Annotated in this window: 50 protein-coding genes (2 of these 50 running past the window's edge); 20 read left to right on the top strand and 30 right to left on the bottom strand. The window is 65.0% G+C overall.

Features of this window, described 5'->3' with window-relative positions; genetic code table 11:
* Both Q0L48_RS08105 and Q0L48_RS08100 read right to left on the bottom strand, forming a co-directional pair.
* Nucleotides 1–611 carry the start of a TonB-dependent receptor gene (locus Q0L48_RS08105; protein WP_296719450.1) on the bottom strand. The gene continues 1,435 nt to the left of window position 1, outside the view, so only the first 611 of its 2,046 coding nucleotides appear in the window; its start codon is at nt 609–611; its stop codon lies beyond the left edge, outside the window.
* Between the two features lie 149 nt (nt 612–760).
* Nucleotides 761–1,999, bottom strand: a complete 1,239-nt coding sequence (locus tag Q0L48_RS08100) for a polyhydroxyalkanoate depolymerase (RefSeq protein WP_296719702.1) — start codon at nt 1,997–1,999, stop codon at nt 761–763.
* 201 nt (nt 2,000–2,200) lie between these two features.
* Between Q0L48_RS08100 and Q0L48_RS08095 the strand changes: the two genes are divergently transcribed.
* The 3 genes from Q0L48_RS08095 (at nt 2,201) to Q0L48_RS08085 (ending at nt 5,394) form a co-directional block, all read left to right on the top strand.
* Nucleotides 2,201–4,075, top strand: a complete 1,875-nt coding sequence (locus Q0L48_RS08095; RefSeq protein WP_296719446.1) for an ABC transporter transmembrane domain-containing protein — start codon at nt 2,201–2,203, stop codon at nt 4,073–4,075.
* Between the two features lie 159 nt (nt 4,076–4,234).
* Complete coding sequence (locus Q0L48_RS08090; protein ID WP_296719443.1) at nt 4,235–5,047, top strand: undecaprenyl-diphosphate phosphatase; 813 nt, start codon at nt 4,235–4,237, stop codon at nt 5,045–5,047.
* 89 nt (nt 5,048–5,136) lie between these two features.
* Nucleotides 5,137–5,394, top strand: a complete 258-nt coding sequence (locus Q0L48_RS08085; protein WP_296719441.1) for a hypothetical protein — start codon at nt 5,137–5,139, stop codon at nt 5,392–5,394.
* On the opposite strand, the gene phhA is transcribed toward Q0L48_RS08085, so the two are convergent.
* Nucleotides 5,391–6,329: a phenylalanine 4-monooxygenase gene (gene phhA, locus Q0L48_RS08080; protein ID WP_296719438.1), complete on the bottom strand. Its 939-nt coding sequence runs from the start codon at nt 6,327–6,329 to the stop codon at nt 5,391–5,393. The two genes, Q0L48_RS08085 and phhA, sit on opposite strands and share 4 nt — an antisense overlap.
* Nucleotides 6,330–6,386: 57 nt before the next feature.
* Between phhA and ppk2 the strand changes: the two genes are divergently transcribed.
* Nucleotides 6,387–7,163 (top strand): polyphosphate kinase 2, encoded by a 777-nt coding sequence (gene ppk2 / locus Q0L48_RS08075; protein WP_296719436.1) that lies wholly within the window; start codon nt 6,387–6,389, stop codon nt 7,161–7,163.
* Here the strand turns inward: ppk2 and Q0L48_RS08070 are convergent.
* The 6 genes from Q0L48_RS08070 to Q0L48_RS08045 all read right to left on the bottom strand — a co-directional run bounded on the left by Q0L48_RS08070 (nt 7,160) and on the right by Q0L48_RS08045 (nt 12,497).
* A complete protein-coding gene (locus Q0L48_RS08070) occupies nt 7,160–8,008 on the bottom strand; it encodes a MaoC family dehydratase N-terminal domain-containing protein (protein ID WP_296719433.1) in 849 nt (282 codons plus the stop codon). The genes ppk2 and Q0L48_RS08070 overlap by 4 nt on opposite strands.
* Complete coding sequence (locus Q0L48_RS08065) at nt 8,005–9,231, bottom strand: acetyl-CoA C-acetyltransferase (protein ID WP_296719430.1); 1,227 nt, start codon at nt 9,229–9,231, stop codon at nt 8,005–8,007. The genes Q0L48_RS08070 and Q0L48_RS08065 overlap by 4 nt, the downstream gene beginning before the upstream one ends.
* Nucleotides 9,232–9,342: 111 nt before the next feature.
* Complete coding sequence (locus Q0L48_RS08060; protein WP_296719428.1) at nt 9,343–10,572, bottom strand: CoA transferase; 1,230 nt, start codon at nt 10,570–10,572, stop codon at nt 9,343–9,345.
* A gap of 131 nt (nt 10,573–10,703) precedes the next feature.
* Entirely contained in the window at nt 10,704–11,906 is a 1,203-nt protein-coding gene (locus Q0L48_RS08055; RefSeq protein ID WP_296719425.1) for an acyl-CoA dehydrogenase family protein, read from the bottom strand.
* 69 nt (nt 11,907–11,975) lie between these two features.
* Nucleotides 11,976–12,185, bottom strand: a complete 210-nt coding sequence (locus Q0L48_RS08050; RefSeq protein WP_296719422.1) for a hypothetical protein — start codon at nt 12,183–12,185, stop codon at nt 11,976–11,978.
* Between the two features lie 12 nt (nt 12,186–12,197).
* On the bottom strand, nt 12,198–12,497 hold the full coding sequence (locus Q0L48_RS08045) for a hypothetical protein (protein WP_296719421.1): 300 nt from the start codon (nt 12,495–12,497) through the stop codon (nt 12,198–12,200).
* A gap of 163 nt (nt 12,498–12,660) precedes the next feature.
* Here Q0L48_RS08045 and Q0L48_RS08040 point away from each other — a divergent pair, with 163 nt between their 5' ends.
* Complete coding sequence (locus tag Q0L48_RS08040) at nt 12,661–13,611, top strand: right-handed parallel beta-helix repeat-containing protein (protein WP_296719419.1); 951 nt, start codon at nt 12,661–12,663, stop codon at nt 13,609–13,611.
* On the opposite strand, the gene ribA is transcribed toward Q0L48_RS08040, so the two are convergent.
* Nucleotides 13,608–14,678 carry a GTP cyclohydrolase II gene (gene ribA / locus Q0L48_RS08035; RefSeq protein ID WP_296719700.1) on the bottom strand — a complete coding sequence of 357 codons (1,071 nt, stop codon included), beginning with the start codon at nt 14,676–14,678 and terminating at the stop codon, nt 13,608–13,610. The two genes, Q0L48_RS08040 and ribA, sit on opposite strands and share 4 nt — an antisense overlap.
* Nucleotides 14,675–15,463, bottom strand: a complete 789-nt coding sequence (locus tag Q0L48_RS08030; protein WP_296719416.1) for an exodeoxyribonuclease III — start codon at nt 15,461–15,463, stop codon at nt 14,675–14,677. Before Q0L48_RS08030 ends, ribA begins: the two co-directional genes overlap by 4 nt.
* Nucleotides 15,464–15,659: 196 nt before the next feature.
* Between Q0L48_RS08030 and Q0L48_RS08025 the strand changes: the two genes are divergently transcribed.
* Nucleotides 15,660–17,042, top strand: a complete 1,383-nt coding sequence (locus Q0L48_RS08025) for an alkaline phosphatase (RefSeq protein WP_296719413.1) — start codon at nt 15,660–15,662, stop codon at nt 17,040–17,042.
* A gap of 429 nt (nt 17,043–17,471) precedes the next feature.
* Here the strand turns inward: Q0L48_RS08025 and Q0L48_RS08020 are convergent, their stop codons facing one another.
* From Q0L48_RS08020 to pabB, 5 genes are all read right to left on the bottom strand, one after another.
* Nucleotides 17,472–18,143 (bottom strand): outer membrane lipoprotein carrier protein LolA, encoded by a 672-nt coding sequence (locus tag Q0L48_RS08020; protein ID WP_296719410.1) that lies wholly within the window; start codon nt 18,141–18,143, stop codon nt 17,472–17,474.
* A gap of 83 nt (nt 18,144–18,226) precedes the next feature.
* Nucleotides 18,227–18,394 (bottom strand): 50S ribosomal protein L33, encoded by a 168-nt coding sequence (gene rpmG, locus Q0L48_RS08015; protein WP_017664380.1) that lies wholly within the window; start codon nt 18,392–18,394, stop codon nt 18,227–18,229.
* A 152-nt stretch (nt 18,395–18,546) separates the two neighbouring features.
* The gene (gene arfB / locus Q0L48_RS08010) at nt 18,547–18,987 is read right to left on the bottom strand and encodes an alternative ribosome rescue aminoacyl-tRNA hydrolase ArfB (RefSeq protein WP_296719406.1); all 441 of its coding nucleotides are present in this window, start codon (nt 18,985–18,987) and stop codon (nt 18,547–18,549) included.
* Nucleotides 18,980–19,639, bottom strand: coding sequence for an RluA family pseudouridine synthase (locus Q0L48_RS08005; RefSeq protein ID WP_296719404.1), 660 nt, complete (start codon nt 19,637–19,639; stop codon nt 18,980–18,982). Before Q0L48_RS08005 ends, arfB begins: the two co-directional genes overlap by 8 nt.
* Complete coding sequence (gene pabB / locus Q0L48_RS08000) at nt 19,636–21,450, bottom strand: aminodeoxychorismate synthase component I (RefSeq protein WP_296719401.1); 1,815 nt, start codon at nt 21,448–21,450, stop codon at nt 19,636–19,638. Before pabB ends, Q0L48_RS08005 begins: the two co-directional genes overlap by 4 nt.
* Nucleotides 21,451–21,565: 115 nt before the next feature.
* Here pabB and Q0L48_RS07995 point away from each other — a divergent pair, with 115 nt between their 5' ends.
* Complete coding sequence (locus Q0L48_RS07995; RefSeq protein WP_296719399.1) at nt 21,566–23,152, top strand: helicase HerA-like domain-containing protein; 1,587 nt, start codon at nt 21,566–21,568, stop codon at nt 23,150–23,152.
* Nucleotides 23,153–23,163: 11 nt separating this feature from the next.
* On the opposite strand, the gene Q0L48_RS07990 is transcribed toward Q0L48_RS07995, so the two are convergent.
* Complete coding sequence (locus tag Q0L48_RS07990; protein WP_296719395.1) at nt 23,164–23,550, bottom strand: VOC family protein; 387 nt, start codon at nt 23,548–23,550, stop codon at nt 23,164–23,166.
* Between the two features lie 86 nt (nt 23,551–23,636).
* Nucleotides 23,637–25,457, bottom strand: coding sequence for an aminopeptidase P family protein (locus Q0L48_RS07985; protein WP_296719393.1), 1,821 nt, complete (start codon nt 25,455–25,457; stop codon nt 23,637–23,639).
* Nucleotides 25,458–25,623: 166 nt separating this feature from the next.
* On the opposite strand from Q0L48_RS07985, the gene Q0L48_RS07980 reads away from it, so the two are divergent.
* Together Q0L48_RS07980 and Q0L48_RS07975 are read left to right on the top strand one after the other, a co-directional pair.
* Nucleotides 25,624–27,870: a S9 family peptidase gene (locus Q0L48_RS07980; protein WP_296719391.1), complete on the top strand. Its 2,247-nt coding sequence runs from the start codon at nt 25,624–25,626 to the stop codon at nt 27,868–27,870.
* The gene (locus Q0L48_RS07975) at nt 27,867–28,268 is read left to right on the top strand and encodes a thioesterase family protein (RefSeq protein WP_296719388.1); all 402 of its coding nucleotides are present in this window, start codon (nt 27,867–27,869) and stop codon (nt 28,266–28,268) included. The genes Q0L48_RS07980 and Q0L48_RS07975 overlap by 4 nt, the downstream gene beginning before the upstream one ends.
* Here the strand turns inward: Q0L48_RS07975 and Q0L48_RS07970 are convergent.
* Nucleotides 28,265–30,013 carry a GGDEF domain-containing protein gene (locus tag Q0L48_RS07970; RefSeq protein WP_296719385.1) on the bottom strand — a complete coding sequence of 583 codons (1,749 nt, stop codon included), beginning with the start codon at nt 30,011–30,013 and terminating at the stop codon, nt 28,265–28,267. The two genes, Q0L48_RS07975 and Q0L48_RS07970, sit on opposite strands and share 4 nt — an antisense overlap.
* Nucleotides 30,014–30,202: 189 nt before the next feature.
* Here Q0L48_RS07970 and Q0L48_RS07965 point away from each other — a divergent pair, with 189 nt between their 5' ends.
* The gene (locus Q0L48_RS07965; protein WP_296719384.1) at nt 30,203–31,270 is read left to right on the top strand and encodes a substrate-binding domain-containing protein; all 1,068 of its coding nucleotides are present in this window, start codon (nt 30,203–30,205) and stop codon (nt 31,268–31,270) included.
* A 36-nt stretch (nt 31,271–31,306) separates the two neighbouring features.
* On the opposite strand, the gene Q0L48_RS07960 is transcribed toward Q0L48_RS07965, so the two are convergent.
* From Q0L48_RS07960 to Q0L48_RS07935, 6 genes are all read right to left on the bottom strand, one after another.
* Nucleotides 31,307–32,242 (bottom strand): sugar-transfer associated ATP-grasp domain-containing protein, encoded by a 936-nt coding sequence (locus tag Q0L48_RS07960; RefSeq protein WP_296719381.1) that lies wholly within the window; start codon nt 32,240–32,242, stop codon nt 31,307–31,309.
* A 1-nt stretch (nt 32,243) separates the two neighbouring features.
* Nucleotides 32,244–33,293, bottom strand: coding sequence for a 7TM domain-containing protein (locus Q0L48_RS07955; RefSeq protein ID WP_296719378.1), 1,050 nt, complete (start codon nt 33,291–33,293; stop codon nt 32,244–32,246).
* On the bottom strand, nt 33,283–34,197 hold the full coding sequence (locus tag Q0L48_RS07950; protein ID WP_296719377.1) for a hypothetical protein: 915 nt from the start codon (nt 34,195–34,197) through the stop codon (nt 33,283–33,285). Before Q0L48_RS07950 ends, Q0L48_RS07955 begins: the two co-directional genes overlap by 11 nt.
* 151 nt (nt 34,198–34,348) lie before the next feature.
* Nucleotides 34,349–36,718: a TonB-dependent receptor gene (locus Q0L48_RS07945; protein WP_296719374.1), complete on the bottom strand. Its 2,370-nt coding sequence runs from the start codon at nt 36,716–36,718 to the stop codon at nt 34,349–34,351.
* A gap of 186 nt (nt 36,719–36,904) precedes the next feature.
* Nucleotides 36,905–39,322: a DNA translocase FtsK 4TM domain-containing protein gene (locus Q0L48_RS07940; RefSeq protein WP_296719371.1), complete on the bottom strand. Its 2,418-nt coding sequence runs from the start codon at nt 39,320–39,322 to the stop codon at nt 36,905–36,907.
* Between the two features lie 78 nt (nt 39,323–39,400).
* Nucleotides 39,401–39,931: a thiamine phosphate synthase gene (locus Q0L48_RS07935; protein WP_296719370.1), complete on the bottom strand. Its 531-nt coding sequence runs from the start codon at nt 39,929–39,931 to the stop codon at nt 39,401–39,403.
* Nucleotides 39,932–39,953: 22 nt separating this feature from the next.
* Between Q0L48_RS07935 and Q0L48_RS07930 the strand changes: the two genes are divergently transcribed.
* Together Q0L48_RS07930 and Q0L48_RS07925 are read left to right on the top strand one after the other, a co-directional pair.
* Nucleotides 39,954–40,616 (top strand): YggS family pyridoxal phosphate-dependent enzyme, encoded by a 663-nt coding sequence (locus Q0L48_RS07930; RefSeq protein ID WP_296719367.1) that lies wholly within the window; start codon nt 39,954–39,956, stop codon nt 40,614–40,616.
* A gap of 8 nt (nt 40,617–40,624) precedes the next feature.
* Nucleotides 40,625–41,095, top strand: coding sequence for a hypothetical protein (locus Q0L48_RS07925; RefSeq protein ID WP_296719365.1), 471 nt, complete (start codon nt 40,625–40,627; stop codon nt 41,093–41,095).
* 153 nt (nt 41,096–41,248) lie between these two features.
* Here the strand turns inward: Q0L48_RS07925 and Q0L48_RS07920 are convergent, their stop codons facing one another.
* The 3 genes from Q0L48_RS07920 to Q0L48_RS07910 form a co-directional block, all read right to left on the bottom strand.
* Nucleotides 41,249–43,603: a TonB-dependent receptor gene (locus tag Q0L48_RS07920; RefSeq protein ID WP_296719362.1), complete on the bottom strand. Its 2,355-nt coding sequence runs from the start codon at nt 43,601–43,603 to the stop codon at nt 41,249–41,251.
* A gap of 148 nt (nt 43,604–43,751) precedes the next feature.
* Nucleotides 43,752–46,511: a [protein-PII] uridylyltransferase gene (locus tag Q0L48_RS07915; RefSeq protein ID WP_296719359.1), complete on the bottom strand. Its 2,760-nt coding sequence runs from the start codon at nt 46,509–46,511 to the stop codon at nt 43,752–43,754.
* Nucleotides 46,512–46,577: 66 nt separating this feature from the next.
* Nucleotides 46,578–48,293, bottom strand: coding sequence for a class I adenylate-forming enzyme family protein (locus Q0L48_RS07910; RefSeq protein ID WP_296719356.1), 1,716 nt, complete (start codon nt 48,291–48,293; stop codon nt 46,578–46,580).
* A gap of 192 nt (nt 48,294–48,485) precedes the next feature.
* Here Q0L48_RS07910 and lgt point away from each other — a divergent pair, with 192 nt between their 5' ends.
* Genes lgt through Q0L48_RS07895 form a run of 3 tightly spaced genes read left to right on the top strand, consistent with a single transcriptional unit; the run spans nt 48,486 to nt 51,987 of the window.
* On the top strand, nt 48,486–49,382 hold the full coding sequence (gene lgt, locus Q0L48_RS07905) for a prolipoprotein diacylglyceryl transferase (RefSeq protein WP_296719353.1): 897 nt from the start codon (nt 48,486–48,488) through the stop codon (nt 49,380–49,382).
* Nucleotides 49,286–51,559, top strand: coding sequence for a class I SAM-dependent methyltransferase (locus tag Q0L48_RS16675; RefSeq protein ID WP_367274028.1), 2,274 nt, complete (start codon nt 49,286–49,288; stop codon nt 51,557–51,559). Before lgt ends, Q0L48_RS16675 begins: the two co-directional genes overlap by 97 nt.
* Nucleotides 51,556–51,987 carry a DUF2147 domain-containing protein gene (locus Q0L48_RS07895; protein WP_296719350.1) on the top strand — a complete coding sequence of 144 codons (432 nt, stop codon included), beginning with the start codon at nt 51,556–51,558 and terminating at the stop codon, nt 51,985–51,987. The genes Q0L48_RS16675 and Q0L48_RS07895 overlap by 4 nt, the downstream gene beginning before the upstream one ends.
* A 27-nt stretch (nt 51,988–52,014) precedes the next feature.
* Here the strand turns inward: Q0L48_RS07895 and Q0L48_RS07890 are convergent, their stop codons facing one another.
* Both Q0L48_RS07890 and Q0L48_RS07885 read right to left on the bottom strand, forming a co-directional pair.
* Nucleotides 52,015–53,553, bottom strand: coding sequence for an ABC transporter permease/substrate-binding protein (locus Q0L48_RS07890; RefSeq protein ID WP_296719347.1), 1,539 nt, complete (start codon nt 53,551–53,553; stop codon nt 52,015–52,017).
* Nucleotides 53,553–54,335 carry an ATP-binding cassette domain-containing protein gene (locus Q0L48_RS07885; RefSeq protein ID WP_296719344.1) on the bottom strand — a complete coding sequence of 261 codons (783 nt, stop codon included), beginning with the start codon at nt 54,333–54,335 and terminating at the stop codon, nt 53,553–53,555. Before Q0L48_RS07885 ends, Q0L48_RS07890 begins: the two co-directional genes overlap by 1 nt.
* Before the next feature lie 114 nt (nt 54,336–54,449).
* Here Q0L48_RS07885 and Q0L48_RS07880 point away from each other — a divergent pair, with 114 nt between their 5' ends.
* From Q0L48_RS07880 to Q0L48_RS07860, 5 genes are all read left to right on the top strand, one after another.
* A complete protein-coding gene (locus Q0L48_RS07880; protein ID WP_296719341.1) occupies nt 54,450–55,616 on the top strand; it encodes an isovaleryl-CoA dehydrogenase in 1,167 nt (388 codons plus the stop codon).
* Between the two features lie 44 nt (nt 55,617–55,660).
* Entirely contained in the window at nt 55,661–56,293 is a 633-nt protein-coding gene (locus Q0L48_RS07875; RefSeq protein ID WP_296719337.1) for a hypothetical protein, read from the top strand.
* Nucleotides 56,294–56,345: 52 nt separating this feature from the next.
* The gene (locus Q0L48_RS07870) at nt 56,346–56,651 is read left to right on the top strand and encodes an alkylphosphonate utilization protein (protein WP_296719335.1); all 306 of its coding nucleotides are present in this window, start codon (nt 56,346–56,348) and stop codon (nt 56,649–56,651) included.
* Between the two features lie 71 nt (nt 56,652–56,722).
* Nucleotides 56,723–57,007, top strand: a complete 285-nt coding sequence (locus tag Q0L48_RS07865) for a hypothetical protein (protein WP_296719333.1) — start codon at nt 56,723–56,725, stop codon at nt 57,005–57,007.
* Nucleotides 57,004–57,078, top strand: partial view of a carboxyl transferase domain-containing protein gene (locus Q0L48_RS07860; RefSeq protein WP_296719330.1) — the 5' end (the start) only. It continues 1,533 nt past the right edge of the window; only the first 75 of its 1,608 coding nucleotides appear in the window; it begins with the start codon at nt 57,004–57,006; its stop codon lies off the right edge, out of view. The genes Q0L48_RS07865 and Q0L48_RS07860 overlap by 4 nt, the downstream gene beginning before the upstream one ends.

Here is a 57,078-nt window from a genome sequence, read left to right as displayed (position 1 = left end):
CTGCCGAGCCGCTGGGTCAGCACGCCGCTCGCCTCGGTCTCCGCCCGGTCGTTGATGGCTGCGCTGCCGAGGAACGGGCCGGTCGCAGACGGGTCGGCGCTTTCCAGCTCGATCGTGCCCGCCAACGCGCCCGCCCCGAACGGCCCCGACCCGCCGCCGCGCGTCACCCGGATCTGGCCGAGTGTCTCGGGCGGAACCGCCGACAGCGGGATGTAACCGAAGAACGGATCGGCCAGCGGCACTCCGTCGAGCAGCACCAGCGCGCGGCTGGTGGCGTTGCCGCCCAGCGCGCGCAGCGTGACGCCTTGCGCGCTCGGGTTCGAGGAACGGCTGTCGGATCGGCGGAACTGCTGGAACCCCGCGACATTGCGCAATACGTCCTCGATCCGGCCCGAGGGGCTGGCGACGATCGTCTCGCGCTCGATGATGGTGGTCGCGTAGATGCTGCTCGACAGCGCCGGCTCCAGCCCGCGCCCGGTAACGATGATCTCGGGCCTGGCTTCGGCTTCGGCTGGCTCCTGCTGCGGCGACTGCTCCTGCGCGGTGAGCGGCGCGCCCACGGGCAGGGACAGCGCTAGGACGGACACACAGGCAGACAGGCGCAGCATCATCGGTATCGGACAACCTTCAGGTGATTTCTTCGGGACCGGACCGGCGAGCGCCCCCGATCATTCGTTCTGGGACGGCGGGATATCCGGCATCGGCACGGATGAAAAGCGCAAGCCCGCAACTCGCCGCGAATGCAGCCCTGCCGGACGCCTTAACCCGAGTGGGCGGCGATCCATTCTTCCACCACCGGTGCGACCTTGTCGCGCCAGCGGCTGCCGTTGAAGATGCCGTAATGCCCGGCGCCTTCGGCCATGTAGTAACGCTTCTTGGCATCGGGCAGTTTCGGCGTCAGCTTCAAAGCCGCGCGGGTCTGGCCGAGGCCCGAGATATCGTCCCGCTCGCCTTCGATGGCGAGCAGCGCGGTGTCGGTGATCTGCTTGATGTCGACCAACTCGCCCTTGTGGCGGAACTCGGCCTTGGGGATCGAATGCTTCTGGAACACTTCTTCCACAGTCTGGAGGTAGAACTCCGCCGTCATGTCGCACACGCTGCGGTATTCGTCGTAGAAGGTCTTGGTCGCCTGCGCACTTGCATCGTCGCCCACGGTAAGGTGTTTGAACATCTCGTAGTGGCTCATCATGTGGCTCGACAGGTTCATGCTCATGAACGCGTTGAGCTGCATGAAGCCGGGATAGACGCGGCGGCCCGCACCCGCATATTTCGCCGGCACCGTCGCGATCACGGATTGGCGGAACCATTCGATCGGGCGCTGCATCGCCATGTTGTTGACCGCGGTGGGACATTCGCGGGTGTCGATCGGCCCGCCCATCATCGTCAAAGTGGCGGGCGTGGCAGGCGAATTGTGGAGGTTCATCAGCGCGGTCGCTGCGAAGGCGGGCACCGAAGGCTGGCACACCGCCATCATGTGGATGCGCTGGCCGCCTGCCTCATCGTGGATATGCTCGGAAAATTCGATCAGGTAATCGATATATTCGTCGAGATCGAAATTGTCCGCATCGGTCGGCACCGTCTTGGCATCGGCCCAGTCGGTGATGAACACCTCGCAGCTTTCCAGCATCCGCTCCACCGTGCCGCGCAGCAGCGTGGCATAATGCCCGCTCATCGGCGCGACGATCAGCAGGCGCGGGCGGTCTTCAGGGGTGCCTTCAACACGGAAGCGCAGCAGATCGCCGAACGGACGCTTCAATGTCGTGGTTTCGGTGACTGCATGGGCCTTGCCGCCGATTTCCACGGTCTCGATCCCGAACGCGGGCTTGCCGTAATGCGCGGTGGCGTGGGCGAACACTTCCAGCGCATTGGCGACCATCGGCCCCATGCCCATGTAGCCGAGCGGATTGGCCGGGTTGGACAGCATGCCCGAACTGATCGAAGCCAGCGCGCTGGCGCTGTTCATCCAGCTGCGTTGCAGTTCATAGGCGTGGTAAAGCATCGTGTGGCACTCCGGCATCGCGAACAATTTGCGCCGCTTGGAAGGGCGCTTGATGCTTCAGATGGGCCTTTGCGCTCTATTGTGCAATGCACAATTGGGTGGTGTAGCGGTGGCGCAGAGCAGGCGCAGCGGGTAAAGCCCATCACTATCCCGATTTTTGCACGTGAAATTCGCCTGCGTTAAGGCTAGGGCGGCGCGGATATGCATGGCGAACCCCAGACGCGCGGACCTTCCGAAGCCCAGCCCGACAGCGGCGGCGAGCCGTCGGCCCTGCCGGAAGTGGCTGCCGACGTGGCGGTTGCGGTGGACGAGGACACTCCGCGCTCGCGCTCGCTCGGGCCGCTGCGGATGGTGTACGGCACGGCGGTGCAATACCCGCGCCAGATCGTGCTCGCACTGCTGGCGCTGCTGATCACCTCGGCGGCGACACTGGCGATTCCGTGGCGGTTCAAGGTCATCATCGACGAAGCCTTCGGCGGCACCGCTACGCCTGACGATATCGGGCAGGCGTTCCAGTACCTACTGATGATCGTGGTCATCCTCGGCATCGGCACGGCGCTGCGGTTCTATTTCGTCAGTTGGCTCGGCGAACGGGTGGTCGCCGATATCCGGCTGAAAGTGCAGCAGAATCTGCTTCGTCTATCTCCCGGCTTCTACGAACTGAACAGCCCCAAGGAAATCTCCAGCCGGATGACGTCGGACACGGCGATCATCGAGAATGTGGTGGGCACCACGGTATCGGTGGCGCTGCGCAATTCCTTGACCGCGATCGGCGGGATCGGCTTGCTGCTGTATCTCGCCCCGTCGCTGACGCTGGGCCTGCTGATCGGCATTCCGCTGGTGATTGCGCCGATCGTCTTTTTCGGGCGTAAAATCAGGTCGGTCTCGCGCACCAGTCAGGACCGGATCGCCGATGTCGGCGCCTATGTCACCGAAGTGCTATCGGCGATGAAGATCGTGCAGAGCTTCGGGCAGGAGCGGCGCGAAAGCGCGCGGTTTGCCGGCGTGGTGGAGGAAACCTTTGAAACCGCGCGGCGGCGGATCGTGCTGCGCGCAGCGATGACCTCGATCGTGATACTGCTGGTGTTCGGCGGGGTGGTGCTGGTGATGTGGCGCGGTGCGCTGGCGGTGGCGGAAGGCGCGATCAGCGGCGGCACGATTGCCGCGTTCGTGCTTACCGGCGGGCTCGTCGCAGGCGCGCTGGGGTCGCTGACCGAAGTCTACGGCGATCTGCTACGCGGTGCCGGCGCGGCGAGCCGGCTGGCCGAATTGCTCGAATCCCGCCCCGAAATTGCTCCGCCTGCACGGCCCGAACGCCTGCCCGAACCGGCGCGCGGCAGCCTCAGCTTCCGCAATGTCACTTTCCGCTATCCGGCGCGGCCCGAGGTGGCGGCATTGAAGGACTTCACGCTCGAGATCGAGCCGGGCGAGACAGTCGCCATCGTCGGCCCTTCGGGCGCTGGCAAGAGCACGATTTTCCAGCTGGTCGAACGGTTCTACGATCCGCAGGTCGGCACCATCCGGTTGGACGGCGTGCCGCTGACCAGCGCCGATCCGGGCGATATCCGCGCGCGCCTCGCGCTGGTGCCGCAGGACGGGGTGCTGTTCAGCGCCAATGCGCGCGACAATCTGCGCTACGGCAAGTGGGACGCGACCGACGAACAGATCTGGGACGCGGCGCGCGCTGCCAACGCGGAAAGCTTCATCAAGGCGTTGCCCAATGGCCTCGACACCTATCTGGGCGAAGGCGGAACGCAGCTTTCGGGCGGCCAGCAGCAACGCGTCGCCATTGCCCGCGCGCTGCTGCGCGATGCGCCTATCCTGCTGCTCGACGAAGCGACCAGCGCATTGGATGCCGAAAGCGAACAGCTGGTGCAGCAGGCGCTCGAAAAGCTGATGTCGCAGCGCACGACGCTGGTGATCGCCCACCGCCTCGCCACGGTGCGCGCGGCGGACCGGATCGTGGTGCTGGAAGATGGCCGGATCGTGGAACAGGGCACGCATGATGCACTGAGCAAGGCGGGCGGGTTATACGCGCGGCTCGCCCGGCTGCAATTCGCCGACGTGGCGGCGTAACTCACGCTTTTCCTTGAGCGAGAATATCGGCAATGCGCTGTACATTCCGCCGAAACAGCGCGTGCGGATCTGGTGAAACCGATCTATGGCCCGCTCCTTCATAAAGGAGCGGGCCTTTTGGTTTGACACTGCCGCGCGGCTCGTCAAAGCGCCTCGGCCATGAGCGAAACCATTGTGGCGATCCTGCTCGGCATCCTTGAAGGGCTGACCGAGTTCCTCCCCGTATCATCGACCGGGCACCTGATCCTTGCCAGCGAGCTGTTCGGCTATGATGCCGCGCAGTGGGCGCAGTTCAATATCGTCATCCAGCTGGGCGCGATTCTGGCCGTGGTGGTGACCTATTTTCGCTACCTCTGGGGCATGTTCATGGGCCTGCTGCGGTGGGAGCCGGTGGCGGTTCGGTTCGTGCGCAACCTGCTGGTCGCCTTCATCCCGGCGGCAGTGATCGGCCTGTCGGTGAAAGACCAGATCGACGTGATGCTGGAAAGCCCACTGGTGGTCGCCTGGGCGCTGCTGGTTGGCGGGATCGCCATGATCGGGCTGGAAAAAACCGTGCGCCCCGGCCCGGATACCGGCGTGGCGGACATTCCGCTGGCGAAAGTGATCGGCATCGGATTCATTCAGTGCCTTGCCATGATTCCCGGCACCAGCCGTTCGGGCGCGACCATCCTTGGTGCGCTGGCGATGGGCGTTGGCCGCAAGACCGCGGCGGAATTCAGCTTCTTTCTTGCCGTGCCGACGATGCTGGGGGCGGCGACGGTCAAGATCGCATCGGAGCCGGAAAAGCTGCTGGCGGGCGGCGGGTTGATCGGCTGGGGCGAGATCGCGCTGGGCCTGATCGCCGCTTTCCTGACCGCGCTGGTCGTGATCCGCGCCTTCGTCACCTATGTGAGCCGCTTCGGTTTCGCGCCTTTCGCTTACTACCGCATCGTGGTCGGCGGCGCGGCGATTGCGTGGCTGATGCTGCGCTGATCTGCATCCCTCAGGAACCACTGGAGCGCACAGTGGTTTGGGAGTCGAGCGGGGCACCTTGCCCGCACTCCCTGGAGAGTTTGCCGGAAATGGCGTTACTGGTGCTGATCATGTTGGGCGTGACGACGGGGTGGCTGGCCTCGATCATCGCACGTACCGAAGCACCGGGCGCAATTCTGCGTCAGATCGCCGTTGGCGTGGTCGTTTCGCTGGTTGCAGGGGTCATCGCCAATGGCGGGACGATGCTGGGCAGCCTGTCGTTCCTCGGCCTCGGCGTTGCGCTGGCGGCGACTGCGGTCGCGCTGGTGCTGTACCACGCGGTACTGCGGCGCAAGGCAGAAGCCTAGACCGGCGCAGCCCCGCTGCCGCGCCCACCGCGCAAGTGGTATTCCTGTGTCCCGCGGTGCAGCACATTATCGACATCGATCACCGCCGAATTGGCATAGGTAAAGCCTGCCGGAAGGCTGCGGTACAAGCGGTCGAAATCCCGCTCCACCGTCTGGCGGTAGAGGTCTTCGAAGCCGGGAATAACGAAATAGGTCGGTTGCAGATCGCTGATGACGTAATCGGTGCGCATCACCCGGTCGACGTTGAGCACGATCCGGTTGGGGCTTTGCGCCTCGACCGCGAACCGCGCTTCGGTCGGGCCAGACAGGATGCCCGCGCCATAGGCCCGGATACCGTCGGCTTCCTCGATCAGTCCGAACTCCACCGTGTACCAGTAGAGCGCACCCAGCGCCTTCAAGCGGTTATACCGCATCGCCTTCCACCCGGCGCGGCCGTATTCCTGCATGTAATCGGCATAGACCGGATCGGTCAGCATCGGGACATGGCCGAACACGTCGTGGAAAACGTCGGGTTCCTGGATGTAGTCGAAGGTTTCGCGGGTGCGGATGAAATTGCCAGCGGGAAAGCGGCGGTTGGCCAAATGCCAGAAGAACACGTGATCGGGGATCAGCATCGGCACCGGCACCACACTCCATCCGGTGAGCGCGCCGAGTTCCTCTGACAGCGTGCCGAATTCGGGAATGCCGCCGCGCCCCAGATCGAGCTTTTCCAGCCCCGCCATGAAGGCGCTTGCCGCGCGGCCGGGCAGCACTTCCATCTGGCGGGCAAACAGATCGTTCCATACAGCGTCGTCTTCGGCGGTATAATCGGTCTGCTTCGGCTCGAGCCAGTCCTCGCCGACATGGGCGGGCTTGGCGAGCGGCGCGGTAAAGACATCGCCCGACATTTCGGGCAATGTGGCGTAATCGGGGGTAGGGTCTGCAATCGTGGCCATATCGTTGCAGATGATACTATCACCGACGCACGGCAAGGACAAATCGGAGTGGGCGGAATGGGCATGAAGCGCGGCGAATATGACAATGCGCTCGAACCGCTGACGCACGAACTGGTCAGCATGGCCCGCTGGGTCAGGGCCACGGGTGCGCGGGTGGTGGTGCTGTTCGAAGGGCGCGACACCGCCGGCAAAGGCGGCGCGATCAGCGCGGTGCGCGCCAAGCTCAATCCGCGCCAGTGCCGCACCGTCGCCCTATCCAAGCCGACCGAAGCCGAACTGACCCAGTGGTATTTCCAGCGCTATGTCGCCCACTTGCCGTGCGCAGGCGAAATCGTGCTGTTCGACCGGTCATGGTACAACCGCGCCGGGGTGGAAAAGGTGATGGGGTACGCCAGCGATGCGCAGGTCACATCATTCCTCGATCAGGTGCCGGTGTTCGAAAGGCTGCTGGTGGATGATGGCATACTCCTGTTCAAATATTGGCTGGCAACCGATCAGGAGAAGCAGGAGGAACGCCTGCGCGAACGGCTGGACGATCCGTTGAAGCGCTGGAAGCTATCGCCGATCGATCTCGCCGCGCGCGAGAAATACGATGATTACACAGCTGCGCGTGAAGCGATGCTGGCGGCGACGCATACGCCCCACGCGCCGTGGACGCTGGTGGACTTCAACGACCAGAAGCGCGGTCGCTTGACGCTGATCCGCGATCTGCTGGGGCGGATTCCCGATACGCATGAGGAACCGCCCGGCATCACCTTCCCCGATCTGGGGCGCGAACCGGTGGCGGAAAGTTACGGGGTGTTGCAACCGATTGCGGATTATCCGGTGGGCTAAAGCGCCGCGCTCGCCTGCGTCACCTGCCGCCCGTCATCGGCGAAAGCGGCCAGGTCATACCGCTCCTCGCTCTCGCGCATCGCCAGATGCAGCGGCTCGCCTGCGACAGCGGGGGACAGGCCGCGAAACCGAAACTTGCAGAGCCGGTTTGCGCCCAGCTCGCTGGCGGCGAGTTGCAGCAGCAGGCTCGCGATCAGCGGACCGTGGACGATAAGCCCGCGATACCGCTCGATGTCTTTCGCATACGGCGCATCGTAATGGATGCGGTGGGTGTTGAAGGTCAGCGCCGAGTAGCGGAACAGCAGGCGCGGGTCGGGGGTGAGCACCCGGTGTGCATCCCATCCGGCAGCGTCGAACAGGCCTTCACCCGGCGGCGGCGGGCTGAGCGGTGCGTCGGGCGCAGCCGCCTCGCGATAGACCAGCGTCTGGGTCTCGATCACCGAAAGCGTGCCGTTGGCGCGGGTATGGTGTTCGACATCGACGAAGGCGAGGCGGCCCGAACCGCCTTCCTTCTCGCTGACCGAAGCGATGCGGCTGGTGCGCTCGATCACTGCGCCGATCGCGATGGGGGCGTTGAAGGCGATTGTCGAGGAGGCCCACATCCGGCGCGGCATGGGAAAGGGCGGCAGAAAGCTGACGGCGCTATCGTCCCTCGCCGGATGCCCATCCTCGCCAAGCTGCGCGGTTGGCGCGTCCGGGGTGCACAGCGCGAAGTGGATGCCCTGCGGCATGATCGCCGGATGCGGGCGCGGCAGATCGAAGGTGGCGAGCCAGCGCGTCGCCAGCCCTTCATCGAGCCGGTCGCTGGCCGCCTGCTCCCGCCCGATCCACGCGCCAAAGCTCATGCGGCGCGCTCGAACACGGCGGCGATCCCCTGCCCGCCGCCGATGCACATCGTCTCCAGCCCGTAGCGCACCTGCCGCCGGTGCATTTCATGCGCCATGTCGGCCAGAATCCGCCCGCCGGTCGCGCCGATGGGATGGCCCAAGCTGATGCCCGATCCGTTGACGTTGAGCATATCGCGGCGGCTGTCATCCTCCGACCAGCCCCAGCCTTTCAGCACGGCGAGCACCTGCGGGGCGAAGGCTTCGTTGAGTTCGACCAGCCCGATATCGTCCCACGAATATCCGCGCCGCGCGAACAGGCGCTCCACCGCAGGCACCGGGCCGATCCCCATGCGCGAAGGATCGCACCCCGCCGCCGCCCAGCCGCCGAACCACAGCATCGGGGTGAGGCCGAGTTCCTCCAGCTTGTCCTCCGCGACGACCAGACATGCGGCGGCAGCATCGTTCTGCTGGCTGGCATTGCCCGCGGTGACGATGGCGGCGGGATCGCGCTTGCCGTCGATCGGGCGCAGAGCGCCGAGCGTCTCCATGCTGGCGTCGGTGCGGTAGCCTTCGTCGTGGTCGACAATCACCGGATCGCCGCGCCGTTGCGGGATGGCGACCGGGACCAGCTGCTCGGCAAACTTCCCCTCGGTCCACGCCCGCGCGGCGTTCTGGTGCGACCGGACCGCGAATGCATCGGCTGCCTCGCGCGTGATGTCGTAATCCTTGGCAAGGTTCTCGGCGGTTTCGATCATGCCGGTGATGACGCCGAAGCGTTCGACCGGCTGGCTCATCACCCGGCCCCGGCTGAGCCGGTCGTGCAGCACCATGTCACCCATCCGCACCCCGCCGCGCAGATCGGTGGTGTAGTGTTCGACATTCGACATCGATTCAACGCCGCCGGCCACCACGACATCGGCCATGCCGGTTTCGACCATCATCGCGGCGGTCGCCACCGCCTGCACGCCCGAACCGCAGCGGCGATCCAGCTGGAAACCGGGGACTTCCAACGGCAGCCCCGCCGCAAGCCACGCCCAGTGGCCGATGGCGGGCGCTTCGCCATTGCCGTAGCCTTGGCTGAACACGACATCGTCGACGCGCGCGGGATCGATCCCGCTGCGGTCCATCAACGCGCCGAGGATCACCGCGCCTAATTGGCCCGCATTCATGCTCGACAACCCGCCGAGGAATTTGCCCACCGGGGTGCGCAAGGGGGTGCAGATGGCGGCTCTTCTGGTCATGCTTTCAACTCTCCGTTCGCCCTGAGCTTCTCAAAGGGCTGCACTTTCTTCTGATCCGTGTCCCTCGAAGAAGGACAGTGCTTCGGCAAGCTCAGCACGAACGGACTTGGGTTATCTGTTCTCGTCGGAAAGTGCCACCGTGCCCGCATCGACCAACTTGCCGATCGCGCCCGAGGAAAGCCCCAGCCGCTCGGCCAGCACTTCCTCCGAATGCTCGCCGAGATACGGCGCGGGGCGCGGATCGCCGACCTCATGACCCGGAAGGTTCGCAAAGCTGCGCGTGGCAGGGTATTCGAAGCCCGAAGGGTTGGCGGGCGAAGGACCGAACAGCGGATTATCCGCCACCAGTTGCCTGTCGTTCGCGGCCTCATGTGCGGTACGATAGCGTTCGAAGGTACAGCCTTGCGCGGCCATGCGCGCGGCGAGATCGGCATAGTCGAACCCATCCGCCGCGCCTTGAAACAGCGTAAACAACGCGGCCCGGTGCCGGAAGCGCGGCGTGTCTCCGTCAGCAAAGCGCACGCCCAGTTCATTCTCCAGCGCAGCGATTCCCGCCTCGACCCCGAACGCCTCGACCAAGCCGACCCACTGTTTGGGCGTCAGCGCGGCGACCATGAAGCGCACACCATCCTTGCTGCGGAAATCGCGCCCGAACGCGCCCCAGATCGCATTGCCCAGCCGCTCGCGGTCGGCCCCGCGATAGAGCATTTCCGCCATCGTCCCCGAATTGGCGAGCGTTCCGATCGCGACATCGCCCAGCGGCACGCGCACCTCGCTGCCCTCCCCCGTGCGGCCCCGGTGGTGGAGCGCCGCGAGCATGGCGAAGGCGGAATAGGCGCCGGTGATGAAATCCCACGCGGGCAGCACCTGATTGACGGGCGGCGCGGTGGCCGGGTCCCAGTCCTCCGGCCCGCACATCAGCGGGTATCCGGCGGCAGCGTTGACGGTGAAGTCCATCGCCTGACGCCCATCGTGCCAGCCCATGATGCGCAGGCTGATCATGTCCGCCCGCTGCGCCGCCATCGCCGCATGGCCGAGGAAGCTGCGTTCGGGCAGATTGGTGATGCACTGGCCGGTTTTCGCCGCCAGTTCGACGCACAGCTCGCGCCCCGCGCCCGATTGCAGATCGAGCGCGACCGATTTCTTGGCGCGGTTGAGGTTCTCCCAGCTCAGAGAGCGCCCCTCGGCCGTCAGCATATAGCGGTTGTAATCCAGCCCGCCCGCCGTGTGATCGACGCGGATCACCTCCGCCCCCATCTGCGCGCAATACAGCCCCGCCGTGGGCGAGGCGACGAAGCTGGAAACTTCGATGATCGAGAGGTCGTTGAGGAGGTTGTACATCGGTCGCTCAGGCCCACCCCGCTGCGACTAGCCAGCAAGCTGGCAAGTCTCGCGCCCCTCCCGCTTGCGGGAGGGGAATGAAGCTTGGTGAGCGCAGCGAACCTAGCTGCAATGGGGCGGGCATCGGCACCTCAAGCAGTCTCCTTCCACTCGCGCAGCATGTGCTTGGCGATCTGGAGCTGGAGGATCTGCGTGGTGCCTTCGTAAATGCGGTAAATGCGCGCATCGCGGAAGAAGCGTTCGGCGTCGTATTCGGCCAGATACCCCGCGCCGCCGTAGACCTGCACCACCCGGTCGACCACCCGGCCGCACATCTCGGAAGCGAAGACCTTGAAGGCGGCGGCCTTGACGAGGATGTTCTCGCCCCGGTCAGCGCGTGCGGTGACGTCCGCCATCATGCTTTCGGCGGCGTAGATTTCGATCTCGCTGTCGGCGAGCATCGCCTGGATCAGCTGGAAATTGGCGATCGGCTCGCCAAACGCCTTGCGTTCATTGGCGTAACGCAGCGCCGAATCGAGCGCGCGCCGGGCATAGCCGGTCGCCGCCGCACCCACAGAAATGCGCCCGTTATCGAGGCTCTTCATCGCGAAGACAAAGCCCTTGCCGGTCTCCCCGCCGAGCAGCGCGTCACCCGGCACGCGCACATCATCCAGCATGATGTCGGAAATGTGCGATCCGGACTGGCCCATCTTCTTGTCGGGCGAGCCGGTCGAAACACCGGGCGCGTTCATCGGCACCAGAAAGGCGGAAACATGCGCGTTCTTGGGCAGCGCCTGCTTGTCGGTGCGCGCCATGATCAGCGCGACATCGGCGTGGGGGGCGTTGGTGATATACCGCTTGGTCCCGTTCAAGATCCAGCCATTGCCGTCCGGATCGGGCACAGCCGTGGTCTGGAGGCCAGCGGAATCGCTGCCCGATCCCGGCTCGGTCAGGCCGAAGCACGCGATCTTGCCCTCGGCGATCTTCGGATACCATTCCGCCTTCTGGGCTTCGGTCGCGCCGTTCTTGAGCGCACTCGAAAACATGCCGACATTGATCGAGAAGATCGAACGATAGGCGGGCGCGGCATAGGCCATGATGTTCACCACGCGCGCATATTGCGTCATGTTCAGCCCCGCGCCGCCGTATTCTTCGGGCACGCTGAGGCCGAACAGCCCCATCTCGCGCATCTCGTCGACGATTTCCGGCGGGATCGCATCATTGGCGATCACTTGCGGTTCGGCCGGGATCAGCCGTTCGCGGACGTAGCGGGTGAGCTGCTCGGCGAATTGCGCGAACACCTCCTCGTCCATGCCGGCATTGAGGGGAGCGGAAAGCGCGCTGGGGGCATTCATGGCAATTACAATCCTTCGGGCGGTGCCGCAGCACCGGCTTTTGGGGTCACGGCAGGATCAGAAGCAGGATCACTGGCCGCTTCGCGCCGGAGCGGCGCCGGTCGGTGTCGACTCTGGCGGAAGCGCCTCGGGCGGCAGGCGGCGCTCGTCGAGCATGTCGGCCGCATCCTCCAACGCCTCGGCCTCGCCGGGGCTGACGCCGCCGGGCGCATCGGCGCGCTCGCCCTCACACGCCGCGAGAGCGGGGACGAGCGCGGCGAGGATCAGCAGACGGCGCACGGGCTCGTCCGCCTATTCGCTGGCCTGCTCGGCAGCAGCGGCAGCCTCGGCAGCCACATCGGCTGCGGCGTCGGCAGCTTCTTCAGTGGTGGCTTCCACTTCGGCGGCAGCCTCGCCGTCGATATCCGGTGCGTCGGTCGCGGTGGCATCGGGATCGGCCACCGGCTCATCGCTGATCGCCTCCAGCGCCTCGTCCGCGGGCATTTCCACGGTGTCGGCAGTCGCCTCGGTCGAGGCGTCGTCGGCACTGCCGCAGGCTGCCAGCATCAATACAGCGCCGCTCAGGGCGGCCAGGCTTGCGCGGGTGTTCATCACTCTCTCTCCTAAGGTATCGCTGAATTGCCGCGCTTGAGCCCGGCCGTCTTGCACGTGGGGGTTTAGCCAAGCCTTGGGGGATACGCCAAGCGGCAATTGGGCCAAGCGCCAAATCATGGCTTAAGCGGTGCCTTAACCATTGATTGGTAACGCGGGGCACATGAAAGCCTATCACACCCGCGCCGCAATCGCGATCACTGCCCTTGCCCTGCCACTTGCCGCCGCGTTCGCCCAGAGCGGCGACGGCGGCTTTACCGTGGCCGAGACCGGGCGCAGCTATGCCAGCCTGCAAGCAGCCGTGGATGCGGTGGGCAACACCCGCGCGACGATCCGGATCGCTCCCGGCAACTACCGCCAATGCGCGGTGCAGGAAGCAGGCGTCATCGTCTACGAAGCCGCCGAGCCCGGCACCGTCACGCTCGCCGGGAGAGCCTGCGAGGGCAAGGCGGCGCTGGTGCTGCGCGGCACCGGAGCCGAAATTCGCGGCCTCACCTTCACCGGCATCAGTGTCCCCGATGGCAACGGCGCGGGCATCCGGCTGGAGGCAGGCAGCCTCAATGTCGCCTATGCCCGGTTCGAAAACAGCGAGCAGGGCATCCTCAGCGCGGCCGATCCGGCGATGCGCGTCTATATCACCCGTTCGACCTTCAGCGGACTGGGCACCTGCGAGAACAGCGCGGGCTGCGCGCACTCGCTCTATATCGGCGATATCGGCGCGCTGACCGTGCGCGAAAGCCGGTTCGAACGCGGCACCGGAGGACACTACCTGAAAGCGCGCGCAACCGAAGTGACGATCGAAGGCAACAGCTTCGACGATGCGAACGGGCGCACCACCAATTATATGATCGACCTGCCGGCGGGCAGCCGCGGACGGATCGCCGACAATTGGTTCGTGCAGGGGCGTGACAAGGAAAACTACTCGGCCTTCATCGCGCTGGGGGCGGAGGATATCCTCCACCCGTCGGACGGTTTGCAGGTGGTGAACAACGAAGCGCGCTTCGTCCCGGGCCTGAAGCGCAACAGCGTGTTCCTGGCCGACTGGACCGGCGAGCGCGTGGTGATGCAGGGCAACCGGTTGGCGGCGGGGCTGAAGCAGTACGAGGCGCGTTAAATCAGCAAATGCCCCGAACGATCCCGCTTGGTCGCCAGATAGCGGGCATTGTGCGGATTTTCGGGGAGCTGGTGCGCCACCCGTTCGCTGACGGTGATTCCTGCAGCTTCCAGCGCCGACACCTTGGCCGGGTTATTGGTCAGCAGCCGAATTTGGCCCGCCCCCAGCAGTTCCAGCATCCGCGCCGCCACCGGGAAATCACGCGCTTCGTCAGGCAGGCCGAGCCGCTGGTTCGCCTCGACCGTATCGAAGCCCTGATCCTGCAAGCGATAGGCGCGCAGCTTGTTGACCAGTCCGATTCCGCGCCCTTCCTGCCGCATATACAGCAGCACGCCCCAGCCGCCGCTATTCTTCGCCTCATGCGCCATCGCGTGCAGCGCGCCGTCCAGCTGCGGGCCGCAATCGCATTTGAGGCTGCCGAGGATGTCGCCCGTAAGGCATTCGGAATGGAGCCGCACCAGTGGCTGGCGGTCGCCGGACTGCTTGCCGATGATCAGCGCCACGTGCTCGCGCAGGTCGGCAGCGGAGCGGAAGGCGACGATCTCTGCGTCTTCGCTGGCCGAAACGGGCAGCCGCGCGCGGGTGACGATCCGGAGCGCCCCGGCGGCGGAATAGGCGGCCAGATCACTCGCGGCGACCGGCGCTGCCTCGCCCGCGTCCACCGGATCGACCAGAAACGCGGGCAGGATCCCGGCAATCCGTGCCAGTTCCAGCGCGGCAGCAGCAGTATCCTCCCACTCGAGCGTCAGCGCCTTGAACGGGCCTTTCAGCGGATTGCCGAGATCGAGCGCAGGATCGGCAATCGGCAGCGCATCGCGCAAGGTGAACGGCTCTCCGCCGGTAATCAGCACCGGCGCGTGCGGAACGGCGGCATCGCGCTGGTTGGCGAGTTTCAGCGTCGTCGCGCGCGCGGCGGAAATCAGCATCCGGGCGGCGCTAGCGCCCGACGCAATGGCGGTTTCGACCGGCAGCAGCACCGGCCCGCCATCGAACGCCAGCGGCCAGCCGTGGCGCAGCGCGTCGACCGCCTGCGCCGCGCGGCGTTCAGGGGATGGAGCCTCACTCAGAGGTCGAACTCCGTGATCAGCGGCACGTGATCGGACGGCTGCGTCCACCCGCGCACATCCTCCAGAACGCGGTGCGCAGTCGCTTGCTTGGCGAGGCTCGGGGAAGCCCACATGTGATCGAGCCGCCGCCCCTTGTCGTTGGTCTGCCAGTTCGGGTTGCGATAGCTCCACCAGCTGTAATACCGCTCCGGATGCGGCACATGCTCGCGCCCGATATCGACCCATCCGTGCGCGGACTGGAACTTGCCCAAGGTCTCGACTTCCACCGGTGTATGGCTGACGACCTTGAGCAGCTGCTTGTGGCTCCACACGTCGCTTTCCAGCGGCGCGATGTTGAAATCGCCGACGATCAGCGTGGGGCGATCCAGCGTGTCCGCCCAGCGTGTCATCCGCCCGAGGAAATCGAGCTTCTGGCCGAACTTTTTGTTCACCTCGCGATCGGGAACGTCGCCGCCTGCGGGAACATAGACGTTCTCTACAGCCAAATCCTTGCCCAGCACTTCCACGCCGATGTGCCGCGCCTCGCCGTTGTCCTGCCAATCGTGGCGGGTGACTTCGCGGATCGGCACACGGCTGACCGTGGCGACGCCGTGATAGCCCTTTTGCCCGCTCACCGCCTGATGCGTATAGCCGAGCGCCGCCAGCGCCTCCGCCGGGAACAGGTGGCTCTCGCACTTGATCTCCTGCAGGCAAAGGATGTCGGGCGCTGCCTCGGTGAGCAGTTTTTCGATCAGCCCTACGCGCAGGCGGGCCGAATTGATGTTCCAGGTGGCAACAGAGATCATGCGCGCGGGCTTAGGGGGGTGTGAGCCAGTCCTCAAGTAGCGAAGCGTTAGGACGACAAGAACGTCCTCAAGTAGCGGTTGCGAAGCACAGCCGGAGGCTGAACCGATAGGACGGCAAGAACGCTGTCTTTCCAGCTTTCACTTTATCGACGCATTGGGGCGCGATAGGGCGAGGCATCACTTTCGGAGACGCCCCATGACCCGCACCTTCCTTGCCGCCCTGCTGCTGTCCGGTGCCGCTTTCCCGGCCCATGCCGAGGATGCTCCCGCAGAGCCGAAGGCCAAGAACGTGATCCTGTTCATCGGCGATGGCATGGGCATTTCCACCATCACCGCCGCGCGCATCTACGAAGCGCAAAAGCGCGGGGAGACGGGTGAGGAAAACAGCCTCAGCTTCGAAAAGTTCGACAATGTCGCGCTGGTCAAGACCTACAACACCAATGCGCAGGTGCCCGACAGCGCGGGCACGGCGACCGCGATGCATTCCGGCGTGAAGACCCGCATCGGCGTGCTGGGCATCGGTCCGGAGGCGGAAAAGGGCGTGTGCGCCGATGCGCTGGCGCACCCGCTGCCGTTGCTCGGCGAGGAAGTGAAACAGCGCGGACTGGCATTGGGGATCGTCACCACCACCCGGCTCACCCACGCCACTCCGGCGAGCGTCGTCACCCGTAGCGCCGACCGCGACTGGGAAGCCGACGCCGCGATCCCCGCAGACCAGCAAGGGCAGGGCTGCAAGGACATCGCGCTGCAACTGGCCGAAGCCGATTTCGACGTGGCGCTGGGCGGCGGCACGGCGGTATTCTACGGCAAGGAAATGGACGGGCAACGCAGTGACGCATCGGCCGACCTGCCGGGCGCATGGGCTGCACGCAGCGGCGGCGTGGTGGTGAAAGACACCGCCAGTCTGCGCGCCGCACCGATGAACACACCGGTGCTCGGCATCTTTTCGCCCAGCCACATGACCTACATGGCTGATCGCACACCCGATTCGCCCGAGCCCACGCTGACCGACATGACCGCGCAGGCGATCGCGCGGTTGCAGGCCGATCCCGATGGCTTCTACCTGATGGTCGAAGGCGGGCGCATCGATCACGCGCATCACGGCGGGCAGGCAGGCTATGCGCTGGAGGAAGCGGTCGAATTCGCGCGCGCGGTGCAATGGGCGGTCGATCACACCGATCCGGAAGAGACGCTGATCCTCGTCACCGCCGATCACAGCCACGTGTTCACCATCGCCGGATATCCGCAGCGCGGGAACGACATCCTCGGACTGGTGGTGCCGCCCGCCGGGCGCGGTGAGGATGGCGGGGACGGCCAAACGCCGGTGCTGGCGGCGGACGGCAAGCCTTACACGACGCTCGGCTATGCCAATGGCCCCGGCGCGCTGCGCGGGGAACGAACCGTGCCGGAAACCGGCATCGCCGCACGGCAACAGGCAACCGTGCCCACCGGGGGCGAAACCCATGCGGGCGAGGATGTTGCGCTGTTCGCGACCGGGCCAGGTGCAGACCGTGCGCGCGGCGTGATCGAACAGAACGTTATCTACTCGATCATCCGCAAGGCACTGGGCTGGGATTGATTTTGTTTCGCCCTCAGGCGCCGGGCGCGGGCCATCCGGCCCACTTGGCTTTCCTCGCATAAGCTCGGGCGCGCGTTCGCGCTTGCGGCCGCTGCGCCGCCGTTGTCGCGACTGTGCGCTGGATCGGTCGCGCACAGCGACCGCAAGGCCAACCGGCCGCCCGCAGCGGAAGCGAAGCTGAACCGCCGAAGGGACAAGAACGCCAACCCCTAAAAAAACAAAACCCCCGACCCGGGGGCGATGGGTCGAGGGTTCCGTTTTAGCGTTCGTCACGCTTGTACAAGACAGGCCCTTTGGAAGGGTGGGCAACAGGGGGGAAACCGCCCTTCGGCCCGCCTTGTTGAGAATAATTAGCCGTTCCAGCCTTTCAGCAAGATGAACGATTGCGGGATTCTGTCGCTTTCTTACAACCGGTTGCGGCCCAGCCGTTCAGCCGGGGCGACGAGATGAACGGCGCGGATCGCGGAAGGTGAAAGTATTGTCAGCCACCGACAGACCATAGCGCTGATTCGTCAACTGCACCCGGGTGCGGTGATTCTGCGCATCGAGCGCGACCCAGTGGGTCAGCTGCCAACCGCCCGGCGCGGACGCGTTGCGCACGAAGATCAAATTGATCATTCCGAACTCGGGCTTCTTGGGATCGCGCACCTCGACACTGATGACGTCCGGATTGCCGGTCGGGATCAGCTTGCCGTAACGCTTCACGTCACGCTCGGGATCGAACAGCGCGCCCAGCGGCGAATTCTTGATCGGCCAGCGCTCGACCTGGGAAACCTCGTAATCGACCACGTAGAGCGATTTGCCGTTGGAGATGACAAGGAAATCGGAATTCTTGCCGTAATCGAAACGGATCTTGCCCGGACGCTTCAGCGTCATCACCCCGGACATGACGTTGCCCTGCCGGTCGGTCTGGGTGAAATCGGCGCGCATCGTACTGATCGCGCGCAGGGCGTTTACCGCCGCGTCGATCTGGCTGGACGATTGCGCAGCAAGCGGCGCCGGGGCGAGTCCAGCGGGCAACGGGGGGGCAAGGCCCAACGCCATCGCCCCGGCTCCAAGGCCAAGCAGCAGGGTACGAGCAGTGGTTTTGATTTGTTCCATGCCGACGCGCCTAAGGCTGCTGGCTTGAACTGTCGATGAATTAACGCGCCCGCCACAATAGAGGGGCAGGCGCGAAAGAAGCCTTACTTGATCTTGGCTTCCTTGAATTCGACATGCTTGCGCGCGACGGGATCGTACTTGCGGAAGCTCATCTTCTCGGTGATGTTGCGCGGGTTCTTCTTGGTCACGTAGAAGAAGCCGGTGCCTTCGCTCGAGACGAGGCGGATCTTCACGGTGGTGGGCTTCGCCATGGCGGTTTCCTGTCAAATCGATTGGCCCACGCATTGCCGAACGCGGGCGTCAAAAAAGCAAATGCGGCGCGCCCGGAAGGCCCGGCACACCGCTCACGCTGGCGCCATTCGCCGAATCGCGGGAAAAAGTCAAGGTGCGCCGTAAGCAGGCGCTACCAGTCCGACGCGCGCGGCTTGCCGCGATTGGCCTTGATCGTCCCGCGCGTTTTCTTGGTCTTGAGCCGCGCGGTCTTGCCCACCCGGTTGAGCCGGGTCTTTGCGCGGCGCTTGGGTTCGGTCTGCGCGTCCTCCAGCAATGCGGCGAGCTTGGTACGGGCGTCCTGCCGGTTGGCCTCCTGCGTGCGGTGGGCCTTGGACGTGACGATCAGATCGCCATTGCCCGCCAGCTTCGATCCCGCCAGCGCGCGCAACCGGGTGAACACCGGCGGCGGCAGGCGCAGCGCGTAGATATTGACGCGCAGTTCGACTTCGGTCGCGACCTTGTTGGCGTTCTGCCCGCCCGGCCCCGATCCGGCGAGGAAGCTTTCCTGCGCCAGCCGGATGGCGCGGGCGCTCAGCGGTTCCGGCGCGCTCTGATCACCGCCGTCATCCATCATGCGCCCCCAGCGCGCGGAAATCGGCCGGCAGGGCGGCGCGGGCTTCGATCGGGGTTTTGCCGGGGCGGGTGACGGTGAGGCTTTCGGCATGGAGCATCGTCCGCTTCGCCCCCGGAGCATTGCCCGCGCCATAGACCGGATCGCCCAGCAGGGCTGCGCCAAGGCCGCTCAGCGCATGCACGCGCAGCTGGTGGGTGCGGCCCGTTTCGGGGCGGAAGCGGATCAGGCTGTGGGGGCCGAGTTCGCCCACCATCTCCCAATGCGAGACGGCCGGCTTGCCCTTCTTGGCCGGGATCATCCGCCAGCCCTTCTCCTCCGAGCTGATCTTGGACAGCGCCAGTTCGATCGTGCCCTGCGTTCCCGGCGGGCGGCCTGCGAGGATGGCGAGATAGGTTTTGCCCACCAACCGCTCCTCGAACGACTTGTTGAACCGTGCCAGCGCCTTGGGATTGCGCGCCAGCAACAGGCAGCCCGACGTATCGGTATCGAGCCGGTGCACCGCCACCGGCCGCCGCAGAAAGCCCAGCTTCAGCGCGTCAAGATGGTCGTCGAGGCACATTCCGCCCTTGCGCGGACGATCGACCGGCAGGCCCGCAGGCTTGTCGATCACCAGTGCTTCGCCGTCTTCATAGAGAATGGGGAGTGTCATATCAGTTCTGCCCGTATCAGCCCGCGCAGGGCATTGCCGAGCCAGAAGCCTTGGTTGAGATCATCAAGCGTCAATTCCGCTTCGCGTGCCTTGCCCGTTGCAATCAGATGTTCGCGCAGGATTCCGGGCAACAGGCCAACGGCCGCGGGCGGAGTCAGCAGCGTGCCGTCCGGCCCGTCGGCAAAGATATTGGTATAGCTGCCCTCTGTCACCAGCCCATCTGCCCGCACCAGCACCGCTTCGTCCGCGCCCATCGCCCGCGCGGCGGCGAGCGCATCATCGTAAAAGCCGCGGTCGGAGGTCTTGTGCGCCAGCCGCCAGTCGGACGGATCGAGCGGATTGGGCAATGCGATCACCTTCACCGGCTCTGCCATGGCGTCAGGCAGCGGCCCGGTTTCGAGCGCGCTCGCGCCGCTGCGCGCCGCCAGCAGGCGCACCTTCGCAGGCGCATCGAGTTCGAAACACAGCGCCTGAATCTGGTTGCGCAAGGCATGGCGGTCCAGCGCAAAGCCCAGCTCCGCGCCGCTGCGCTTCATCCGCGCGAGGTGCAGTTCGAGCAGGGGTATCCCGCTTTCGGGATCGAACCGCATCGTCTCGATCAGGTCGCACAGCGGCGCGGCCAGCCCGGGCGCGGCGCGGCGCAGGAAACCCGCCTTGACCTCGCATTCGCGGCGTTCGGACAGTGCATCGCTATCGGCCACAATCGCCGAACCGATGCCGAGCACCGCGTTGCCCTGCCCGTTCTCGACCGGCGTGAGGCGCAGCGTGCGGATCGCCACGTTGAACGCAGCGTTGCCATCACCGTCGATCCGCCCGATTGCCCCGCAATAAGGCCCGCGCGCATCACGCTCGATATCGGCCAGCAACTCCATCGCCCGGATCTTGGGCGCGCCGGTGATCGATCCGCATGGAAACAGCGCCCGCACCAGATCCATCGCGCCCTTGCCGGGTTCGAGGCGCGCGCGCACGGTCGACACCATCTGGTGCACCGTCGGATAGGTTTCGACCGCGAAGGGCGCATCCACGCGCACGCTGCCTGCCTCGGCCACGCGCGACAGATCATTGCGCATCAGGTCGACGATCATCAGGTTTTCGGCCCGGTCCTTGACCGAGGCGGCAAGGTCTTCGGCCATGGCGCGATCCGCCTCCGGATCGGCGGCGCGGGGCCGCGTGCCCTTCATCGGCTTGACCTTGGCATCGGCCCCGTCGAGCGCGACGAACAGCTCGGGCGAAAAGCTCAAAAGCCAGTGCGATCCATCGAAGATCAGCCCGCCATATCCGGCGCGGCTGCCATCACGCAGCGCCGCGTAAAGCCCCACCGGATCGCCGCGATACGAACCGCTCAGCATATAGGTGAGGTTCGCCTGATAGATATCGCCCGCGTGGATCGCCTCCCGCAGCCGCTCGAACGCGGCGGCATACCCGCCGGCCGACAGCTGCGGCTCCATCGGCCCGATGGTACCAGCCCCCTCGGCCCGGTCGGCCAGCCAGCCCGCCACATCGCCAGCGGCAATCCGCCGGGGCGCGGCAAACAGGCCGAGCCACACCAGCGGCCCCGCCGCGCCCGAACGCGGCCCCGCCAGCGCGGCCAGCTTCGGCTCCAGCGCCAGCCCGGCCTCATAGGAAATATAGCCCGCCAGCGATCCGCCGCTATCCCGTCGCGCCGCCTTTGCCGCGGCGAGCACGCCCTCGACTTCGTCCGGACGGGTGGCCACGAACAGCGATTGCGGCGCCGCGTAAAGCAGCGCGTCGGCGGCCGTTTCCCCGGCGCGGGCATCGTCGAGCAGCACGAATGGTGATGGTTGGCCCATGCGCGCCAGCCATACCGCAAATGTCGCGCAAGTCGAGAACTTGACCGCTGCGTCCGCCCCCTTCACATCGACTCAAAGGGCGATCGCGGCGATCGGGAACCGACAGGGGCAAGCAATGACGGACAGCGCAACCGATATCTTTCTGGGTCTGGGCGGAGCCGGATCGCGGCAGGCGCTCAGCCTCAGCCGCGCGAACCGCCACGGGCTGGTTGCGGGCGCGACCGGAACCGGCAAGACCGTGACCCTGCAAGGCCTTGCCGAAAGCTTTTCCGCCGCCGGGGTGCCGGTATTCGTGGCCGATGTGAAGGGCGATCTGTCGGGCATCGCCATGCCGGGTTCGCCGACCTTCAAACACGCCGACAAGCTCGAATCGCGCGCCGCCGAACTGGGCATGAGCGATTATGCCTATTCCGATAATCCGGTGATTTTCTGGGATTTGTACGGCGAACAGGGCCACCCGATCCGCACCACCGTGTCCGAGATGGGGCCGCTGCTGCTATCGCGCCTGCTCGACCTGAACGAGACGCAGGAAGGGGTGCTGCAGATCATCTTCCGCCACGCGGACGAAAATGGGCTGCTGCTGCTCGATTTCGGCGATCTGCAGGCAATGCTGCAATGGGCGAACGAGAACGCGGCGGAGCTTTCCGGCAAGTACGGCAATGTCACCAAGCCATCGGTCGGGGCGATCCAGCGCCAGTTGCTCAGCTTCGAATCGCAAGGGGCGGACAATTTCTTCGGCGAGCCGGCGCTGGAGATCGACGATTTTCTGAAGCTGGACGATCAGGGACGCGGTTATGTGAACGTGCTCGCCGCCGACAAGCTGATGCGCAGTCCCAAGCTTTACGCGACCTTCCTGCTGTGGCTGCTGGCCGAACTGTTCGAAAGCCTGCCCGAGGTGGGCGATCCCGAAAAACCGAAAATGGTGTTCTTCTTCGATGAGGCGCACCTGTTGTTCGACGATGCCCCCAAGGCGCTGCAGGACACGATCGAGCGGGTGGTGCGGCTGATCCGGTCGAAGGGGGTCGGGGTGTTCTTCGTCACCCAGAACCCGATCGATATTCCCGAGGAAGTCGCTGGCCAATTGGGCAACCGGGTGCAGCACGCCCTGCGTGCTTTCACCCCGCGCGATCAGCGGGCGATCAAGGCGGCGGCAGAGACGTTCCGGATCAATCCCGATCTCGATGTCGAGGCCGCGATTACCCAATTGAAGGTCGGTGAGGCGCTGGTTTCGACACTGGACGAGGACGGTGCGCCGACCATCGTCGAACGCACGCTGATCAAGCCGCCGCGGTCACGCCTCGGCCCCGTCAGCCCCAAGGAACGCGCGATCATCCAGTCGATCAGCCCGCTCGATGGCAAGTACGACACCCGGATCGACCGCGAAAGCGCGGAAGAAGTGCTCGCCGCCAAGGCCGCCGATGCCGCCGCCACCGCCGAGGAAGTCGCCGAACTGGGCGAAGAGGAAGTCGGCAAGCGTTCGCGCAAGAGCACCAGCTTGTGGAGCAAGGCAGTCTCGCGCGGGGTCAAGGTTGCCGCTGGCGGCGCGGCAGGAATGGCCGCGTCGAAAATGCTCGGCAAGAAAAGTCGCGCCAATCCGGTTGCCTCAGGCCTTACCTCGGCCGTCGGATCGATCGCGACCGATCTGGCCGGACCGATTGCCGGGCGGTTCGTGCGCAACCTGATCGGCGGGCTGATGCGCTGACCCTGCTGCGGTCAGCCGGTCGGCGCGACCATGCAGAACACGTTCAGCTTGTTGCCATCGGGATCGCGGAAATAGCCCGCATAAAAACCGTCATCGCCGCGCGGTCCGGGCGCGCCTTCGTCGCTGCCGCCCTTGGCAAGCGCGGTGGCATAGACCGCATCCACCTTTTCCGGGCTATCCACCATCAGCGCGACCATCGTGCCATTGCCGACACTGGCGGGCTGATCGTCGAACGGCTTGGTCGCAGCCAGCCCGGCGCTGGGCGATGCCATGTCGCCCCAGGCGATGAACTGATCATTGTCCATCATCCGTCCGACACCGAAATGCACGGCAATCGCATCATAGAACGCCGCCGCGCGCGGCAGATCATTGGTGCCCACTGTAACGTAACCGATCATGTCTGTTCCTCCCATTCTGCGCACCGCCAGTTGCGACTCGCCAATGTGAGAACATTACAGGAACAGGGCGGTGTCGACAAGCCGGGTCAGAGCGGCTGCGTTTCCCGCTCCACCCATGCCAGATCCTCGCCTGAAAGCTGCGGAGCGAGCAGCGCGCGCACCTTCGCATGGTATTCATCCACCCACGCGATTTCGCTCGCCGTCAGCAGCTCGCGCGCGATCAGCTTGCGATCCAGCGGCACGAAGGTCAGCGTCTCGAACCCGAGATAGCGGCCTTCCATGCCGTCGATCTGGCGTTCTTCGGTCAGCACGAGGTTTTCGATCCGGATGCCGAATGCGTTGGCCTTGTAATAGCCCGGCTCGTTCGACAGGATCATGCCTGCAAACAGTTCCTGCGCTGTGCCGGCCTGTCCGCCGCCCGGCTTGGCGATGCGCTGCGGGCCTTCGTGCACGCCGAGGAAACTGCCGACCCCGTGGCCGGTGCCGTGGGCGTAATCGACGCCCGCTTCCCACAAATATTGCCGCGCCAGCACGTCAAGCTGCCCGCCGCAGGTGCCTTGCGGGAACACGGCACGGTCGATCTGGATGTGGCCCTTGAGCACGCGGGTAAAACGGTCGCGCATTTCAGCGGTCGGCTCGCCCGAACCATCCGGCGTCCCGACCCAGACCGTGCGGGTGATGTCGGTGGTGCCGCCCGGATATTGTCCGCCCGAATCGACCAGATAGATCGAACCGGGAGGAATCGGGATATTGCTGTCCTCGTCCACCTTGTAGTGCGGCAGCGCGGCGTGGCCGGCGGCAGCCGAGATGGTGTCGAAGCTGAGGTCACGCAGGCCAGCGTCTTCGGCGCGGAACGCTTTTAGCTGCGCGGCGGCGGCGAGTTCATCGACACCGCCCTTGGGCGCTTCCACTTCCAGCCAGCGCAGGAACCGCGATACCGCCGCCCCGTCACGCGCCTGTGCATCGCGGTGGCCCTGCTGTTCGACCGGGTTCTTGATCGCCTTGGCAAGAATCGTCGGGTCCTGCTTGAAGGCAAACTTCGCGCCGCCTGCGCGCAGGCCCTGCGCAATGCCGACCACCGCGAAATCGGGATCGAGCGCGACGCTTTTACCTGCCAGTTCGCCCGTCAGCGCAGGCTCGAATGCTGTCCGGTCGCGGATTTTGACCGCGTTGCCGAGATGGCGCGTCAGTTCGGGCGTCACCTTCTCGGGCGCGATGAACAATTCGGCGCTGCCGTCCTTGTGCGCGATCACATAGCTGAGCGCGACGGGCGTATGCGACACATCAGCCCCGCGGATGTTGAGCAGCCATGCGACCGAATCCAGCGCCGGGATGACCACCGCATCGTGGCCTTCCTTCACCAGCCAATCGGCCACCGCTGCGCGCTTTTCGGCCGAGGATTGCCCTGCCAGCGCATCATCATGCACGATCGCCTGCGCGGGCGAGGCTGCAGGCCGATCAGCCCACACGGCGTCGATCGGATTGCTGTCCGCAGGCACCAGCGTGATGCCCTTGGGATTGACCTGCTTTTCCAGCGCCTCGACCCAGCCCCAGGTGTGCAGCCAGGGATCATAGGCAATGGTTGCGCCGTCTTCGCACACCTCGGCCAGCCACCCGCCAAGGCTTTCGGCGGGAACGCTCTTGTAATCGAACAGCTTGCCATCGACCTGATCGCGCACCTGCACGGTATAACGTCCATCGACGAAGATCGCAGCGTGAGTGGTCGTCACCGCTGCGAACCCGGCCGATCCGCCGAACCCCGTCAGCCAGCCCAGTCGCTGGGCATAATCGCCGACATATTCGCTCATATGTTCATCGCTGATCGGGATGATGAAGCCATCGACGCCGCGCCGCTTCAACTCTTCACGCAGGGCGGCAAGACGGGCTTCATGGGTCTGCATCAGCATGGCATCGATCCTCAGGTATCGGCGCAGGCTCTTGCCGCGCGGGAATGTATCACTAGAACCGCCAACATAGTCCGGTTGGCCGCGTCTTTCCACCCGGACACCCGTGAACAGCCCGAGAATGGCCCGAGAATGGCCAAAGAATGGCCCAACAATGGATCGCCTTCGCATGACCCACCGCATCAGCGCCATCGCTCTTGCCACCGCGCTCACCGCCACCACCTTTGCCCCTGCCGCCGTGTTGGCGACCAATAGTGAGGATTTCGCCCGCGTGACCACATCTGCCGCCGCCGCTGCCCAAACGCCTGCCCCCAAGTCTACCGGCGACATCAAGCCGCCGGTCGCGGAGAAGCGTCCGCATTCCTACTCCCACCACGGGATCACCATCGAAGACCCGTATGACTGGCTGTATGACAAGTCCTATCCGGTGGTGGATGACGAGAACGTGCTCGATCACGTGAAGGCCGAGAACGCCTATTTCGAGGCGAACATGGCAGCCCAGGCCCCGCTGACCGAGGCGCTGTTCACCGAAATGCGCGCGCGCATCAAGGAAGACGACAGTACCGTTCCGCAGAAGGACGGCGACTGGATCTACTGGAGCGAGTTCGAGGAAGGCGCGCAGTACCGCAAGCATTATCGCAAGCCTGCCGCGGGCGGCGAGACGCAATTGCTGATCGACGAGAACGCACTTGCCGAGGGGCAGGAATATTTCAGCCTCGGCGCAGCTTCGGTCAGCCAGAACGGGCGCTATCTGGCCTATTCGACCGACACCAGCGGGTCGGAGCGCTATACCGCGCGGATCAAGGATTTGCAGACCGGCGAGCATCTGCCCGATGTGCTGGAGAACCTGCGCGGCGGGCTGGTGTGGGTCGCGAATGACACCGCGCTGGTCTATAGCCCTGCAACCGAGGAATGGCGCACGCTGGAAGCCAAGCTGCACATGATCGGCACGCCGACCGGTCAGGACGTGACGCTTTACGAGGAACAGGATCAGAGCTTCAGCGTGGGCACCGGGCTGAGTGCGCAGGAAGACTGGCTGATCATCGCCACCGGCGACAACGAGACCAGCGAAGTGCGCCTTGTCCCCGCCGCCAACCCCACCGCGCGCCCGATCCTCGTGAAGCCGCGCCAGAAGGGCGTCGAATATGCGGTCGATGTGCGCGACGATGAATTGTGGGTGTGGACCAATGATGATCACATCAACTTCCGCCTCGCCAAGGCATCGCTGGAAACGCCGGACGACTGGCAGACAGTGATCGCGGGATCGGACGAATTCTATCTGACCGATTTCGACCTGTTCAAGGATTTCTTCGTCACCGAAGGGCGGTTGAACGGGCTCGACCAGATCCAGCTGCGCCAATATTCCGATCCGGCCCGGATCACGCCGATCACCTTCCCCGAAGCCAGCTACACGGCGGGCCTTTCGAACAATCCCGAATATGACATGAAAAAGCTGCGGCTGTCGTACCAGAGTATGGTGACGCCCGGCACGGTCTATGATTACGACGTGGCTACGGCCAAGCTGGAAACCCTGAAGACGCAGGAAATTCCCAGCGGTTACGACGCCGATCTCTACACTACCGAGCGGGTGAGCGTGCAGGCGCGCGACGGGACGATGGTGCCGGTCAGCATCGTGATGCGCAAAGACCGCGCCGAAATCCTCAAGAAGGCCGGGGTCGAAGGGCCGGGGCCGCTGCATCTTTATGCTTACGGTGCCTATGGCTATGCCATCCCGCCGGGCTTTTCGACCTCGCGCCTCAGCCTCGTCGATCGCGGCTTTGCCTATGCCATCGCGCATATTCGCGGTGGGGACGATCTGGGGCGGCGCTGGTATCTGCAAGGCAAGCTGTTCGAACGCACCAACACCTTCAACGATTTTGTCGATGCCGGGCGCGGCTTGATCGCGCAGGGCTACACTGCCGAGGGCATGGTGACCGCCAGCGGCGGTTCGGCCGGCGGCGAGTTGATGGGGGCGATCATCAATCAGGACCCGTCGCAATACGGCGCGATTGTCGCCCATGTGCCGTTCGTCGATGTGCTGGGCACGATGCTCAACGAGAAACTGCCGCTGACGCCGGGCGAATGGCAGGAATGGGGCAACCCGATCACCGACAAGGCGGCCTTTGCCTATATCCTGTCCTATTCGCCCTATGATCAGGTGGTGGCCCGGGATTATCCGCCGATGCTGGTGACGGCAGGCCTCAACGATCCGCGCGTGACCTATTGGGAACCGGCGAAGTGGGTCGCCAAGCTGCGCGAAGTGAAGACCGACGACAACCTGCTGCTGATGAAGACCAACATGGGCGCAGGCCACGGCGGGCAATCGGGCCGGTGGAACAGCCTGAAGGAAACGGCGGAGGAATATGCCTTCATCCTGTGGCAGATGGGGATGGCGCCCAAGAGCAAGGGGGAATGACCGCGAACCGCTACGCCCGCACCTTCGTGGCCGAACCTTCGCACATCGACGAGCTCGGCCACGTCAACAACACCGTGTGGGTGCAGTGGATTCAGGACATGGCTACCGCCCACTGGGATGCCGTTGCCCGCCCGGAAGATCGCGCGGCGTTCTTCTGGGTCGTGGTGCGGCACGAGATCGATTATCGCGGGAACGTATTCGAAGGCGAAAGCGTCACCGCCACCACATGGATCGAAGGCCCGGCGCAGGGCGCCAAATCGCTCCGCCGGGTGGAATTCACCGATGCTTCCGGCAAACGCCTCGTCAGCGCGACGACGACATGGGCGATGCTGGATCGCGCATCGGGGAGGCTGGCGCGGGTGCGGCCCGAAGTGCTCGCGCCGTTTCGCGGCGACTAGGCAGCTTCCTCGTCATTCGCTGCGCGTCGGCGCGCGGCCGGCGGCTCGCTGAACACCGTCAGGCGCTCATAGGCGAGCCGGTTGCGGCCCGCAGCCTTGGCCTCGTACATCAGCGCATCGGCGCGGGCGTAGAAATCGGCGAACTGCATGGTCTGGTGCGCCGTTCGCGAGACCATGATCACCCCCATGCTCGCGGTCACCGGCAGTTCCAGCCCCGGAACGTCCTTTGCGATGCGCATCGGGATCGCCTGCCGCATCGCCTCGGCCCGTTCGAGCGTGCGTTCGCCGCGCAGCAGCACCACGAATTCCTCACCGCCGAGCCTGACCGCGATCGAATCCCGGTCTCCGGCAGCACGAATGGCATTGGCGCAGGCAATCAGCGCGGCATCGCCGACCTGATGGCCGTGAAGATCGTTGATCGCCTTGAACCGGTCGAGATCGACCAGCGTGAACGTATCGAAGCCCTGCGCCAGCAACTCATCGAAGCGCGCCTCGATCGCGCGGCGGTTCATCAGGCCGGTGAGCGAATCGCGGGTCGAAATCTGCTCCAGCATTCGCGCCTCGGTCAGCGCGGCGTCGCGTTCGTGGCGGATCGCGAGGAAGCGGTCGGCAATCGCAAGGCTGATCACCACCACCTCGATCCCGGTTGCGACGAACATCATCATGTCGAGGCTCGCCGGCCCGGCATAGACACCCAGGCCGCGACCCAGCCGCTCGATCGAGGTCAGGATCAGCGGGAACCACGCCACTGCGACAAACTTGGCCGAACGACTGCCGCGCAGGATCGCATGCACCAGCGCGGCCGACACCACGACGGCGGCCGGGGTGATGGTGATGAAATAGGCGGCATCATCGACGCCCTGCGTGGCGTGCAGCTGCAACGAGAAAAACCCGGGCACCGCTATCGTCCAGCACCCCGTCCAGAAGGTGATCCGGCGCATCGTACGCGATAACGCACCGCGTTCGAGAAATTCGCTGAGGAACAACAGCGCCGCCCCGCATCCCACAGCCCAGGACAGGGGCGCCATTACGGCCAGGAACACGACCGGCAGGCTCACCACCGCCGAAATCACACCGCCAGCAAACAGCACGTAACCCATCATCGCCACGACCATGGCCGCATGAAACAGCACGAACCGTTCGCGCAGGACGAGGTAGAAGCTGACATCGAACAGCAGCGGCAGCACCAGCATTCCCAGCACCAGCGCCAGCAGCATCATCTCCTCGACCGATCGGCCCGCATCCTCAACATGGCGCACCAGCCCCGCTTCGGTCAGCAAGGGGATCGAATGCGGGCTTTCGATCCGTACCAGCACAGCTTCGGTTTCGGCTGTCACCAATGGCAGGGGCAGGCGGAAAACCGGCCCACCGGCAAACGGGCGGCCATCGCTTTCGGCGAAGCTACGCGAGCGCAGGGTGCCGTCGTTATCGAGCGCGTAGAGCGTGATCTTCTCGTGGCGCGAGGTGCGGCTGAAGAACTGGAGCGGCACGCGCGAACCGTGCCAATTTTCCGCATCGAAACGCAGCCACGCCACCGGTGCGGTGGCCTGCCAATCGGCACCGCTGCAGTTCCATGCAGCCGAATCGATCATCGCCCCGGCAGGTCGGTCGGCCCCCGATGCAGCATGACAATCAGCCTGAAAAATCGCAAGATGATGGTCATCGGCTGAAGCAGGCGCGGCAAGGCCCAGCGCGAACAGCGCCGCAGCCAGCCAGAACCATACCGTGAGGCGCAATCGAGCCATGCCCGCGCAAGTAGCACCAAAGCCCTTACGATGCTGTTAAGCGCGTTACCTCCATTTTGGAGCGATTTTGTTTGAAACTCATGACGTTGTGCTTTTCGGCCGATGCTACCTGCGCCGCAGCCTCGTCGATGTCATGCACTTGTCACGAACCGGCCCTAGCGACCGCCTGAACCCCAATCAGGAATTGCCATGACCCGTCGTCTCTCCTCCCTCGCCCGCACCGGCGCTGCGCTGGCGCTCGCCGCACTCGCTCTGACCGCTTGCGACAGCTCTGGCGGAGGGGGCAGTGCGCGCAGCACGGTGCATGCAGTCGGCTCTTCGACAGTCTATCCCTTCGCCAAGCTGGTGGCCGAGAACTTCGCCCGCTCCAACACCGATTTCCGCTCGCCGCTGATCGAATCCACCGGCACCGGCAATGGTATCCAGTTGTTCTGCAAGGGGCTGGGTTCCAACACCCCCGACATGGTCAACGCATCGCGCCGGATGAAGGAAAGCGAATTCGATCGCTGCGCCGCCAATAATGTCGAGGAGATCATCGAGCTTCAGGTCGGGCTGGACGGGATCGCCTTCGCCTCGGCGCAGGGCGGCATCATGCTGAACCTGTCGCCGCAGACAATCTACGAAGCGCTGGCTGCCAATCCCTATGGCCGCGAACAGACCGCCGAAACCTGGGCCGATGTCGACCCGGCGCTCCCGGCAGAGCGAATCCTCGTTTACGGGCCGCCCAGTACCTCGGGCACGCGTGACGCGCTGAAGGAGCTGGTGCTTGAAGTCGGCTGCGCCTCGAACCCGGAGATGGCTGCGCTCAAGGAAAGCGACGAGAACCGCTATAGTCAGGTCTGCACCGAAGTGCGCGACGACGGCGCCTATGTCGATCAGGGCGAACAGGACAACCTCATCGTCCAGAAAATCGAAAGCAATCCGCGCGCTGTCGGGGTGTTCGGCTTTTCCTATCTCGATGAAAATTCGGACAAGGTGCAGGGGCTGCCGATGAACGGCGTCCAGCCGACTTACGACAACATTGCCAGCTTCGCCTATCCCGGCGCGCGCCCGCTTTATATCTATGTAAAGAAAGCGCATATGCGCGCCATTCCCGGTCTCAGCGCCTATCTGGATCAATGGGTTCAGAACTGGGGCAAGGACGGGGCGCTCGCCCGCATCGGCATGGTCGCCATGCCGCCCGAGACGATGGCGGAAAATGCCCGCAAGGTGGTGGAACAGATCACCCTCACCCGCGCGGATCTCGCTGCGGAGTGACCCGGAAGCCAGGGCGGCGTGCCATGCGGCCGCCGCCTACCGGAAATCCTCACCCGTCGCCGCGATCCGCGCCTTCAGGCCTTCCTGATTGATGTTCTGGATTTCGATCCCGGGGTGCGCGTTGACTTCGATCACCAGCGGACCATCATTGACGTCGAGCACGATGTCCGCCCCGCAGTAACCCAGCCCAACCGCAGGCCCGCATTTCGATGCGAGTTCGAGCACGCGCTCCCAACCCGGAATTGCGAACCCGATCAGCGGCACGCCGGTATCGGGGTGGTGCGTGATGACCTCGCCCTTGACCACCGCGCGGGTGATGCGCCCGGTTTCCAGCGATATTCCTGCGCCGATCGCCCGCTGGTGGAGGTTGGCCTTGCCGTCGGATTCGTTGGTGGGCAGCCGCACCATCGCCATCAGCGGCGTGTAATGCAGGCTGATGACGCGCAGATCGGGCAGGCCTTCGGGCACAATGCTGGCGAGCGCCGGATCGGCGATGATCAGCGGTTCGATCAGCGCCGCGTCCTCGGCCGCGGAATCGCCGGAAAAGCCGCCATCGACCACCTTCTGGATGTGATGCATCACCGCTTCTTCGGTCAACGGCGCGCCTGATCCCTTGTACCAGATATTACCTTCGCGCCGGACGGCAAGCAGGATACCGTCGCCCTGCGACCCGCGCGCAGGCTTGATCGCCCAGGCATCGGGCATATCGCGCAAGGGTTTGAACTGCCCAAGTTTCTGATGGTCATCGATCACCGCCACCGTGCCCGTGCAGGCAATCCCTGCCGCTTCCAGCGCGACCTTGGCCGCCACCTTGTCACGCGCGCGCTCGATCGCGCTGCGCGGGTTGTATTTTGCGATCAGGGCATTGCGCATGTTGATCCCGAGGATCTCGTCCATCCGGTCAAACTGCGGCGGGCGCAGCTTGCTCAACGCATCGTAATTGGCCGATCTTCGGCGCAGCAACCCGAACATCTCAAACGTCCTCTGCCGACCGGATGATCCAGGCATTGTGGATCATCGGTCGGCCATTTGCGCCAAGGCGAGGCTCGAACTGGGCCTCCTTGTTGGGTCTGATCGGTTGCGGAACCCGCCTGCTCCTGCCGGGGGTGAGGTCCGCGGGCGATTGGATCACCCAGATACCATCAAGCGGCGGCGCGCGCACGGTCGCTTCAGCGCGTGCGCAGGGTTCCAGATCGAGCTCGAACTGGTCGGGATCGGCCGATTGTCGTGCCTTCCGCCGCCGTTCAAGCCAGATCGGCGCGAACCGGGCGATTTCTGAAAGCCGCAATCCGCGATAACGGCCAAGAATGGCGATCGCGATCCCGGTTGCCGCGGGCATCAGCAGCGGAGAGGTATTGATCAGCGCCAGCGCGAATTCGCTGACCATCACAAACTCGATCACTACCGCCAGTACGAAGGTGTTCAGCGCCATCTTCGCCGCCGGCTTTGCGCCATCCTTGCCCCATTGCTTCCACCAGCGTTCGACGCATAGCCCGCAGACGATCACCGGAAAGGCATCCACCTGAAGCTTGGTATCGAGGATCATCTGCAAGGCAACCAGCACCAGCACGATCAGCGAGATCAACACGCCCAAAAACCCCACGCGCGTCATCCGCAGTTTGAGCAGGGTGGGCGTAACCAGCATTCCCGTCAGCACCGATGAAACCAGCACCACGGGTCCCATGATCGGGCCGATCTGCAGGAATGCGAGCGCGATCAGCATCGGCGTGAACAGGCCGAACGCCTTGAGGCCCACGAAACTGCGCGCCAGCACCACCAGAAACGCCCCCAACGGCAGCACCATCAGCAGGTTGGACGGCTTCAGCCCCCACACCGCCTGCGAAGTGGAGACCCCGTTGAATGACGATGGCAGCGCGAAGAAAGCCTGCGTGTTGGCAAAGCCCAGCGCGACCAGCGCAGCAATGCACAGGCCGACGACCAACCCGATATAGATCGGGCGCCGGATTTGCGGCGTCGCTCTTTCCCAGAACTGCCGGAAGGTCGAAATCAGCCTAGAACGCATATCCGACCGAAAGCGTCAGTCGGTAACCTTCGCGCTCACGCACGGGTTCGTTGCTGCCGGAAAAGATGTATTTGGCTTCGGCTTCGACGCGCCACTGGCCCGGCCACCACAACAGTTCGACCTCGGGCACGATCAGGCTGTCGCGGCGACGCTCGCCATCGTCGGTGAGCCGCCCGTCGAACCGGGTGCGGATCACCTCGATCGCGGGCCGCACGCGCAGGTCCGGGGTGATCGGGCGGGTATAGACGACGCCGGCGGACTCGCGTTCATAGCCGCGCCGCGCTTCGTCCGAACGGATCGATTCCGCGCGCAGATCGAAGGCGAGATAGTGATAACGCCCGAACCGGCGGCGATATTGCGCATCGACCCGCGGCCCCTCACCAGTGGTCTCGGCAGCCGCACCATTACGATATTCGCGTTCCCGCCAGGTGCCCTGCACGCGCACCCGGTGCGCGCGATCGTGCTCCCACGTCACCCGCGCAGAACCTTGCCATTCGTCGGTGTCGATCGCCTCGACCGATATCGCATCGTCGTAGTGGCGGGCTTGAAGCTGAAGCTCCCAGTCTTTCTCGATATCGGTCTGGAGCGTCGCGGTAAAGCGGTCGCGGGCGAAATCGCGCCGGTCTTCGCCCAGCCGGATCACTTCGATACGGTCGGCCTCGACCCGCAGCCGCACGCCGCGCTTTTCCAGTGCTGCGCCGACCTGAGCGCGCACGGATACCGCCTCGCCATCGATCACCAGATCATCGTCGCGGGTGGTGGTCTGGGCGCTTACCGTCTGCACTTCGATCCGCGCGTCGGGTTCCAGCCTCCAGCCGGTCTCCTGCGCCGTCGCCGGGCGCGCGCCGAGCGAAACGGACGCTGCGACCAGCAGGACGCAGAGCGCTCGGAAGGTGTGTTTCATGGCAGTAGCCCCCGTTAATTCACGTAGGGCTACGGTAGTAACGTTTAGGAATTCCTAACCAGATCCATAAACCATGGATACGGGGTTTACACGAAGGGGGGCGGAGGGGCGCAACCGGCCCCCCGCCCCCTGACATGGTTAACGGAACGGATCAGAAGCGCGCCGAGACTTCGACCCCGTAGAATTGCGGTTCTGCCGGAATAAAGGTCGGAATGCCGAATGCCCCGCCGGTGTTGCCCGCATCGAGCAGGAAGTCCTCGTTCGTCGCGTTGCGGATGAAGCCTGCGATTTCGTACCGGCCATCGGCAAAGCTCAATCCGCCGCGCGCGTTGACCAGCGTTACCGCTGCTTGCGAGATCAGCGGATTGTTGGGCACTTCGAAGAAAATCCGGCTGCGGTGGGTTATGCTCGGCGTGGCGAACAGGCGCATCCCGTTGCCGAATTCGTAATCGACAGTGAACCCGCCCGCTGCCTGCCATTCGGGCTGGAGCCGGAACCGCGCGCCGGAGAACGCGGGCGAGAACGCGCCGTCCTCGTCGATCCCGCCATCGATATAGCCAACATTTCCGAACACCCGGAACCAGTCGGCAAGCTCGACAGCCAGTTCGGCTTCGACCCCGAGGTTCGACGCGCTTCCCGCGCTCTGAGTGACGAACGCGCCGGTCGGGTTGCCTTGGGCATCGACTTCGGCAACGCTGACCTGAAAGCCGTCATAGACCTGATAATACACGCCGAGCGAGCCAGAAACCGGTCCAGCCGCGAGCTTGATCCCGCCTTCGTAGTTCCACACGGTTTCTTCAGGCACGTCGGTCCGGTTGGGGACCACATTGCCCGCCGCATCGCGCCGCGCGCCGAGCTGGACCACCGGTGAGCGGCGGCCCTTGGACACGGTGGCGAAGACGTTCACGTCGTCACTGATCCGGTACAGCGCGTTGAAGCGCGGCAGAACCGCCTGAAAGCTGTCGTCGGTGGTGAAGGTTTGGCCGTTGGTGTCGATCTGGCCGGGGATCAGCGGCGAACCGCTCAGCGCGCTGTTGGGAATGTCGGCAAAGAAGCCCGACTGGCGATATTCCTGCAGAACCCGCACGCCGGCAGTCAATTCCAGCGCATCGATCGGGATCCAGGTGGCATCGGCGAACACCGAATAGGCCTCGTTGCGGCCCTGGTTCTCGAACACCGAAGCATAGGGGATGGCCTGAACCGCGCCGCCCGTCAGCAGACCGGTGACCGCCGATGCCGGAACGCTCCCATCAGGCGCAACACAGGGAATACCCGGGATCAGCGGCGCGCCGAACAGCCCGGTCAGGCACTGAAGGTAGGTGCCTTCCTCGGTCGCGAAGGGCACGTTCTGCAGGCTGTCTTCGATGAACAGGTTCCAGCCCGCGCTCGCCCGCAGGCTGTCGCCGGCATAGGCAAAGCGGCCTTCGTGGCTGATCTGCCAGCCATCCGCGATTTCGGCGAATTCGAGGAACGGCGCGGCCGAACCATCGGCATCGAACACCTCGCGGCTGTCGAATTCGCGGTAGCCGTTGACGGTGGTGAAGCTCCACTCGTCGGAGATCTGGTAGTCGGCGGTCAGGTTGAAATCGTAGACTTCGCGGTTGAGGCCGAGCTGATCATTGCCGAGCACCGCCGCGCCCGCCGGGTTGCCGCCGAGATTGGCATCGACGAAGGCATTGGCGGGGCCGCCCGGCGCACCTGCGAAGGCGGGAAAAGCGCCCGAGATGAACGGGGTGCCGCCATTGCGCTGCTGATCATAGGTGGCGACCAGATCAAGCGTGAAATCGGCGGTAGGCGTGTAACGCAGCGAGGCGCGCACGCCGAGCTGGTCCTGTGCGTAGAGGTCTTCTTTCTGGTTCGGGCTGAGGTTCTCGACATACCCGTCGCGGCTGCGCCATTCGCCCGCAACGCGCGCGGCGATCACATCGGAACCGATGTTGATGAAGCCGCCCACCAGCGTCTGGTCGAAATTGCCGTAGCCGCCGCGCACTTCGGCCGAGAAGCCTTCGCGCGGGCGGGCCGAGACGAGGCTGATCGCGCCGACTGCCGAAGCCGTGCCGAACAGGGTCGCCTGCGGGCCCTTGATGACTTCGACGCGTTCCAGATCGTAGATCGCCTGATACGACCCGCGCGACCGCGAGATGTCGACGCCGTTGTAATAGAGCGTGACGCGCGGGCCCTGCTGCGCCGAGCCGCTGTCCGAGGTGATGCCGCGGATGACGATGCCGGGGTTGTTGGCGCTCTGTTCCTGGATCAGCAGGCCGGGAATGTAGCTGGACAGCTCGTCCAGATCGGTGACGCCCAGATCGCGAATGCGTTCGCCGGTCGTGGCGGAGATGGTGATCGGCACGTCCTGCAGCCGCTGTTCGACCTTCTGCGCGGTCACGATGATCTGGTTGCCGGAGGCCTGCTCGTCAGCCTCGGAAGCCTCGGCGTCCTGCGCGAAAACGGCCTGCGGGACAGCGGCGAGCGTAGCGGTAAGCGCGATCAGCGAGACGCGCGTGAACGGGGTGCGGAGCATTCGGGAAGGCCCTTCTTGGTGGAGAGAGGCCCTGCCCGTGGCAGTCGATGGTGACGCTGCGACGACGGTGGAGTGACGGGAGCGTTACGCCGGATTTACAGTTTCGAGACGTTGCCAAAATGCATCTTTGCTGGCGGCCTCCTTTGCTGGCGCGGACCACCCGCCCCGCGCGTCAGCGCGAAAATATCAAAGCGGGTTTCCGTCCCGGTCGCGGTAGATCTCGCGGCGGCCGACGTGGTTGGCGGGGCCGACGAGGCCGTCTTCCTCCATCCGCTCGATCCATTTGGCCGCAGTGTTGTAGCCGACGCCCATCTGGCGCTGAAGCCAGCTGCCGGACGCCTTCTGGTTTTCGATCACCACCTGACACGCCTGCCGGTATTTGCGTTCTTCGGGGTTGTCGGACGCGGTCATGTCGTCCTCGAAGCCGAAGCCGCCATCCTCGGGTTCCTCGGTGACCGCATCGACATATTCGGGCGCGCCTTGCGAGCGCCAGAAATCGGCGACGGCTTCGACTTCCTCGTCGCTGACGAACGGTCCGTGGACGCGCACCATCGCGCCGGTGTTGGGTTTGTAGAGCATATCGCCCTTGCCCAGCAGCTGCTCCGCCCCCTGTTCGCCGAGAATGGTGCGGCTGTCGATCCGGCTGGTGACCTTGAAGCTGATGCGGGTCGGCAGGTTGGCCTTGATGACGCCGGTGATGACATCGACCGAGGGGCGCTGCGTCGCCATGATCAGGTGGATGCCCGCCGCGCGGCTTTTCTGGCTGAGACGCTGGATCAGCACTTCGATTTCCTTGCCGATGGTGACCATCAGGTCGGCGAGTTCGTCGACGATCAGGACGATCTGCGGCAGCGGCTGGTAATCGAGCTGCTCTTCCTCGAACAACTGCTCGCCGGTTTCGGGATCGAACCCGGTCTGCACCCGGCGGCCCAGCGGCTTGCCCTTGGCAATCGCGGCGCTGACCTTTTCGTTGAAGGAATGGATGTTGCGGCTGCTGACCGCACTCATCATCCGATAGCGCCGCTCCATCTCCTCGACCGCCCATTTCAGCGCGCGCACCGATTTGTGCGGCTCGGTCACCACCGGCGACAGCAGGTGCGGGATATCGTCATAGGTCTTGAGTTCGAGCACCTTGGGATCGATCAGGATCAGGCGCAGTTCGGTTGGCGTGAAGCGGTACAGCAGCGAAAGCAGGATCACGTTCAGCCCGACCGACTTGCCCGATCCGGTGGTGCCCGCGACCAGCAAGTGCGGCATCGCGGCCAGATCGGCGATGATCGGCTCACCCGCGATATCCTTGCCCAGAATGATCGGCAGGTTGCCCTTGGCATCGGCGAAATCGGCGCAGGCAGCCAGTTCTTTCAGCATCACCACCTGGCGATCCTGATTGGGCAATTCGATCCCCATCACGGTGCGGCCCGGAATCGGGGAGACGCGCGCGGAAATCGCGCTCATGTTGCGGGCGATGTCTTCGGCAAGGCCGACCACACGGCTGGCCTTGATGCCGGGCGCGGGTTCGAGTTCGTACATCGTCACCACCGGGCCGGTGCGCACGGCGGTGATTTCACCCTTCACGTTGAAATCGTCGAGCACGTTTTCCAGCAGGCGGGCGTTGCGTTCCAGCGCCATTCTGTCGAGCTTGGGCGCCTTGTCGACCGGCGGTTCGGCCAAAAGGTCGAGGCTGGGCAGATTGAAGGCGGCGAACATGTCCTTCTGCGCGGTCTTGGTCGGCAGCGCGCGCTTGGGCGGTGCGGAAGGATCGCTGATCTCGGGCGCGCGGCGCGGCGGTTCGGCGCTTGGCGGCGTAGCGGCATCCCCCTTGGCGGCGCGGCGCGGGCGGGCCGGTGCCGCGTCGTCGTCGTCATCCTCGTCACCGGCGAAGGTCAGCGCGGGCGCGGATTCGCGGCCCATGAGCGGCAAGCGGCGCATCAGCCCGGCAAGCGTGCCTCCGCCGAGAAATTCGGGCAGGCTCAGCAACACGCGCCAATCGATAGCGAAAATCCGCGTGAGCAGCGCCACCCCGGCGGCAAGGCAGACCAGCGCCGCGCCGATCATGACCCAGCCTTGCGCATCTCCACCGAAACGTGCCGCCACCGCCTCGATCGCGCCTGCGCCGAGCAAACCGGCAAGCCCCCCGGCCTGCGCCGGAAGCGTCCCGCCCGGCCCTTCGAAAGCGAGCGCCAGCACGGTCGACAGCAGCGTGATCGCGATCAGCAGCAACCCGGTCGGCACCCACCACGGAGTCGTTTCGGCTTCGTCGCCGTTCTCCACATCGCGCCACAGCTTGCGCGCGGAAATGTAGAGCAGCGGCAGCAGCAGTGCAGCGGGCAATCCGAAGATCAGCAGCACCCGGTCCGCTACCCACGCGCCGCCAGCGCCCATCCAGTTGGCGACTTGAGCGGGATCGGCGGCGGTCGAGGGACTGGGATCGGTCTGGGTGTAGCTCACCAGCGCCAGCGTGAGGAACACCGTTGCCCCCAGCAGCACACCCGCGCCCACCATCTGCGCCAGCCGCCGGAGCGAACGCCGTAGCCCTGCGCGCCATTCGGCGTCGGTCTTGCTGCGAACGGCAGCTTTACGGGGCGTGACGGCGCGGCTGGCCATGGCGGGGGTCTCCTGAGCGGAACACATCATGAATCCTCGGGAGACTCCGGTCAAGCCGTGTGCGACGGGGCGTTTGCGCTAACTCAGCCCGTCGATCGCGGCCCAGCGCCGCCAATCGAGGGATTCGGCACGCTCTGCCGTCATGCCGCCAAGCGCGATAACCGGAACGCGGGACAGCGCCGCGAGTTCGCGGAAGCGGTCGATCCCGAGGGTGTCGCCGTCCGGATGCGAGCGGGTCGGGAACACTGGTGACAGCATGACGGCGCTCGCCCCCAATCTGTTCGCATCGGCGATTTCGGCGGCATCATGCGCGGTGGCGATCCAGCGCAGCCCGGCAGGTGCGGCGGCGTGCAAAACGCCATAGACCCCGTCTGCCCCCCATGCTTCGGCCATCGTGACACTGCCCGAGAGGATCGCCCAGTGTCCGGCGCTTCGCAGCATGGGCAGAAGCTGCGCGAAGCGGGCCGCGCGAGCCTCAGCGGTCAGGTGATAGTGCCTGAAAACAAAGCCCGACTGTGGTGGCAGCCGCCCGATGGCCTGTTCGAGCACCGCATCGTTGCGTGCATCCGAAAGCAGCCAGATGTCGGGTACGGACTGGTCTTGCGCCATGCCCGCGCTATAGCGCCGCTGTATGGATAATACAGCCTCCCGCCTCGAAGCCGTCCGCGGCAATATCGCCCGCGTGTGCAAGCCTGCGCGGCGCGAGCCCGCCGATGTCACGCTGATCGCGGTCAGCAAGACGCATGGGCCCGAGGCGATCCTGCCGCTGATCGGGGCAGGCCAGCGGGTGTTCGGCGAGAACCGCGTGCAGGAGGCAGCTGGCAAGTGGCCTGATCTGCGCGCCCAATATCCCGATATCGAGCTTCACCTGATCGGCCAGTTGCAATCGAACAAGGCGGACGAAGCGGTGGCGCTGTTCGACGTGATCCATTCGCTCGACCGGCCCAGCCTGCTGAAAGCTCTGGCCAAAGCAATGGACAAGGCTGGGCGGCGGGTGCCGTGCTTCGTGCAGGTCAATATCGGCGACGAGGACCAGAAGGGCGGCTGCGCGCTGGCCGACCTGCCGGGATTTCTCGATCGGGTGCGCGCCGCCGATATCCCGCTCGCCGGGCTGATGTGCATTCCGCCCGCAGATACCGAAGCCGCGCCGTTCTTCGCGTTGCTGGCAAAGCTGGCGGCCGATCACGGGCTGACCGGACTCAGCATGGGAATGAGCGGCGATTACGAGACCGCGGTAATGCTGGGCGCAACCCATGTGCGGGTCGGCACGGCGCTGTTCGGCGGACGCTATTGATGGAGGGGGTGAGCGACACGCTCGCCCGGCTCGACGCCTTTCACGCGAGATGGCACCTGCGCCTGAACGCCGATGGAGCCACGGTGCGGATCGCGGCAGACGCGCTCGCGATCTCGCCGGGGCTGCATGCCGCCTGCGCCGACGCCTTCGTCACCAGCCTTGGCCTGACGCCGATCGGCGGAAACTGGGAACTGCTCGATGCCGAGGCGGGCATGGAAGGCCCGCGCTCCGCCCGCGCCGCATTGGTCGAAGCCTTCGCCCGCAACATGGTGATCGCGCAACAGCCCTGGCTGGGCGAGGATGACGCGCTGGCGATGGGCGAGGAATTTCTGGGATGTTTCGATCCCGGCACACGGCAGATCGTCACCAACCGGATGTATTTCGGCTGGAACCCGATCACCACGGCAAGCATCGAATGGGCGTTCGTCGCCTTTGACGATGGCGCCATTGCGCTCCTGCTGGCGACCGCCGAAAGCTAAACGAAAAAGGGCGCCCCGTTGCCGGAGCGCCCCTGATCTTTCGCGGCGAGCATCGGTCGCAAAGCGACCGCAAGGCCGACCGGCCGCCCGCAGCGACGCGACCTTCAGGTCGCGTGAGCGAGGAAATCGCACCCCCGTGAGGGGGTGCGAAAATCAGAACTCGAACAGCGCCTCGACGCCGATGTTCCGGCCGCGCATCAGCGGCGAGAACGTGCCCGCGGTCGGGTTCGGCGCGAAGGGCTGACGCACGCCGGTCGAGTTCGGACCGCCGAACGGAACCTGCGTATCGCCACCTTCCTGCACTTCGTCGAGCAGGTTGCGGCCGTAGATCGACAGCGCAAGCCCATCGACCGGGGTGTTCCAGGTGATGTTGGCTTCAAGGTTGCTGAGCGCATTCAGCCAGCCGAGGTTGTCATCGGTATAGGCTGCCTCGTCGCGGTACTGATAGTTGACGCGTGTGAGGATGTTGCTGCTGCCCAGATCCCATTCGTGGATCAGGCCCATGCCCACCGTGATCGGGGGAACGCGCGGCAGGCTCAGCGCCAGATCGGCGTCGTCGATCATCCCGTCGCCGGAAATGTCGAAGATGACTTCGTCATACTCGGCGTCGGTGATCCCGATATTGGCTGTGAACACCAGTGCTTCCGATACCCGCATCCGCGCTTCGGCTTCGAAGCCCAGAATGGTGGCATCGGCGGTGTTGAGGATGTTCTGCACCACGCCTGCGCCCGGATCGGCCAGGTTCACTTCGCGCTGCATGTTGCCGACCTGGGTAAGGTAAGCCGCAGCATTGAGCGTGAAGGAACGATCAGCCGTCTGGAATTTGCCGCCGATTTCGTAGTTATCGACCTTTTCCTCGTCGAAGAACAGATTACCGGTCGCCGCGAGCGCACGGTTGAAGACCGCCACGTCGGTGATGCGGAAGTTGTACCCGCCCGAACGGAAGCCGCGGCTCCAGTGGCCGTAGATCTGGCTGTCTGCGAATTCATACTGCAGACCCACCTTGGGCGAGACATTGCGGAACCGCACGCGATCGGTGAAGCCGTTGCCTTCGGTCGGAACGAAGGGGTTGGTGCCGGATGTCGGGCAAGTGCCCTGCACCACCGAACATTCCGGGCGCGGCCGGACATAGGTGACTGCAGCGTCCTTGGTTTCCTGATTCCAGCGGATACCGGCGATGATCGAAAGGTTGTCCACCACCTCGTACTGGGCGTTGGCGAACACGCCGATCACTTCGTGGTTCTGCTGACCGCCGCCGTAGAACACCGGCGGCTGGAAGGCAGGGGGAAGGTCGCGGCGAAGTTCGCGGGTCTCGGTATAGGCGAGGTCCTGTTCGAACCAGAAACCGCCCACGGTCAGATCGAGCCGATCGAACGACATCGCATAGCGCAGTTCGTTCGAGAACTGCTCCTGCTGGGTCTCGGTGTTCGAGTGGAACAGGAACAGCGGGGTCGCGTCGATGTCGCCATCGGTGGTGGAGTCGTAATCGCGCCAGCCGAACACGTTGGTCAGCGTGCCGGGGCCGATGTCCCACTCGGCAGTGAGCGAGCCGGTCCAGATCTTGTTGTCGTATCCACCGGGATTGTCGATCGCGAGGTCGAAGCTGTTGCGGTCGAAGAACGCGCGGTTCTGGGCCGAGGGGCCGTCGCCTTCGCTTTCGAAGTAGTCGAGCTTACCGGTCAGGGTCAGATCGCCGAGCCGCGCTTCCAATGCGCCGCGCAGGATCTTGGTGTCGGCACGGCCGTGGTTCTCGCGCAGACCCGGAATGGTGTCGGCAGCGAGGTTGCGGAAATAACCTTCGTCCTTGTTGTAGTACGCGCCGACCTTGAACAGCAGCGTGTCTTCGATGATCGGGCCGCTGATCACACCGCTGGCGGTGTAGTTGGGGCCGCCGCGACCGCCGTCGAGCGCCGGGCCATCGACTGCCGCGCGGAACTTGCCGCGGAAATCTTCGGTCGGGTTGCCGGTGTTGATCACGACCGCGCCGCCGGTGACGTTGCGGCCGAACAGCACGCCCTGCGGGCCGCGCAGGATTTCAACGCTTTCGAGGTCGAAAAGGTCGAACACCACGCCGCCGTTGATGCCGAGATAGACGCCGTCGACAAACACGCCGACGGTCGGGTCGATCGAGGGGATCGAGGAGTTGATGCCGAGGCCGCGAATGGTGAAGTTGGCGGTGCCGCGGCTGGTGCCGACCTGATCGAGGCTGACAGTCGGCGCCTGGAACGAAAGGCCCGAGATATCGCGGATCTTGTAAGCTTCCAGCGTATCGGAATTGAACGCGGTGATGGCCAGCGGCACATCCTGCACGTTTTCCGGGTCACGGGTCTTGGTGCCGGTGACGAGGATTTCGTTCATGGTGTCGAGCGAACTGGCGCGCGCTTCTTGCGGCGCTTCGTCTTCGGCGTCCTGAGCGTTTGCGGCGAACGGGGTCAGCGCGGCGGTGCCGAGCATGAGTGCGATTTTGCCGAGCCGGAACCGGCTCCGCACGGGGGATGCGGTGGTCATGTCTTTTAACTCTCCCTGAGTTGAGGCTGGCTGCCCTAGCAATAAGTCACACGATTGCAACCTATCTCCACAGCAGAAAAAGGCATTAGCGCGAGCATGAAGCACGCACGCCACACCTTCAGGGCTTTCTATCTACCGGGGTTTGCAATCATGCCTTTTCAAGCTGTTGCTGCCTGCGGTCGCTGGCGGCGTCGAGCAGGGCGGCCTCGATTTCGGCGCGCCGCTCGGGCGCCTTGACCTTCGCTCCGGTCAGATCGGTGACATAGAAAGTGTCCGCCGCCGCTTCGCCATAGGCGGTGATATGTGCCGAATGCACGATCAGGTTGGCCTTGTAGAGCGCGTGCGCCAGCCGGTTGAGCAGCGCCGGGCGATCGCGCGCGGTCACTTCGATCACGGTAAAATGGTTCGAGGCGTCATTGTCGAACCCCACCCGCGGCGCGACATCGAACGCGCGGGCGCGCGAATGGGCAAGCGGGCGCGCAGCCAGCCGGGGCACCAGTTCGATCTCCGCCAGCAGCGCCTCGCGGATGCCTTTCTGGATGCGCGCGATCTGCGCCGCCTCGCGGAACGGCTGACCATGCTGGTCCTGCACCAGGAAATTATCGACTGCAAAACCGTTCCGGGTGGTGTGGATGCGCGCGTCGATGATGTTCGCGCCGGCCAGATGGATGCCGCCCGCCATGCGGTAGAACAGGCCCGGGTGATCGGCGGCGATGACATTGACGCGGGTCGCGCCCCGGGTCTCGTCCGGTTCGCAATGGATCGACAGCTGATCCTGCGCCGCCTGCGCCGCATCATATTGCACAAGGTTGCTGGCGATGATGTCTTCGGGCTCGGCAATCCAGTAGGCATCGGACAGCAGCGCGCCGATATTGTCGACCAGATGATCGCGTTCGCCCAGCAGGCGCGCAACCGCGTCCTTCTTTGCCGCGACCCGCTGTTTGCGGCCTTTGCCCTTGTGGCCCAGCCGCAGCCGTTCCTGCGCGGCATCGTAAAGCTCGCCCAGCAGCTGCCCCTTCCAGCTGTTCCACGTCCCCGGCCCGACCGCGCGGATGTCCACCGCAGTCAGGATCGCAAGGTTGCGCAGCCGTTCGAGGCTTTGCACCTCGGCCACGAAATCCTCGATCGTCTTGGGATCGGTGAGGTCGCGTTTCTGCGCGGTGCGGCTCATCAACAGGTGTTGCAGCACCAGCCAGGCGACCAGATCGGTCTCCTTCTCGTCGAGTCCGAAACGCGGGCATAATTCATGCGCGACATCCGCCCCCAGCACCGAATGATCGCCGCCGCGCCCCTTGGCGATATCGTGCAGCAGCACCGCGACATACAGCGCCCGGCGCGAGGCGAGCTTGGGAAATTCGCGGGTGGCGCGCGGGTGGTCGGCGGTCAGCAGCCCGCGCTCGATCTGGCTGAGCAGCCCGATGGCGCGGATCGTGTGTTCGTCGACCGTGTAGTGGTGATACATATCGAACTGCATCTGCGCGTTGACCCGGCCGAAATCGGGCACGAACCGGCCGAACACCCCGGCCTCGTTCATCCAGCGCAGGGCGGTCTCGGGATCCTTGCGCCCGGCCAGCAGATCGAGAAACAGCGCATTGGCGCGCTTGTCGCGGCGCATCTTGGCGTCGATCAGTTTGGAATCGCGGTCGGCCTGCCGCATGGTTTCGGGGTGGACTTCCAGCCCCTCGGCCTCGGCCAGCTGGAACACTTCGATCAGTCGCACCGGATCGGCGCGGAACCAGTCGTCGCCCGGCGCACGCAGCCGTCCGCCATCGACCACGTAGCCCTTGAACGCGCGCGGACGCTGGGTCCAGCCGGCGAAAAAGCCGCTGCGGGTGCGTTTCTTGGCGAATTCCTCGTCCATGTGAGCAAGGAACACGCCTGTCAGGCTGCCGACCCGCTTCACCTGCAGGAAGTAGTATTGCATGAACCGTTCGACCGCGCTCTTGCCCGGACGGTCGGCGAAATGCATCCGTTCGGCCACCTGCCGCTGCAGGTCGAAGGTCAGGCGATCCTCGGCGCGGTCAGTCAGGATGTGCATGTGACTGCGCACCGCCAGCAGGAACCCTTCGGCCCGGCGGAAGCTGCGGTATTCGCTGCGAGTCAGCAGCCCGACATCGACCAGTTCGGCGGCGTTCTGCACCCGGTGGACATATTTGCCGATCCAGTAGAGCGTCTGCAGGTCGCGAAGCGCGCCCTTGCCGTCCTTGATGTTGGGTTCAACGACATAGCGGCTGTCGCCCATCCGCTTGTGCCGGGCGTCGCGCTCGGCCAGCTTCTGGGTCAGGAACTGGCGTTCATTGCCTTTCACGACGTCGTTCCAGAACCGGCTCCGCAATTCTTCGTAAAGCGCCTGATCGCCCCATACCAGCCGCCCTTCGAGCAGCGCGGTGCGGATGGTCAGGTCTTCCTTCGCCATGCGCATCGCATCGGAGACGGTGCGGCTGGAATGGCCGACCTTCAGGCCCAGATCCCACAGCAGATACAGCATTGCCTCGATCACCTGTTCGCACCACGGCGAGCGGCGCATCGGAGTGATGAAGGCGATGTCGATATCCGAATGCGGCGCCATCTCGGCCCGCCCGTAGCCCCCCACGGCCAGTACCGCGAGCCGTTCGGCCTGCGTGCGGTTCGGCACCGGATAGAGATGGGTGGTCACGTGATCGTGGATCACCCGGAGCAACTGGTCGGTGAGGAAGGAATAGCCGCCGGTGACATCATGTCCGGCTGACGGCGTTTCAGCCAGCCTGCGTTCCAACTCGGCCCGGCCCGCGTCGAGCGCGCCGCGCAAGCTCTTGACGATATCGGCGCGCGCGCCTTCGCCGCCGGCCGCGAACAGCGCGGCGATCTCGTCGGCCAGCACGCGCCGGTCGATGATCGCCCGCTGGCCGGGCACACGCCGGGGGCTCACGGGAATATCTCCCGCATCAAGCCCCCGGCGCGAGGCGCAAGATTGGGGCGCAGGCAGGTCAGCGGATCAGGCCGCCACCTTGTCATCGCCGTAGCGCGCCTTGACGCTGCGCTTGTCGATCTTCTGGGTGCCGAGCCGGGGCAAGGCGTCCTCGGTGAACCAGATCTGGTGTTCCAGCGGCACCTTGAACGGGGCGATGCGTTCCAGCAGGAAGGCGCGCAGTTCGGCGGGCGTGATCGCGGCGTGGCCTTCCTTCATGCGGTACACAGCCGCCGGGACTTCGCCGAAGCGTTCGTCGGGCAGGCCGAACACCGAACATTCGCCGATGTCGTCATGCGCGTAGATCGCATCTTCCACCTCGATGCAGGAGATATTCTCGCCGCCGCGGATGATGATGTCCTTCTTGCGATCGACGATGAACAGGTATTCGTCGGCATCGAGATAGCCGAGATCGCCGGTGCGGAAGAACCCGTTGTCGGTGAAGGCGGCCTTGGTCGCCTCGTCGTTCTTCCAGTAGCCGCGGAAATTGGCGACGCTGCGAATGCACACCTCGCCCACCTGCCCCTGCGGCAGCGCGTTGCCGAGATCGTCGAGAATCGCGAGCTCGACCATCGGCTTGCTCGCCCGCCCGGTCGAGCCTGGCTTGGCGAGGTAGTTCTCGTTGAAATTGCCGCAGCCGACCGCGTTGGTTTCAGTAAGGCCATAGCCGAGCAGCGGGAACCCGCCGGGGAAGGCTTCCTTGATCCGCGTGACGTGTTCGACCGGACGCGGCGCGCCGCCAGCGGCAAAGCTCTTGCACGCCGAAAGGTCGTACTTGGCACGGTCGGGGTGGCTCGCGATTTCATAGCTCATCAGCGGCACGCCGACGAAATAGGTCACCTTTTCTTCCGCCATCAGCCGGATCGCGAGACCTGCGTCCCACTTGGGCATCAGCACCAGCTTGCGCGCGATCGCGAAGCTTTGCAGGAACAGCGGCACTTCGCCCGTCACGTGGAACAGCGGCACCGCGACCAGCGCGCAGGGCTGCACCGTCATCGGGCCTTCCTGGCTTTCGATATGCACCTTGGCCATCGCGCTCTGGGCGACATAATTCATCACCCCGTGCACGACCCCGCGGTGATCCGACCATGCGCCCTTGGACCTGCCGGTCGAACCGGAGGTATAGAGGATGGTGGCGATATCGTCCGGGCCGATCTGACTCAGCATCGCCATTGCCGCACTGGTGCCCTCGGGCAAAGCCCAGAGATCGGCGAGCCCTTCGGAAGGCGCATTGCCGTGGCTGAACAAGACCAGCTTCGCGCTGTGGGCGTGCCCTTTAAGTCGGGCGGCGCGGCCTTCATCGGCCAGCACCAGTTTGCATTCGGCCAGATCGATTCCGTAAGCCAGTTCCTCTCCGGACGAAAAGCCGTTGAGCAATGTGGCGCAGCCGCCAGCCATCAGGATGCCCATATAGGCGATCATCCAGTTGGCAGAATTGCGCGCGGCAATGGCAATCCGGTCACCCTTCTGGATGCCATGATCCTGCACCAGACTTTCCGCAACGCAGGTCGCGGCGCTGTAGGTCTCGCCGAAGGTCAGCCGCACCTCGCCATCGACAAGGAAGGGCAGATCGCGGTGTTCGTTGCAGAAATGCGCGAAATAGTGCGCAAGGCTCGGCGGGGCGGCGGCGAAAGCGGGCATTTCCACCCCGTCGCGCACATAAGGCGCGAGGGCGAAGGGCTGGCCGGGTGCGGTCAGGCCGGTGATGATCGCTTCAAGCGCATTGTCCAGCTGGGTGGGCATGCGGTGTCCTTTCCTCTCTCATTTACGGGAAGACCGCTGCGGCGTGCGCCTGTCCGGTCTTCCGATCCCATTATCTGCCTGCGCGCCTGCGCCCCTTCCCCTGCCCCGCGCGCTGTGCCAGAAGCGCCAGCGCAACGGGGCCACATCAGGCCCGCCGATACGGCATATCATCATCATTAAGGGGTTCGCTCCGTGCTGTCACTACTTGCCGCAAGCAGCGCCGCCGATCCGATCTACTGGTCGGACCTCGGGCTGCGTCCGGGCATCGAACTGGGGTTCTTCACCCTGCGATATTATTCGCTGGCCTATCTTTTCGGGATTTTCTTCGCCTGGTGGCATACCTCGCGGATGCTGCGGGAACCCGGCGCGCCGATGGCGCAGCGCCATGCCGACGATCTGGTGTTCTACTGCACGCTGGGGGTGATTCTCGGCGGGCGGCTGGGCTACGCGATGTTCTACACCGGGGGCGAGACCGGCATTCCCAGCGCCTTCACCGATTTTTCGGGCGATGGCTTCATCAGCTGGAAATTGCTGCGGCTGTGGGACGGCGGGATGGCGTTCCACGGCGGGCTGGCCGGCGTGGCGGCAGCGATGATTTACGTCGCATGGCGCGACAAGCTGAACTTCCTGCGCGTGGCCGATTACGTCGCGGTCAGCGTGCCGATGGGGATGCTGCTGGGGCGCCTCGCCAATTTCATCAACGGCGAATTGTGGGGCCGTCCGGCCGACGTGCCATGGGCGATGGTGTTCCCCGGCGCGGACGAACTCGCACGGCACCCCAGCCAGCTCTATCAGGCCGGGCTGGAAGGTCTCGCGCTGCTGATCGTGATGTTGCTGCTGTTCTGGAAAACCCGCGCGCGCTATCGCCCCGGCTTGCTGGTCGGCGTGTTCACGCTCGGCATGGGAATCGCGCGTTTCGTTAATGAATTTTTCCGTCAGCCCGATGCACAATTGGCTGACTTTGCGGCCCGGACAGGGCTATCGATGGGGCAATGGCTAAGCATACCGCTGATCTTGATTGGATTGATTGTCGTGTTCTTCGCGCTGCGGACGAAACCGCTGGCGAGTGGGGGCGTCGCTCCGGCCTGACATCGGGCGACGATGCCCCGCGCGCATGGCGCGGCGGGCTGCGGCTGATCGACCCTGAAACCGGGCCTGCGGAGCGGGAGACGGCGGAATCCGGCGCGGCAGCGCAGGCCGAAGCGCAGGCGGCGGCGAAAGCCGAAGCCGCCGCGCGCGAGCACGCCGCTGCCGAAGCCAAGGCAAAAGCTGACGCCGAAGCCCGTGCCCTTGCCGAAGCGCAGGAGCGCGCAAGAGCAGAGGCAGCAGCAAAGGCGGAAGCGGACGCGAAGGCCGAAGCCGAGGCGAAGGCCAAAGCCGAGGCCGAAGCCCGCGCCCGCGCCGAAGCGGAAGAAAAAGCCCGTGCCGAAGCCGAAGCCCGCGCGCTGGCCAAAGCCGAAGCCAAGGCACGGGCCGAAGCCGAGGCGAAAGCCAAGGCCGAAGCTGCCGCACGCCTGAAGGCCGAAGCCGAGGAACGCGCGCGGCTGATGCGCGAAGAACGCGAGCGCGCCAAGGCCGAAGCCGAAGCCCGCGCCGCCGCCGAACGCGAAGCGCGCGAGAAGGCCGCAGCCGAAGCGCGTGCCCGCCGCGAAGCCGAAGCCGCCGAACGCGCACGGCTCGCCGCCGAAGCGCAGGCCAGGGCCGAAGCCGAAGCCAAGGCGCGCAAGGAAGCCAAGGAAAAGGCACTGGCCGAAGAACAGGCCCGCCGCGAAACCGAAGCCCGCGCCAAGGCCGAAGCCGAAGCCGCCGCCAAGGCCGCCGCCGAACAGGCGCGCCGGGACGCCGAAGCCAAGGCGAAAGCCGAGGCAGAAGCGAAGGCGAAAGCTGCAGCCGAAGCGAAAGCACGGGCCGAAGCGCAGGCCAAGGCCGAAGCGGAGGCCAAGGCGAAAGCCGAAGCAGAGGCCAAGGCACAAGCAGAGGCGGAAGCGCAGGCCAAAGCCGAGGCCAAAGCGAAGGCCGAAGCCGCCGCTCGCGCACAGGCGGAAGCCGAGGAAAAGGCCCGCTTGGCAGCTGAAGCCAAGGCGAAAGCCGAGGCCGAAACGGCCGAGCGCGCGCGCATCGAAGCCGAAGAACAGGCCCGTCTCGAAGCGGAAGCCAAGGCCGCAGCCGAAGAACAGGCGCGCCTCGAAGCCGAAGTCGAAGCCGAAGCCGCCGCCCGCGCCAAGATCGATCTGGGCAAAAGCTTCCGCCGCCTGATCCGCGAGACCGGCCCGATCAGCCTTGCGCAGTTCATGGCCGAGAGCAATGCGCGTTACTATGCCAGCCGCGATCCGCTGGGCGATCAGGGCGATTTCATCACCGCGCCGGAAGTCAGCCAGATGTTCGGCGAACTGATCGGGCTGTGGTTCGCGGATCTGTGGGTGCGGATGGGCAGCCGCAAGTGCATCCACTATGTCGAACTCGGCCCGGGACGCGGCACGCTGGCGAAAGACGCGCTGACGACCGCGGCCCGTTACGAATTCGCGCCGGAGGTGCACTTCGTCGAAACTTCGCCGACACTGCGGCAGTTGCAGCGCGAGGCATTCCCCGGTTGCCACCACCACCACGATCTTTCGACCTTGCCCGATGATGCGCCGCTGCTGATCGTTGCCAACGAATTTTTCGATGCCCTGCCGATCCACCAGCTGGTGCGGTCCGCCGATGGCTGGTTCGAACGGATGGTCGGGCTTGATGGCGAGAACTTCGTGTTCGGCGCGGGCAAGGAACGGATGGATTCCATCGTCCCGCCCAGCTGGCTCAGGGCAGCGCAGGGCGCAACCATCGAAACCAGCCCGGCGGCGGTCGCGGTGATGACCGAAATCGCGCAGCGCCTGAAAAATCAGGGCGGCGGGGCGCTGATCATCGACTATGGCCACATGGAACTCAGCGCCGGTACCACCTTGCAGGCGTTGAAGGCGCACAAGAAGGTCGATGTCTTCGCCCATCCGGGCGAGGCCGACATCACCGCCCATGTGGATTTCGAACTGCTCGCCCACGTCGCGCGCGAACAGGGTGCGGACGTGATGGGCCTGCAGTATCAGGGCGAATGGCTGCGCCAGATGGGCATCGACACCCGCACCGAGGCGCTCCAGCTGCGCAATCCGGGCGAGGTCGACAAGCTCAAGCGGCAGCGTGACCGGCTGGTGGAGGACAACCAGATGGGCACCCTGTTCAAGGTGCTGGGCATTTGCGGGCGGCGCTGGCCGTATGGGGTGGGGTTTGCATGATGAAGTGGCTGGGCGCGCTGATCATCGTGGCCGCAGCGGCGGCACCCGCCCATGCGGCGGAGCCGGTGGCCGGGCGCTGGGTGACGGCCGAAAAGGACGCGGTGGTCGCGATCAAGCCGTGCGGCAGGGCTGCATCGGACAAGACCGTGTGCGGCACGGTCGACAAGTTCCTTGTCCCGCCGCCCGACGGCCTTGACCAGCGCGACATCAACAATCCCGATCCTGCCTTGCGCAAGCGCCGCCTGCTCGGCCTGCCGATCCTGTCGGGCTTCACCGCGGATGGCGACCTGTGGCGCGGGCGGATCTATGATCCCAAAAGCGGCAAGAGCTATCGTTCGGTGATCCGCCGCAAGGGCGCGAACGTGCTCGAGGTCAAAGGCTGCATCGGCCCGTTCTGCCAGACACAGGTGTGGAAGCGGGTGAGTTGATGCGGTGCGCTCCTGCGAAAGCGGGAATTACAGCCCCACCTTGTCCGCCAGTTCAGCTGCCGCCGCCCGCGGGGTCAGTTTTGCCTCGTCCTCGCGGTCGACGGCAAGGTTCGCCTCGCGCATCGCCTCGACACTGATCGCGCCGATCAACGGTTCGAGCGCCGCGATCACGCCCGCGTCGTCCGCGATCCGGGGGGAGAGCATCAGCATCGCATCATAGCTCGGCAGCGCGCCCTCGGGGTCTTCGAGCACCACGAGCTTGTCCGCCGCGATCCGCCCGTCGGAGGTATAGGCGCTGATCACGTCCGCCTCGCCCGATTGCAGCGCATTGTACATGAAGGTCGGCGCAAAGTTGCGGTTGCCTGCGAACCGCAGGCCATAGGCATCGCGCACCGCGATCCATTCGGGCCGCTCGAAAAACTCAGGGTCTCCGCCGACCGTCAATTGCGGGGCGACCGCGGCCAGATCGGTGAGCGAGGTAACGCTCAACTCCGCCGCGCGGTCCTGCCGCATGGCGAAGGCATAGGCGTTTTCGAACCCAAGACGGCCCAGCACCTTGACGCCGTTCTCTCGCGCTTCCCACTCGCGGATCGTCTCGTACATCGCCTCGCGTCCGGGATTGTCGTCGCGGTTCAGGTAATTGGTCCAGATCGTACCGGTGTAATCGACCGAGATATCGATGCTGGACGATGCGACCGCGGAATGCACCACCGCGCTGCCCAGCCCGTCGCGATATTCGACTGCATATCCCGCCGCCTCCAGCCGTGATCCGATCAGCTTGGCGAGGATATATTGTTCGGAAAACTGCTTGGAAGCGATGACGATGCGGCGTTCATCGCTACCCGCGCCTTGCGCCCACAGCGCGGCGCCAATGCCCAGCGCCACCACCGCCATGCCGCCAAAAGTCATCCAGCGCGACCGCTTGGCCAACCCGACCTCGATCACCCACAGCAGGTTATCCGCCGCCAGCGCCAGCCCTGCGCTCGCCAGACATCCCGCCAGCACCAGCGCCCAGTTCTGGGTCTGAAGGCCCGCGAAAATCGGATCGCCGAGGCTCGGCTGACCGATGGTGGTGGCCAGCGTTGCCGCACCGATGGTCCACACCGATGCCGTGCGGATGCCCGCCATGATGAAGGGCGCGGCCAGCGGCGCTTCCACAAGCGTGAGCTTCTGCCACTTGGTCATGCCCACGCCGTCGGCGGCTTCGAGCACGCCGGGGTCGAGATTGGCCTGCGCGGTCACCGCGTTGCGCAATATCGGCAGCAGCGCATAGAGCGTCAGCGCCATCAGCGCGGGGAGGAAGCCCAAGGTCGGCAATCCCTCGCCGAACACGCTGCGCAAGCTCAGCAACAGCGGAAAGAACAGCGCCAGCAGCGCGAGCGCGGGGATAGTCTGGACGAGGCTCGCCAGCCCCAGCGCGATGCGCGACACCGTGGGCGAACGGCTCGCCCACACCGCCATCGGCAAGGCGATCAGCATCGCAAGTCCGATCGCGCTGGCCGACAACACGACATGCGCCGCCAGCTTGTCGCCAAGGCCCGGCAGGATTTCCCAGATATCGCCCATCAGCGCGGGGTTTCCCCAAGACTCTCCAACGCCGCCAAACGCTCGGCCTGCTGGCGCGGCACGGCGACGAGGCCTTGCGCGATGTCACCGCCTTCCCCCGCGAGCAATTCGCGCGGCGTCGCGTCAGCGACCAGTTTGCCAGTATCCATCACCAGCACCCGGTCGGCCAGCAGCAGTGCCTCGGCCATGTCATGCGTCACCATCACCGTGGTGAGGCCGAGCCGTTCATGCAACTCGCGCACCTTGGTGCCCAGCGCATCGCGGGTCAGCGGGTCGAGCGCGCCGAAGGGTTCGTCCATCAGCAGCAGTTCCGGCCCTCCCGCCAGCGCGCGCGCCACGCCGACGCGCTGGCGTTGCCCGCCCGAAAGCTCATCAGGCATCCGGCTCGCCATTCCCGCTTCCAGCTCGACCAGTTCGAGCAGTTCGGTGATGCGTTCGCCTCCCAGTTTCTCGCCGGTCAGGCGCGGGCCGATGGCGATGTTCTCGGCCACGCTCATGTGCGGGAACAGGCCGATGCCCTGAAACACGTAGCCGACCCGGCGGCGCAGGCGGGCGGGCGGCAGTGTGGATACGTCCTCGCCGCCGAACAGCACGGCCCCGCCGGTCGGCTCGACCAGCGTGTTGACCATCTTGAGCAGCGTCGACTTGCCCGAGCCCGAGGCCCCCACCAGCGCAACGAAACTGCCCGATTGAATCGCACAGCTCACGCCCGCAACAGCCAGCACTTCGCCGTAAGCGCGGGTCACGGCGTCGAATACGAGCAAGGGGTCGGTGGCCGTCATGCCGCTGTTCCCTAACGGCGAAAGTCGCAGAGGGCCAGCGCAGGCGATTGGCCTTTGCGTGAGCGCTTGCTATGCGCGTCCGCAGAACGATCATTACTCCGGCAGGAACATAAAATGCGCGCTACCCCCGATTTCGACTTCGACCTTGGCGAAGCGGCCACGATGATCCGCGACAGCACCGCACGTTTTGCAGACGAGCAGATCGCGCCCTTGGCCGAACGCACCGACCGCGAAGACCGCTTCCCGCGCGAATTGTGGGAGCCGATGGGCGCGCTGGGCCTGCACGGCATCACGGTTGAGGAAGAATGGGGCGGGCTGGGCCTCGGCTACCTCGAACACGTGATCGCGGTCGAGGAAGTCTCGCGGGCCAGCGCCAGCGTCGGTCTGTCCTACGGCGCGCATTCGAACCTGTGCCTCAACCAGATCCGCCGTTGGGGGAATGACGAGCAGAAGGCGAAATACCTCCCCAAGCTGATCTCCGGCGAGCATGTCGGGTCGCTGGCCATGTCCGAAGCGGGCGCGGGGTCGGACGTGGTCTCGATGAAGCTCAAGGCCGAGGCTGTTCAGGGCGGCTACGTCCTCAACGGCACCAAGTTCTGGATTACCAACGCGCCGGAAGCCGACACACTGGTGGTCTATGCCAAGACCGATGGGCACGCCGGATCGCGCGGCATCACCGCCTTCCTGATCGAGAAGGGCGACGAGGGTTTTGCCATCGGCCAGAAAATCTCGAAGGTCGGCATGAAGGGCTCGCCCACCGCCGAGCTGGTGTTCACCGACTGCTTCATCCCCGAAGACCGCATCATGGGGCCGCTGAACGGCGGTGTCGGCGTGCTGATGAGCGGGCTCGATTATGAGCGCGTGGTGCTGGCCGGATTGCAGCTCGGCATCATGCAGGCGTGCCTCGACACGGTGATCCCCTACCTGCGCGAGCGCAAGCAGTTCGGAAAGCCGATCGGGAGCTTCCAGCTGATGCAGGCCAAGGTCGCCGACATGTATGTCGCCCTGCAATCGGCCCGCGCCTATACCTACGCGGTGGCCAAGGCGTGTGACGCCGGGCAGACGACGCGGTTCGATGCGGCAGGGGTGATCCTGCTGGCGTCGGAGAACGCCTTCAAGGTCGCGGCGGAAAGCGTGCAGGCGCTGGGCGGCGCGGGCTACACGCTCGATTGGCCGGTGGAGCGGTATATGCGCGACGCCAAGCTGCTCGATATCGGCGCGGGCACGAACGAGATCCGCCGGATGCTGATCGGGCGCGAATTGATCGGGGCGGCGGGGTGAGGTTCATAAGTCTAAGGCGCGGTCTTCGGACATCCGTGCTTTGCTTGACCTTACTTGCCTGCACTGGAGAGCAGCCTGCCGAAGATGAGCCGAAAGTGAGGCAAGCGTTGACCTGCAAAGACGCAGAGAAGCATTTGGTCACGGATGCTCGAGGCGTGGTCCACGATGTTCGCATCGCACGGTTCCGTGAGACACGCCTGTTCGTGCCTACCGATTGGATACCCACTGCTTTGTCCGAGAGCCCAGACGAAGAGAAGGCTCACTTACGAGGCGATTATGAACCGGTAATCTTGAAAAATGAATGCCCCGGCACTGTCCACGTGGCGAGATCCGCTGAGGCAATAGGCTTCAATGATCTTCCGCATCTGGCGATCAGACTGGATGGGCGTCTCCCGCCAAAGGGGCTGAAGTCCGAGACCATTCAGGCCATCATTGTTGCTGAGAATGCCAGCATGGATAACCCTCGCATGCGTTTCATGCGAGGCAGCGGCATCTACAACACGTTCTTCGTGTCCTCACCCGACATTTTCCTGTTCATATCTGATACCGAGAAATACCCCTCCGGAGGCATACAAAGCGAAAGTCTTCGTGAACTTGTAGCATGGCTGAGTACGCCGCCTGCCGAACGGGAAAACGACAAAGTCTTTGAACTTCGTATTGATACTGCACCACGGTAGGCCGACCGCCATCACCGCCCCCATCGCTACTTCGCAACGCAGGAGCCCCCAAATGAGCACCGACGAAGACTACGTCTATGACGAGGCGAGCGGCGAGTGGATGGCTGCGTCCGAGCTTGCGGCCAAGCAGGCGGCGGAGGATGCGGTCGAGGTGCGCGACGCGGTCGGCAACATCCTCGCCGATGGCGATGCGGTGACGCTCATCAAGGATCTCGAAGTCAAGGGCGCAGGGCAAACGCTGAAGCAGGGCACGCTGATCAAATCGATTCGCCTGACCGGCGATGCGCAGGAAATCGACTGCAAATATCCCGGCATCAAGGGGCTGGTGCTGCGGGCCGAGTTCGTGCGCAAGCGGTGATCCTCACATGGTTGGTGGGCGCAGGCGCATCCGACCCTCTACCGGAGCAGCTTCACAGCCAAGGACCGGACATGAACGAAAACCTCCTGAACGCCCTCCAGTATTACGGCGCGGGCGCTGGCCTCGTCGCGGCGCTGATCGTGTCGCTCAATCTCGGGCCACGCCCAACCGGCTGGGGTTTCGTGATCTTCGTCACTTCCTCGATCGCGCTGATCGCCTGGGGGTTCATGAACGACGAGGGGGAAGGAATCGGCTGGCAGAACATCGGGCTCTTGGCGATCAACCTCGTCGGGGTCTATCGCTACCTCCTGTCGGGGCATGACCCCGAGACGAAAGGCAAAGCAAAGGCAACATGACCGCACCTGTCCTGACATCGAAGCTCGACCGCGAAAGCCCCGAGGCCAAGGCGCGGTTTGCGCATAACCAC

The sequence above is a fragment of the Erythrobacter sp. genome (assembly GCF_024305245.1).
GTDB lineage: Bacteria > Pseudomonadota > Alphaproteobacteria > Sphingomonadales > Sphingomonadaceae > Erythrobacter.
The sequence above is the reverse complement of the archived record's forward strand: the minus strand, read 5'-3'. Positions and strand labels throughout refer to the sequence as shown.

Coding starts and splice junctions, on each gene's coding strand:
- Q0L48_RS08100 (WP_296719702.1), bottom strand. CDS start 1,999: ATGCTTTACCACGCCTATGAACTGCAACGCAGCTGGATGAACAGCGCC.
- Q0L48_RS08095 (WP_296719446.1), top strand. CDS start 2,201: ATGCATGGCGAACCCCAGACGCGCGGACCTTCCGAAGCCCAGCCCGAC.
- Q0L48_RS08090 (WP_296719443.1), top strand. CDS start 4,235: ATGAGCGAAACCATTGTGGCGATCCTGCTCGGCATCCTTGAAGGGCTG.
- Q0L48_RS08085 (WP_296719441.1), top strand. CDS start 5,137: ATGGCGTTACTGGTGCTGATCATGTTGGGCGTGACGACGGGGTGGCTG.
- phhA (WP_296719438.1), bottom strand. CDS start 6,329: ATGGCCACGATTGCAGACCCTACCCCCGATTACGCCACATTGCCCGAA.
- ppk2 (WP_296719436.1), top strand. CDS start 6,387: ATGGGCATGAAGCGCGGCGAATATGACAATGCGCTCGAACCGCTGACG.
- Q0L48_RS08070 (WP_296719433.1), bottom strand. CDS start 8,008: ATGAGCTTTGGCGCGTGGATCGGGCGGGAGCAGGCGGCCAGCGACCGG.
- Q0L48_RS08065 (WP_296719430.1), bottom strand. CDS start 9,231: ATGACCAGAAGAGCCGCCATCTGCACCCCCTTGCGCACCCCGGTGGGC.
- Q0L48_RS08060 (WP_296719428.1), bottom strand. CDS start 10,572: ATGTACAACCTCCTCAACGACCTCTCGATCATCGAAGTTTCCAGCTTC.
- Q0L48_RS08055 (WP_296719425.1), bottom strand. CDS start 11,906: ATGAATGCCCCCAGCGCGCTTTCCGCTCCCCTCAATGCCGGCATGGAC.
- Q0L48_RS08045 (WP_296719421.1), bottom strand. CDS start 12,497: ATGAACACCCGCGCAAGCCTGGCCGCCCTGAGCGGCGCTGTATTGATG.
- Q0L48_RS08040 (WP_296719419.1), top strand. CDS start 12,661: ATGAAAGCCTATCACACCCGCGCCGCAATCGCGATCACTGCCCTTGCC.
- Q0L48_RS08030 (WP_296719416.1), bottom strand. CDS start 15,463: ATGATCTCTGTTGCCACCTGGAACATCAATTCGGCCCGCCTGCGCGTA.
- Q0L48_RS08025 (WP_296719413.1), top strand. CDS start 15,660: ATGACCCGCACCTTCCTTGCCGCCCTGCTGCTGTCCGGTGCCGCTTTC.
- Q0L48_RS08020 (WP_296719410.1), bottom strand. CDS start 18,143: ATGGAACAAATCAAAACCACTGCTCGTACCCTGCTGCTTGGCCTTGGA.
- rpmG (WP_017664380.1), bottom strand. CDS start 18,394: ATGGCGAAGCCCACCACCGTGAAGATCCGCCTCGTCTCGAGCGAAGGC.
- arfB (WP_296719406.1), bottom strand. CDS start 18,987: ATGGATGACGGCGGTGATCAGAGCGCGCCGGAACCGCTGAGCGCCCGC.
- Q0L48_RS08005 (WP_296719404.1), bottom strand. CDS start 19,639: ATGACACTCCCCATTCTCTATGAAGACGGCGAAGCACTGGTGATCGAC.
- pabB (WP_296719401.1), bottom strand. CDS start 21,450: ATGGGCCAACCATCACCATTCGTGCTGCTCGACGATGCCCGCGCCGGG.
- Q0L48_RS07995 (WP_296719399.1), top strand. CDS start 21,566: ATGACGGACAGCGCAACCGATATCTTTCTGGGTCTGGGCGGAGCCGGA.
- Q0L48_RS07990 (WP_296719395.1), bottom strand. CDS start 23,550: ATGATCGGTTACGTTACAGTGGGCACCAATGATCTGCCGCGCGCGGCG.
- Q0L48_RS07985 (WP_296719393.1), bottom strand. CDS start 25,457: ATGCTGATGCAGACCCATGAAGCCCGTCTTGCCGCCCTGCGTGAAGAG.
- Q0L48_RS07980 (WP_296719391.1), top strand. CDS start 25,624: ATGACCCACCGCATCAGCGCCATCGCTCTTGCCACCGCGCTCACCGCC.
- Q0L48_RS07975 (WP_296719388.1), top strand. CDS start 27,867: ATGACCGCGAACCGCTACGCCCGCACCTTCGTGGCCGAACCTTCGCAC.
- Q0L48_RS07970 (WP_296719385.1), bottom strand. CDS start 30,013: ATGGCTCGATTGCGCCTCACGGTATGGTTCTGGCTGGCTGCGGCGCTG.
- Q0L48_RS07965 (WP_296719384.1), top strand. CDS start 30,203: ATGACCCGTCGTCTCTCCTCCCTCGCCCGCACCGGCGCTGCGCTGGCG.
- Q0L48_RS07960 (WP_296719381.1), bottom strand. CDS start 32,242: ATGTTCGGGTTGCTGCGCCGAAGATCGGCCAATTACGATGCGTTGAGC.
- Q0L48_RS07955 (WP_296719378.1), bottom strand. CDS start 33,293: ATGCGTTCTAGGCTGATTTCGACCTTCCGGCAGTTCTGGGAAAGAGCG.
- Q0L48_RS07950 (WP_296719377.1), bottom strand. CDS start 34,197: ATGAAACACACCTTCCGAGCGCTCTGCGTCCTGCTGGTCGCAGCGTCC.
- Q0L48_RS07945 (WP_296719374.1), bottom strand. CDS start 36,718: ATGCTCCGCACCCCGTTCACGCGCGTCTCGCTGATCGCGCTTACCGCT.
- Q0L48_RS07940 (WP_296719371.1), bottom strand. CDS start 39,322: ATGGCCAGCCGCGCCGTCACGCCCCGTAAAGCTGCCGTTCGCAGCAAG.
- Q0L48_RS07935 (WP_296719370.1), bottom strand. CDS start 39,931: ATGGCGCAAGACCAGTCCGTACCCGACATCTGGCTGCTTTCGGATGCA.
- Q0L48_RS07930 (WP_296719367.1), top strand. CDS start 39,954: ATGGATAATACAGCCTCCCGCCTCGAAGCCGTCCGCGGCAATATCGCC.
- Q0L48_RS07920 (WP_296719362.1), bottom strand. CDS start 43,603: ATGACCACCGCATCCCCCGTGCGGAGCCGGTTCCGGCTCGGCAAAATC.
- Q0L48_RS07910 (WP_296719356.1), bottom strand. CDS start 48,293: ATGCCCACCCAGCTGGACAATGCGCTTGAAGCGATCATCACCGGCCTG.
- Q0L48_RS16675 (WP_367274028.1), top strand. CDS start 49,286: ATGGCTAAGCATACCGCTGATCTTGATTGGATTGATTGTCGTGTTCTT.
- Q0L48_RS07895 (WP_296719350.1), top strand. CDS start 51,556: ATGATGAAGTGGCTGGGCGCGCTGATCATCGTGGCCGCAGCGGCGGCA.
- Q0L48_RS07890 (WP_296719347.1), bottom strand. CDS start 53,553: ATGGGCGATATCTGGGAAATCCTGCCGGGCCTTGGCGACAAGCTGGCG.
- Q0L48_RS07885 (WP_296719344.1), bottom strand. CDS start 54,335: ATGACGGCCACCGACCCCTTGCTCGTATTCGACGCCGTGACCCGCGCT.
- Q0L48_RS07880 (WP_296719341.1), top strand. CDS start 54,450: ATGCGCGCTACCCCCGATTTCGACTTCGACCTTGGCGAAGCGGCCACG.
- Q0L48_RS07870 (WP_296719335.1), top strand. CDS start 56,346: ATGAGCACCGACGAAGACTACGTCTATGACGAGGCGAGCGGCGAGTGG.
- Q0L48_RS07865 (WP_296719333.1), top strand. CDS start 56,723: ATGAACGAAAACCTCCTGAACGCCCTCCAGTATTACGGCGCGGGCGCT.